40 protein-coding genes (2 of these 40 only partly in view) are annotated in these 57,671 nt (G+C 49.7%); 20 read left to right on the top strand and 20 right to left on the bottom strand.

The window, feature by feature from the left end; all coding sequences use genetic code 11:
• The 5 genes from P2H89_RS03050 to P2H89_RS03030 form a co-directional block, all read left to right on the top strand.
• A protein-coding gene (locus tag P2H89_RS03050; RefSeq protein ID WP_275825020.1) for a type 1 glutamine amidotransferase crosses the window boundary here: on the top strand, positions 1-115 show its 3' portion. 581 nt of this gene lie to the left of the window's left edge; 115 of the gene's 696 nt are visible here — the last part of the coding sequence; the start codon falls outside the window, past its left edge; the stop codon is at positions 113-115.
• Positions 116-648: 533 nt separating this feature from the next.
• Positions 649-1,044, top strand: a complete 396-nt coding sequence (locus tag P2H89_RS03045; RefSeq protein ID WP_275825019.1) for a MarR family transcriptional regulator — start codon at positions 649-651, stop codon at positions 1,042-1,044.
• Positions 1,045-1,117: 73 nt separating this feature from the next.
• Positions 1,118-2,005 (top strand): NmrA family NAD(P)-binding protein, encoded by an 888-nt coding sequence (locus P2H89_RS03040; protein WP_275825018.1) that lies wholly within the window; start codon positions 1,118-1,120, stop codon positions 2,003-2,005.
• A gap of 141 nt (positions 2,006-2,146) precedes the next feature.
• Positions 2,147-2,431, top strand: coding sequence for a hypothetical protein (locus P2H89_RS03035; protein ID WP_275825017.1), 285 nt, complete (start codon positions 2,147-2,149; stop codon positions 2,429-2,431).
• 128 nt (positions 2,432-2,559) lie between these two features.
• Positions 2,560-3,345 carry a hypothetical protein gene (locus tag P2H89_RS03030; protein ID WP_275825016.1) on the top strand — a complete coding sequence of 262 codons (786 nt, stop codon included), beginning with the start codon at positions 2,560-2,562 and terminating at the stop codon, positions 3,343-3,345.
• Positions 3,346-3,549: 204 nt separating this feature from the next.
• Here the strand turns inward: P2H89_RS03030 and P2H89_RS03025 are convergent, their stop codons facing one another.
• Both P2H89_RS03025 and P2H89_RS03020 read right to left on the bottom strand, forming a co-directional pair.
• Complete coding sequence (locus P2H89_RS03025) at positions 3,550-4,788, bottom strand: OmpA family protein (protein ID WP_275825015.1); 1,239 nt, start codon at positions 4,786-4,788, stop codon at positions 3,550-3,552.
• A gap of 206 nt (positions 4,789-4,994) precedes the next feature.
• Complete coding sequence (locus P2H89_RS03020) at positions 4,995-5,696, bottom strand: peptidoglycan DD-metalloendopeptidase family protein (protein ID WP_275825014.1); 702 nt, start codon at positions 5,694-5,696, stop codon at positions 4,995-4,997.
• Between the two features lie 186 nt (positions 5,697-5,882).
• Here P2H89_RS03020 and P2H89_RS03015 point away from each other — a divergent pair, with 186 nt between their 5' ends.
• Positions 5,883-9,137 (top strand): S41 family peptidase, encoded by a 3,255-nt coding sequence (locus P2H89_RS03015; RefSeq protein ID WP_275825013.1) that lies wholly within the window; start codon positions 5,883-5,885, stop codon positions 9,135-9,137.
• A 226-nt stretch (positions 9,138-9,363) separates the two neighbouring features.
• Here the strand turns inward: P2H89_RS03015 and P2H89_RS03010 are convergent, their stop codons facing one another.
• Positions 9,364-9,837: a hypothetical protein gene (locus P2H89_RS03010; RefSeq protein ID WP_275825012.1), complete on the bottom strand. Its 474-nt coding sequence runs from the start codon at positions 9,835-9,837 to the stop codon at positions 9,364-9,366.
• Positions 9,838-9,963: 126 nt separating this feature from the next.
• Between P2H89_RS03010 and P2H89_RS03005 the strand changes: the two genes are divergently transcribed.
• The gene (locus tag P2H89_RS03005; protein ID WP_275825011.1) at positions 9,964-11,031 is read left to right on the top strand and encodes a hypothetical protein; all 1,068 of its coding nucleotides are present in this window, start codon (positions 9,964-9,966) and stop codon (positions 11,029-11,031) included.
• 128 nt (positions 11,032-11,159) lie between these two features.
• Here the strand turns inward: P2H89_RS03005 and P2H89_RS03000 are convergent, their stop codons facing one another.
• Positions 11,160-14,081, bottom strand: coding sequence for a class I tRNA ligase family protein (locus tag P2H89_RS03000; RefSeq protein ID WP_275825010.1), 2,922 nt, complete (start codon positions 14,079-14,081; stop codon positions 11,160-11,162).
• Between the two features lie 250 nt (positions 14,082-14,331).
• Between P2H89_RS03000 and P2H89_RS02995 the strand changes: the two genes are divergently transcribed.
• The 5 genes from P2H89_RS02995 (at position 14,332) to P2H89_RS02975 (ending at position 18,749) form a co-directional block, all read left to right on the top strand.
• The gene (locus P2H89_RS02995; RefSeq protein WP_275825009.1) at positions 14,332-15,207 is read left to right on the top strand and encodes a permease-like cell division protein FtsX; all 876 of its coding nucleotides are present in this window, start codon (positions 14,332-14,334) and stop codon (positions 15,205-15,207) included.
• A 176-nt stretch (positions 15,208-15,383) separates the two neighbouring features.
• Entirely contained in the window at positions 15,384-15,641 is a 258-nt protein-coding gene (locus tag P2H89_RS02990; RefSeq protein WP_275825008.1) for a DUF3098 domain-containing protein, read from the top strand.
• Positions 15,642-15,734: 93 nt separating this feature from the next.
• Positions 15,735-16,568 carry an undecaprenyl-diphosphate phosphatase gene (locus P2H89_RS02985; protein ID WP_275825007.1) on the top strand — a complete coding sequence of 278 codons (834 nt, stop codon included), beginning with the start codon at positions 15,735-15,737 and terminating at the stop codon, positions 16,566-16,568.
• Positions 16,569-16,620: 52 nt separating this feature from the next.
• Positions 16,621-17,910 carry an MFS transporter gene (locus P2H89_RS02980; RefSeq protein ID WP_275825006.1) on the top strand — a complete coding sequence of 430 codons (1,290 nt, stop codon included), beginning with the start codon at positions 16,621-16,623 and terminating at the stop codon, positions 17,908-17,910.
• Positions 17,910-18,749 (top strand): MBL fold metallo-hydrolase, encoded by an 840-nt coding sequence (locus P2H89_RS02975; protein ID WP_275825005.1) that lies wholly within the window; start codon positions 17,910-17,912, stop codon positions 18,747-18,749. The genes P2H89_RS02980 and P2H89_RS02975 overlap by 1 nt, the downstream gene beginning before the upstream one ends.
• Here P2H89_RS02975 and P2H89_RS02970 read toward each other — a convergent pair.
• Together P2H89_RS02970 and P2H89_RS02965 are read right to left on the bottom strand one after the other, a co-directional pair.
• Complete coding sequence (locus tag P2H89_RS02970; RefSeq protein ID WP_275825004.1) at positions 18,746-19,555, bottom strand: DUF3108 domain-containing protein; 810 nt, start codon at positions 19,553-19,555, stop codon at positions 18,746-18,748. The genes P2H89_RS02975 and P2H89_RS02970 overlap by 4 nt on opposite strands.
• A 54-nt stretch (positions 19,556-19,609) precedes the next feature.
• Positions 19,610-20,566 (bottom strand): lysylphosphatidylglycerol synthase transmembrane domain-containing protein, encoded by a 957-nt coding sequence (locus tag P2H89_RS02965; protein WP_275825003.1) that lies wholly within the window; start codon positions 20,564-20,566, stop codon positions 19,610-19,612.
• 84 nt (positions 20,567-20,650) lie between these two features.
• Between P2H89_RS02965 and ruvC the strand changes: the two genes are divergently transcribed.
• Complete coding sequence (gene ruvC / locus P2H89_RS02960) at positions 20,651-21,232, top strand: crossover junction endodeoxyribonuclease RuvC (protein WP_275825002.1); 582 nt, start codon at positions 20,651-20,653, stop codon at positions 21,230-21,232.
• A gap of 8 nt (positions 21,233-21,240) precedes the next feature.
• Here ruvC and P2H89_RS02955 read toward each other — a convergent pair whose 3' ends face one another.
• From P2H89_RS02955 to P2H89_RS02940, 4 genes are all read right to left on the bottom strand, one after another.
• Positions 21,241-21,630, bottom strand: a complete 390-nt coding sequence (locus P2H89_RS02955; protein WP_275825001.1) for an HIT family protein — start codon at positions 21,628-21,630, stop codon at positions 21,241-21,243.
• A gap of 155 nt (positions 21,631-21,785) precedes the next feature.
• Positions 21,786-22,259: a transcription elongation factor GreA gene (greA, locus tag P2H89_RS02950; protein WP_275825000.1), complete on the bottom strand. Its 474-nt coding sequence runs from the start codon at positions 22,257-22,259 to the stop codon at positions 21,786-21,788.
• A 308-nt stretch (positions 22,260-22,567) separates the two neighbouring features.
• Positions 22,568-23,491 carry an NAD(P)-dependent oxidoreductase gene (locus P2H89_RS02945; RefSeq protein WP_275824999.1) on the bottom strand — a complete coding sequence of 308 codons (924 nt, stop codon included), beginning with the start codon at positions 23,489-23,491 and terminating at the stop codon, positions 22,568-22,570.
• Positions 23,492-23,506: 15 nt separating this feature from the next.
• Positions 23,507-26,293 carry a prolyl oligopeptidase family serine peptidase gene (locus P2H89_RS02940; protein ID WP_275824998.1) on the bottom strand — a complete coding sequence of 929 codons (2,787 nt, stop codon included), beginning with the start codon at positions 26,291-26,293 and terminating at the stop codon, positions 23,507-23,509.
• 105 nt (positions 26,294-26,398) lie between these two features.
• Between P2H89_RS02940 and P2H89_RS02935 the strand changes: the two genes are divergently transcribed.
• The 3 genes from P2H89_RS02935 to P2H89_RS02925 all read left to right on the top strand — a co-directional run bounded on the left by P2H89_RS02935 (position 26,399) and on the right by P2H89_RS02925 (position 29,436).
• A complete protein-coding gene (locus tag P2H89_RS02935; RefSeq protein ID WP_275824997.1) occupies positions 26,399-27,181 on the top strand; it encodes an AraC family transcriptional regulator in 783 nt (260 codons plus the stop codon).
• An 87-nt stretch (positions 27,182-27,268) separates the two neighbouring features.
• Positions 27,269-28,798 (top strand): serine hydrolase domain-containing protein, encoded by a 1,530-nt coding sequence (locus P2H89_RS02930; protein WP_275824996.1) that lies wholly within the window; start codon positions 27,269-27,271, stop codon positions 28,796-28,798.
• Between the two features lie 164 nt (positions 28,799-28,962).
• The gene (locus tag P2H89_RS02925) at positions 28,963-29,436 is read left to right on the top strand and encodes a hypothetical protein (protein WP_275824995.1); all 474 of its coding nucleotides are present in this window, start codon (positions 28,963-28,965) and stop codon (positions 29,434-29,436) included.
• 135 nt (positions 29,437-29,571) lie between these two features.
• Here the strand turns inward: P2H89_RS02925 and P2H89_RS02920 are convergent, their stop codons facing one another.
• The 4 genes from P2H89_RS02920 to P2H89_RS02905 all read right to left on the bottom strand — a co-directional run bounded on the left by P2H89_RS02920 (position 29,572) and on the right by P2H89_RS02905 (position 40,452).
• On the bottom strand, positions 29,572-31,713 hold the full coding sequence (locus tag P2H89_RS02920; RefSeq protein WP_275824994.1) for an FN3 associated domain-containing protein: 2,142 nt from the start codon (positions 31,711-31,713) through the stop codon (positions 29,572-29,574).
• Positions 31,714-31,744: 31 nt separating this feature from the next.
• Positions 31,745-33,190 (bottom strand): DUF1501 domain-containing protein, encoded by a 1,446-nt coding sequence (locus P2H89_RS02915; RefSeq protein WP_275824993.1) that lies wholly within the window; start codon positions 33,188-33,190, stop codon positions 31,745-31,747.
• Positions 33,191-33,224: 34 nt separating this feature from the next.
• The gene (locus tag P2H89_RS02910; RefSeq protein ID WP_275824992.1) at positions 33,225-35,561 is read right to left on the bottom strand and encodes a PSD1 and planctomycete cytochrome C domain-containing protein; all 2,337 of its coding nucleotides are present in this window, start codon (positions 35,559-35,561) and stop codon (positions 33,225-33,227) included.
• Between the two features lie 91 nt (positions 35,562-35,652).
• Positions 35,653-40,452, bottom strand: a complete 4,800-nt coding sequence (locus P2H89_RS02905) for a DUF3320 domain-containing protein (RefSeq protein WP_275824991.1) — start codon at positions 40,450-40,452, stop codon at positions 35,653-35,655.
• Between the two features lie 564 nt (positions 40,453-41,016).
• Between P2H89_RS02905 and P2H89_RS02900 the strand changes: the two genes are divergently transcribed.
• Positions 41,017-41,724, top strand: a complete 708-nt coding sequence (locus P2H89_RS02900) for a hypothetical protein (protein WP_275824990.1) — start codon at positions 41,017-41,019, stop codon at positions 41,722-41,724.
• A gap of 59 nt (positions 41,725-41,783) precedes the next feature.
• Positions 41,784-42,401, top strand: coding sequence for a hypothetical protein (locus P2H89_RS02895; RefSeq protein ID WP_275824989.1), 618 nt, complete (start codon positions 41,784-41,786; stop codon positions 42,399-42,401).
• A gap of 84 nt (positions 42,402-42,485) precedes the next feature.
• On the opposite strand, the gene P2H89_RS02890 is transcribed toward P2H89_RS02895, so the two are convergent.
• The 5 genes from P2H89_RS02890 to P2H89_RS02870 form a co-directional block, all read right to left on the bottom strand.
• Positions 42,486-44,870, bottom strand: a complete 2,385-nt coding sequence (locus tag P2H89_RS02890; protein WP_275824988.1) for an ABC transporter permease — start codon at positions 44,868-44,870, stop codon at positions 42,486-42,488.
• 264 nt (positions 44,871-45,134) lie between these two features.
• The gene (locus tag P2H89_RS02885; protein WP_275824987.1) at positions 45,135-47,828 is read right to left on the bottom strand and encodes a glycoside hydrolase family 2 TIM barrel-domain containing protein; all 2,694 of its coding nucleotides are present in this window, start codon (positions 47,826-47,828) and stop codon (positions 45,135-45,137) included.
• A gap of 40 nt (positions 47,829-47,868) precedes the next feature.
• Positions 47,869-49,602: a cellulase family glycosylhydrolase gene (locus P2H89_RS02880; protein ID WP_275824986.1), complete on the bottom strand. Its 1,734-nt coding sequence runs from the start codon at positions 49,600-49,602 to the stop codon at positions 47,869-47,871.
• 67 nt (positions 49,603-49,669) lie between these two features.
• Positions 49,670-51,082 (bottom strand): glycoside hydrolase family 30 beta sandwich domain-containing protein, encoded by a 1,413-nt coding sequence (locus P2H89_RS02875; RefSeq protein WP_275824985.1) that lies wholly within the window; start codon positions 51,080-51,082, stop codon positions 49,670-49,672.
• Between the two features lie 12 nt (positions 51,083-51,094).
• Positions 51,095-52,513, bottom strand: coding sequence for a glycoside hydrolase family 30 protein (locus P2H89_RS02870; protein ID WP_275824984.1), 1,419 nt, complete (start codon positions 52,511-52,513; stop codon positions 51,095-51,097).
• 304 nt (positions 52,514-52,817) lie between these two features.
• On the opposite strand from P2H89_RS02870, the gene P2H89_RS02865 reads away from it, so the two are divergent.
• Together P2H89_RS02865 and P2H89_RS02860 are read left to right on the top strand one after the other, a co-directional pair.
• Positions 52,818-53,588 (top strand): ThuA domain-containing protein, encoded by a 771-nt coding sequence (locus P2H89_RS02865; protein ID WP_275824983.1) that lies wholly within the window; start codon positions 52,818-52,820, stop codon positions 53,586-53,588.
• Positions 53,589-53,609: 21 nt separating this feature from the next.
• Positions 53,610-54,716, top strand: coding sequence for a glycoside hydrolase family 18 protein (locus P2H89_RS02860; RefSeq protein ID WP_275824982.1), 1,107 nt, complete (start codon positions 53,610-53,612; stop codon positions 54,714-54,716).
• 58 nt (positions 54,717-54,774) lie between these two features.
• Here the strand turns inward: P2H89_RS02860 and P2H89_RS02855 are convergent, their stop codons facing one another.
• Positions 54,775-57,671 carry the 3' portion of a triple tyrosine motif-containing protein gene (locus P2H89_RS02855; protein WP_275824981.1) on the bottom strand. Its footprint extends 4 nt past the window's final position, so the window shows 2,897 of its 2,901 coding nt (coding positions 5-2,901); the start codon falls outside the window, past its right edge — the gene reads right to left on this strand; it ends in the stop codon at positions 54,775-54,777.

Genomic DNA, 57,671 nt, shown 5'->3' with positions numbered 1-57,671 from the left:
GATTTCGGGCCCTTATATTCAGCAGGGCGACCTGATAAAACTACATGCGCCTCACTACGACGATAACCAGCAGGAATTGCTCGTGAAGTTTATCGAAGGTTTTGTAAATTTATAAGCGCCGCAGATTAGACCCGCCAGATCAGTTGTTTTAGCAGATCCTACATGCCGGCAGCTTTGCCGCACCTCGATCGTCCAAACAGGCATGTAGTCCGTCTCATATGTACTGCCACTTCACCACCACTTGCCTGCCACTTCACTGCCACATGCCCGCATATTGCCCGAATAGGGTATCTCTACATAGGGAGCGCAGGCAATATCCAGGCAATATGCAGGCAATGTGCAGACAGTTGCAGACGGATAAGCCTTCCATTATACACCCTTTCATCCCGACAACCGGCCAGGACCGCCCGGCTATTAGTAGAATCATCTATAAAATAGTTATCAGTCAATGACTTATCCATGGTTGCCTTTTCCAGAAAAGCCCCTTGATCCTATCCTTGAGCAAACTTTTAGTACCACATCTCCCCCTTCGGCGGGGCCATTTGGCCATTAACTAAATCTAAGCAGTATCTTATTTGCATATACAAATAAAGTTCCCTTCCTTTGCCTTGTTGAATGAAGCCTTCTGAAAGCAAATATCGACACTGCATGTACTTCGTGGCCAATGCCCTTGGCCGGCGAATCGAGCGGCTGGCCATGGAAACCTGGAAGCAGGTTGACCTGTCGCCCAGCCATGCCTACCTTCTGATCCTGGTGATCGAGGAGCCCGGCATTCAGCCCACGGCCATCAGCGAGCAGTTGATCCTGAGCCCGTCGACCATTACACGCCTCATCGAGAAGCTGGAAGACAAAGAACTGGCTACCCGAACCACTGAAGGCAAGCTGACGAAGGTATTTCCGACGGCAAAAGCCAAAGATCTATACCCCAAACTGCAGGAATGCCTCGGCCACTTTATTGAAAACTATTCCAATATCCTTGGCAAAGAAGAAAGTCTGCAAATGGTGGCCAACATGGCCCACCTGGCCGACAAGCTGCCTGAGTAACTCTTTTTTTTACCCCAATACTTGTATATACAAACAAATATCACTCATCTACTAACGCACAAATCAACTTATTATGAACTATGTTATTACAGGTGGCGCAGGCCACATCTCAAAGCCACTCGCCGAAACACTGATAGCCGCCGGCCACCAGGTTACCGTTATCGGACGTAATGCTGCCAATTTACAGGAGCTTGTTGCCAAAGGTGCAAAGGCTGCCATCGGTTCGGTGGAAGATGTAGCTTTTCTATCGGCCGCGTTTAAAGGGGCAGACGGCCTTTACCTGATGATACCGCCCAACTATGGTACAACGGATTTGAAGGGCGCCATAACTCAGGTAGGAAAGAACTATGCTGCTGCATTGAAAGCAAGTCCGGTGAAACACGTAGTGGTGCTCAGCAGCATCGGCGCTCACCTGCCCGATGGTACGGGCCCCATCACCGGTCTGCATCGCACGGAACAGGCACTGAACGAACTCACGGATATAAACATCCTGTACCTGCGTCCCGGTTTCTTCTACTACAACCTGCTGGCGCTAGTAGGTCTCGTTAAACATGCTGGCATCATTGGCAACAATTTCAGCATCCCCGCCGGTAAGTTCCCGATCGCGGATACCAGCGATATTGCTGCCGTGGCTGCGGATGCTCTCCTCAACCGGTCATTTAAAGGACATACAATTCAATACATCGCCAGTGATGAAGTGGGTACCGACGCCATCGCTGCCGCTATCGGCAAGGCCATCGGCAAACCGGACCTTGCCTGGATAAAATTCCCCGACGATCAGGCCAAAGCAGGATTGTTGCAGGCGGGGCTGGGAGAATCGGGGGCTGACAACCTCGTTGAGATGGGTACCTCGATGGATACGGGTGCAGCGCTCGAAGACTATTGGAAGCATCGTCCTGCATTGGGCAAAGTAAAGCTCAATGATTTCGCGCAGGTGTTTGCAGCTGTCTATAATGCATAGGCCAACGAAGAAGGTGTCGTTCAGCTAAATGACCACAACGCGTAACTAACCTGAGCGCACGGCGCTCCACCAAAATACATGCTGAAGCCCGGCCGTTTCCCAAAGTTGCCGGGCTTTTAGTTTTCTTATCTTTGGTTCACTATGAACTACGATCAATTTTATGCCAGCATTACGCAAGCAACTCCTCCCTCCGGCTTGTCGGTTTACCTGAAATCGCTTTGGTACGATGCCAAAGGCGACTGGGATGCATCGCACGAGACCATACAGGATGTGCCCGACAAAAAGGCTTCATGGATACATGCTTACCTGCACCGCAAAGAAGGTGATGTTTTCAACGCAAACTATTGGTACAATAAAGCTGATCAACGTATGCCCGGCTACTCACTCGAACAGGAGTGGGAAGAGATCGTGAAAGCGATGCTGTAAGTATGTAATAAAACGACATGGAATTGGGATGAATTGCCACCTATCCCCGCGCCCTTCCATTATTCCCATTTTGCCGGAGGCGGGCGTTCCGGAATATATTTTTATGGCTTACTCTTAAAACATAAGCCATGAAACCAATTTACTCAGTCAGCCTACTGTGTTTGATCCTTATGGGCAACATTTCCCTTGCAGTTGCTCAGCAGCACGATACCATTGTGGTAGATGGATCGAAAGTACAGACCCGTTATCTGCAACCCGGCGTGAACCGGTATCTCGTTTATTTTAAAATGGGCAAGGACAGCAGTCGTATCGACTTCCAATTCTGGTCGAGGAAGGTAGACTTTCTTTCTTACCAGGGACGGGAAGCTATCGGCATTACCCAGGAATGGGAAGACAATAAGACCATCGTACACAAAGTTTATTCTGTATGCGATAAGAAAACATTTGCACCGCTTCTGCATGAAAGCTGGTGGGCAAGTCGCGGAACCACGAAAGCCGACTTTATCAGCAAACAGTTTTTCATGCAGGACACTTTGCTTTCGAATACGGATACCGCCAGGTTAAAGAAGAACATATTGCAGGCTTTCCATGCAGCCCTCGATCAAAATGTCCTCAACTGGCATCTCGATCTTGAAACCTTCCCCATTCTCCCATACAAAGACAATGTTACTTTCATGATCAACTTTTATGATCCGGGTTTTCCGGCTCCTAAACTGCAGGCCTACACGGTTTCGGGCAGCGCGCAGCTGGAAGGGGTGAACAATCAAAAGATCGATTGCTGGCTATTGAAACACGGCAGCCCCAATAACAATGAAACATTCTGGATCAGTAAGAAAACCCATGAAGTATTGAAGCTCGAACAGCAGTTTGGCAGCAAGTACCGCTACAAGATCAAATTGGGTTATAGCATCTGATTGCTACCTGACGGAAAGGTCATTTAGCGAAACAGGTTTAGGGCAGAGCTTCCAACAACCCGGTTGTAGCGCCAACACGCTGTGCCCCACGGGTAGGAGCCCGCAAGCCGGGGCATAAAAAAATAGCAGAGCCTGTCTCCATCCATTGAGACAGGCTCTGTTTTAATATCCGTGCATTACATAACGCTACTGTAGTGTGCTCCCCTATTTCTCTCTTACGCCAACGGCAATCCTTCTATCGAGACGGCGTTCTTCGTCTGGGGCATCGGCAGCTGCTTTCGCAAACTCCGATCCGTACCCTTCGGCGCCTACCAGTTGTGCGGAATTGGAGCCGGTATCCTTCAATGCTTTCAGCACGGCATCGGCCCGGTCTTGCGACAACTTTTTATTGACGGCTACATCTCCGCTCTTATCAGTATACCCACCTATCTTGATCTTCAATTTAGGATAAGCTTTGAGTATAGCTGCAATATTATTCACCTGCCGCATGCTTTCGGCCGTTATTTCGGCACTGCCCGTTTGGAAATTGAGGTTATCGAAATCGAACCAAACATCCTTGCCGCCCTGTGAGGCAGGATCATTGAGGAATGTGACCAGCTTGTCTTCAATGCCGCCTCTATATGCATCGAGTTCTACCCCATCGGGCAGTTTTACCTTGATAGACTCCATGACCGGTGCTGCCGGCAAATCCTGTGCCCGGTTCACCACCGTATCGGCCGGCGGTACGGCAGCATCACCTGCACTCTTGTTGCAGCCTTTGAACAGGTAGTACAGCGCAGCGATCACGATCAACGCAATAATGAGCGGCATCAACCATTTGTTACCGCCGCTGGTCGCCTTTTCGGCGGTAGCCCTGGCTGTACCGGTGGCACTGCTGAAAGCTCCTGTTAGTTTACTGCCAAGATCGCCCAGACTGCCCAGGCCAAGTGCGCCAGCCAGGTTAAGCCCAGAAGGCAGCGCACTAAGAATGGAATCTTTTTGGCTGGCTAACAAAGAAGTGAGTCCGCCCACACTGAGGTTGTTCGTATTTACCTGTTTGCCGAGTGTGCCTAACGCAGCCGGCGCAGCGACACTCAATACCGATGCTGCCGAAGAATCGCGTATGCCGGCAAAGCCGGAGATCAGGCTGGTGATGTTGTCGAATTTATCTCCAAACAGTTTCTTCAGCCATTCGAGTCCTTTGCTGACGAGGTTGCCGCTGCCCGCGAAACTACCCAGGTTATTGAGTACCCCGCTGCTGGCCGCTTCCTTCGATAAATTGAGGATACTGGACGCTCCTTCTGTTGTACCTGCTTTGTTGAGCAAACCGGCCAATACTGCCGGGATGGCTCCACTGAGTGCTTTCTGAACACTGCCTTCGCTTTCCCCAAAAGATGAGGCCATCTTACCGGCAAGTTCATTGGTAAAAAGGCCCTTCACCGAATCAACAAGATTAAATGACATAAGTTGTTCATTTTAGGTTGAATAAAATTGAATGGAACAGGTATCCGCAGGTCTGCGGTGCCGGTAGAGGGTGTGGCCTTAAGCCGGTGGGGGCGTGTGTTGTTCAGCGGTAAGTTAATAGCGTAGTAAGGCGCTCCTGAAGTTGAAATATACTGAAAAGGGCTAGCAGCTAGCCCTTTTGTTGAACTTTGGTGGGGAGTGAATGTCTATTTCGCGTAACGCATTAATTGCAGGATCAGGTCGGGGTCGGGACAATTGGCGAGGTACTTTTCTCTTTCGGAATATTTGCAAACGCCGGGATAGTCGCCTTCTTTTAATTCCATGTCGAGTATGATCTGGAAGTGCAGGTGCGGCGGCCAATGTCCGTTTTCTTCGGGCTTGCCAAAATGAGCGATCTCCTGCCCGATCGAAACATATTGACCGGTCGATACTTTCTGAATATCGGGCAGGCTAACATGGCCGTATAAGGTATAAAAGGGCATACCATCGAGCTGGTGCAACAGGATGAGCGTTGCGCCATAGTCTCCAAACTGGTCGTTGAAGGCATAGCTGTGCACCATGCCGCCCATGAACGCATACACAGGAGTGCCGGAAGGTCCCCATACGTCGATACCAAGGTGAAGGCGGCGGGGCTCTTCACCCGGCTGTCCGCTGAAGTGGGCGCTGCGGCTATACACCGTTCTGTTCTCATCATAGCCCCCGATGCCATAGCGGCAACCGGCGGAAGCTATTTTATGTTCGATATATGCCGAGAAGCGTTGGGTGTCGTCAATAACAGCCGCCGTCAACTCCTTATTTTCCTCTGTGAAATCGAGGTGCAACAGATGATCCTTATCCTTGTTGATGGCCATCACGGGATGAAAGCCTGACTGGTATTTCCGTATTGTATTCTCGAATGCTGAGGGCATAGTGGCGCTTGAGTTGTTTGCTGATATTCGTCGGAAATGCTGGCAGTTTATTACATCGCGGAGCGGCGCCAACCGGGGACAGGCACCGTTCGTAAGCCTATTATCGCTTTTATGCAATCCCGTCTCCTGCAAATATCCCGGTTTGCTACCTTTATTTCAATTCCTTTTCCTAAAACTCTACTATTTATGAATAAATACCTCCTGGTGCTGTTTCTCTTCATTATGGTGAAGGTGGCAACGGCACAGCAAAACCCGCTGTGGTTACGTTATCCTGCTATTTCGCCGGATGGTAAAACGATCGTTTTCAGTTACAAAGGTGATCTCTACAAAGTAGCCGCAGCCGGCGGCGACGCTGCGCCGCTCACGCTGCACGAAGCGCATGACTTCATGCCGGTGTGGAGCCGCGATGGCAAGTACATTGCTTTTGCCAGCGACCGCTATGGTAACTTCGATGTGTATGTAATGCCATCAGCTGGTGGTGAAGCGACCCGCCTTACGTATCACTCGGCGAATGACTATCCCTATGACTTTACACCCGATGGCCAAAAAGTGATCTTCGGTACTAATCGAAATGACATCTACACCAGCGCCCGCTTTCCGCAGCGAGCCCTTTTCCAGAAGCTGTATGAAGTACCGGTTACCAGCGGCCGTTCGGTAATGTATCTTTCTGCCGGCTCGGAATATGCCCGCTTCAGCAGCAAGGGCGACCAACTGATCTTCCAGGACCGCAAAGGTTATGAAGACGCTTTGCGCAAACACCACACTTCCTCGGTAACACGTGATATCTGGATCTACGACGTAAAGAAGGATGAATACCAGCAGGTATCGGGTTTTGGCGGAGAGGACCGTGAACCCCTGTTCTCGGCCGATGACCAGTATTTCTATTACCTGAGCGAGAAAGATGGTGGCAGCCAGAATATTTACAAGGCGCCTGTAAAGACAAAGATCGCCGAACAACAATTGACAAAGTTCAAAGAGCACCCGGTACGGCACCTCTCCCGCTCGGGCGACAATACGCTTTGCTTTACTTACGATGGTGAGATCTATACCCTCAAAGAAGGCGACCAACCCAAAAAGGTTTCTATCCGCATCAATACCGATGGACGTACCAATACCGAAAAGATATTGCCGATCAATACCGGCGTTACCCAAACTGTCCTTTCGCCCAATGGCAAGGAACTCGCATTTATTGTGCGTGGTGAGGTATTCGTTACGTCGGTAGAAGGCGGTATTACCAAGCGCATCACCAATACGCCGCAGCAGGAACGTACGCTGCAGTTTAGCCCCGATGGCCGTTCGCTGATCTATGCAGCAGAACGTGGCAACAGCTGGGATATTTATCGCACAACCATCGAGCGAAAAGAGGAGCCCTATTTCTACGCCTCTACTGTACTCAAAGAAGAGCCGTTGATCGCAACAGCGGCCGAAGAGTTTCAACCGGTGGTTTCTCCCGATGGCAAAGAGATCGCTTACCTCGAAGAAAGAAATAGCATCAAGGTTTTCAATATTGCCGCCAAGAAGAGCCGCGTCATTTTGCCCAAGGGCGTTAACTTCTCCTATGCCGATGGCGACCAGAGTTTCCGCTGGAGCCCCGATGGCAAATGGATCGCGCTCAACTCGAACGAAGGCGCCTGGGGCATTGCAGAGATCGCGCTGATGAAAGCCGACGGTACCGGCGAAAGAATGAATGTAACCCAAAGCGGTTTCGGCGATGCCGGCGCCAAGTGGGCTTTCAATGGCAAGGCATTGTTGTGGCTAACCGACCGCGATGGTAAGAGACCATTGGCCTTCCAAGGCGCCCGGGAGGTTGATATCTATGCTATGTTCTTCGACCAGGAACTGTACGACCGCTTCAAACTCAGCAAAGACGACTACGCCCTGCTGAAGGAGAAAGAAGAGAACGATAAGAAAGAAAAGAAGGACTCTGCCCTGCAGGCGGCTATTGCCAAAAAAGAAAAAGACTGGCAGCCCCTCTTTGAGAACCTCGATGGCCGCAAAGAAAGGCTGACGATCAATTCGGGCAATATCTCCGATTATATCCTTTCCGCCGACGGGGAGAAACTCTATTTCCTGGCCCGCGTGGAGAAAGGCTACGACCTGTGGATGACGAATACCCGCACCCGCGAAACGAAGATCCTGAGCAAACTGGATGGTGGCCCCGCCGGCATGGACATCACCAAAGATGGCAAGAACCTGTTTGTGGTAAGCGATGGGCGCATCATGAAGGTAGATGCAGAAGCGGGCCGCGTATCGCCTGTGATCGTGAACGGCGAAATGAACCTGAATGCTGCCGCCGAGAGAGAGTATATCTATGAGCATGCCTGGCGCCAGGTGGTGAAGAAGTTCTATGACCCCAAACTGCAAGGAGTAGACTGGAACCTGTACAAAACCACGTACGCCAAATTCCTGCCATATATCAACAACAATTACGACTACCAGGAATTGCTCAGTGAACTGCTGGGTGAGTTGAACGCTTCTCATACAGGTGGCCGCTATGCTGCTCCACAAGTGAATACCGACGCAACAGCGAGCCTTGGATTGCTGTACGACGAAACCTTTGAAGGGCCTGGTGTTAAGGTCATGGAAGTGATCGAAGGCGGTCCTTTCCTCAATGCCAAAACCAAGGTAGCCAATGGTACAGTGATCGAGAAGATCGATGGAGAGTCTATTACCGCTACAGTAGACTGGAACAAGCTGCTGAACCGCAAGGCCACCAAAAATGTATTGCTGAGCCTGTATAATCCTGCCACCAAAGAACGCTGGGAAGAGACCCTGAAACCCATTTCGCAAGGCGAAGAGCAGGGCCTGCTCTACAACCGCTGGGTGAAGATGATGCGCAAGAAAGTGGAAGAGCTTTCGGGTGGTAAGGTTGGTTATGTGCATGTACAGGGCATGAATGACGGCAGCTTCCGGACCGTGTTTGAAGAAGTACGCGGCAAGAATATCAACAAAGAGGCATTGATCGTCGATACCCGCTTTAACGGTGGTGGCTGGCTGCATGATGACCTCGTGACCTTCCTCGGCGCGAAGAAGTACATGGAGTTTTCACCACAGGGCGTTACGCCTACATCGGGTGAGCCGCTGAACAAGTGGACCAATCCTTCCTGTGTTTTGATGAGTGAAAGCAATTACTCGGATGCCTTCTTGTTTCCCTGGTCGTATAAGAGCCTGGGCATCGGCAAACTGATTGGCATGCCGGTTCCCGGCACCGGTACAGCGGTTTGGTGGGAAACCCAGATCGACCCAACCCTGGTGTTTGGTATTCCCATGATCGGCACCATCGGTAAGGAAAAACGCACCACAGAGAATATGCAGCTGGAGCCGGATATCCGCGTGGCCAATGATTACAAATCGATCCTGAAGGGATACGACCAGCAGTTGGAAAGAGCGGTGAAAGAGATGCTGGAAGAGATCAAAAAAGCGCCTAAGAAAGGCTTCTAGACAGAAGTTTAAAACAATCATAAACAGCAACGGTGAGCGACAATCAGTCACTCACCGTTTTTTTGTTCTATACGCGCGATCTCTTTTACTGCAATATTTCTTCGGGCCTTTTGCTTATTTCGTCGCCGCGGATGATGGGGCGGCGAATGAGATACACGGATGGTTTTGATGAAGCATCGACTTCATGATTCAAAACAATCCATACGCAAGTGAGCGTGTAACTTAGTTATGCTAATTCGGGCATTGGAGACATCAGCTGCTCCAGATGTATCTGCAGACTTGCTCCGAGTTTGTCTTCGAGCAGAGCGGCCATGGTCTCAAAATAGACAACCACATCTTCCCGCACATTTCTCTTGAGCCACCGGAAACCTCCGGGTAAATGCTTCAATACTTCCCTATCCTCAAGATACTCAATGTTATGGATATCCGTTGGGGTGAGCCCGATTGTTTCGAGCTTTGAAAGTAGCAATGTTATGGGGGCGCCGGTAACGGGACAGGCTTCCTGTGCGATCTCGGTCCATTCGCCGATGCCCGTGTGTGCATAGCTCCTGATCTCGTCCGGGCTAAGCCGCGTGGTGGCTTGCAACAGGTGACCACAATTACAAGCGCCATGATTTCCCCAGGCATAATATGCTCCACTACGCAGTTGGCCGGCAGCCTTGCGCAATCCTTCTATCAACGCTATTGTTGGGTGTGCCATAGTACTAATTTCCGCAAAATATCGATACGCCGTTGTTGGTGTGGAGCAGTGAATCGTTAAAAGAAACTTAACGTAAAATATTAATGTGATAGCGGGCGTTTTAATCTATCATCCAACGATAACCAATTGAAAACTATTACCATTTCATGCTGCTGCCTGATTGCCTGCTTTTTGCTGCTGCATCAAACAGCTCTGTCACAAACCATTACCGGCGCCTGGAAGGGCAAGACGGGTGGAATGCGTACCGAACTGAAGCTGGTGAAGAAGGGCGACAGTTTACTGGGCACCGTTTATTATTACACTTCCCAAAATCATTACCGCCGGTATGCCGTACGCGGCTACTTCGATGGCCAAACCAATGATGTGGTGTGGTGGGATGAGCAATTGCTGGAAGACCGGATCTCGGGCAAAGGAGCCGGGCCTATGCTGACCGTGGCCGACTTTAATTGTCCAGGTGAAGAGAAAATGTTGCTGGATGGCAGCAGTACAGAGCGCGACCATAAAGAAGTGCCTACCGGGCCGGTTGCGCTGGAGAAGATCAACACCCCAACATTTACAGATGAATGGGATTATGTGATAGAGAATTACACCGTAGGCGCCAATCACCCAACTATTATTGATAGTGTGGCGCGACTGTCGTTTGCTCCACCGCCTGTTGAAATGGAACTGGCAGCTACACCGGTAAGGTCCGTTGCCCCCAGGCCACTGGAGGCGCCAAATGTACAAGCTCCGGTCACTGAGCCTGGTCCGGTGGTAGTACCACCGCCTGCAACAGCGGCTCCTCCTGTCGTGGTTAAAACGCCGGTTGGCAAGCCTGTTACGCCGGAGGATAAATTCACAGTAAGGACGAATAAGTTGCAAACGGTGATCCCGATTACTGCGGGTAAGAAGATCGAGCTCCGCTTTTACGACAATGCTCAGGTTGATGGTGATTCGATCGCTTTGTTCCTAAATAAGAAACTCATCTTTAAGCATATCAGGTTAACGGATCAGGCCTATACCATTTACCTCAATGCCGACGACCTGGAGAATGACAATGAACTGGTGATGGTGGCGGAGAACCTGGGATCTATTCCGCCCAATACTTCTTTCATGGTAGCGATCGTAGGGAAGAAGCGGTATGAGGCCCGGTTACATGCCGACGAGAACAGCAGCGCTTTAATACGTTTAATTAAACAGGATACGGAACCTTAGGGTAGGGAGCCATCGGTCTGTGCTCCTATTATTATTGAAATGGAAAACAAAAGCCAGCCGTTGATGCGGCTGGCTTTTTGTATGTAAAGGACTTTCTTCAGTAGTATGCGCAATGCGCTTAGCCTGTCTTATACCACCACGTTGACCATCTTCCCTTTCACATAAATGACTCTCTTGTGGGGCTTTCCTTCCATCCACTTTTGGATCACGTCGTTGGAGAGCACGATCTTCTCGACATCTTCCTGTGGGGCGTCGAGGGCAATGTTGATGGTTGTACGCAATTTGCCATTTACGGAGATCGGGTACTCTTTATTGCTTTCTACCAGGTATTTCGGCTCGAACTTCGGATAGCCTGCATCCAGCACAGAAGTGGTATTACCCAACAGGTGCCAGAGCTCTTCGCTGATGTGCGGAGCATACGGCGTGAGCAGGATGATCAGCGACTCCAGGATATCTTTCTTATGACACTTGAGGTCGGTGAGCTCGTTGATGCAGATCATGAAAGAGCTTACCGCTGTGTTGAAAGAGAACCTTTCGGTGTCTTCTTCGATCTTCTTGATCGTCTTGTGAAGAACTTTGTATTCCGCATCGGTGGGCTTTTCAGTGTTCCAGACTTGTCCTTTTACTTCGTCGAAGAACAGGCGCCAGAGTTTTTTGAGGAAGCGGTGTACCCCTTCGATGCCTTTCGTATCCCAGGGTTTGCTCATTTCCACGGGGCCCAGGAACATTTCGTACATGCGGAATGTGTCGGCTCCAAATTTTTCGACCAGGATATCAGGATTAATAGTGTTGAATTTACTCTTACTCATTTTCTCAACTTCAGACCCACAGATATACTTGTCATCTTCTAAAATAAACTCAGCATTTTCATATTCACTACGCCATTTTCTGAACGAGTCCAGATTTAATTCAACACCGTCAACAATGTTAACGTCCACGTGCAATGGGGCAATTGAAAGTATTCCAGAGAACTCGTCCTGAACAGGCTTTTTCCACTCTTTTACCTCCCTGCGATTTAACAAATCATCCAAAGTCTCTTTTGCTAAATATCCATGTGCGAGATACTGATCATAGTATTTTTGTGAAACAAAAATTGGGTAGTTATAAGTAGAAGTGCCAGTTTGATTGGAAATACTCACTCGATATACAAATCGGCTACTTCCTTGAATCATGCCCTGGTTCACGAGCTTTTTGAAGGGCTCGTCGAAGCCGATGAGGCCAAGGTCGTAAAGCGCTTTCGTCCACATACGGCTGTAGAGCAGGTGGCCTACGGCGTGTTCGGTACCACCGATATAGAGATCTACCTGACCCCAGTAGTCACTCACCTTGCGATCACAGAACGTGTTGTCATTATGTGGGTCCATATAGCGCAGGAAGTACCAGCTGCTGCCGGCATATCCGGGCATGGTAGAGCTTTCGCGGTCGCCTCCGATGGGCGATGATTTGATCCACCCGGGCAGGTTGCTGAGTGGCCCCTCGCCTTCTACGCCGGGCTTGATCTCGTCGAGGTGCGGCAACAATACAGGCAATTCGCTTTCGGCCAGCGGATAAGCAATCCCTTCTTTCCAGGCAATGGGGAATGGTTCGCCCCAATAGCGTTGGCGGCTGAAGGCAGCATCACGCAACTTGAAGTTCACCTTGCGTGTGCCGATGCCCATCTCTTCCAGTTTGGCAATGGCTACTTCCATAGCAGGGCGCATCACCAGTCCGTTGAGAAATCCTGAATTCTCCAGGATCGCCTCTTTGGTCGGGTTGGCTTCTTCACCATTGTAGTGACTGCCGATGATATTGGTGATGGGGATATTGAAATGTTTGGCAAACTTATGGTCGCGCTCGTCGCCGCAAGGCACCGCCATGATGGCGCCGGTGCCATACCCTGCGAGTACGTACTCGGAGATCCACACGGGTATTTCGCGGCCATCGAATGGGTTGAGCACAAAAGCGCCTGTGAATACGCCTGAGATCTTCTTCTCGGCCATGCGCTCGCGCTCGCTGCGGCTCTTTACATATGCGATATAATCTTCCACCGCCTGCTTCTGGGCAGGTGTGGTGATATTTTCGATCCAATCGTGTTCGGGTGCAATGACCATGAAGTCGACCCCGAAGATGGTATCGGGGCGCGTGGTGTAAACAGTCAGTTTCGCATCGGGGGAGGTGAGTTTACCACCCTGTGGCTTAAAAGCGAAGCTGATCTCGGCGCCATAACTTTTGCCGATCCAGTTGCTCTGCATTTCCTTCATGGCTTCGCTGAACTCGATGCGCTCGAGGCCTTCCAGGAGGCGGTCAGCATATTCAGTAATGCGGAGGTACCACTGACGGAGTTTCTTTTTAACCACGGGGAATCCACCGCGCTCACTTACGCCATTGACCACTTCATCATTGGCCAGTACAGTGCCCAGTGCTTCGCACCAGTTCACTTCGCCATAGCCACAAAAGGCGAGGCGGTACTGCATGAGGATGTCCATCTGCTGGTGCTCGTCGAAGCCTACCCACATTTCGGGGGTGAAGCGGATAGACGAGTCGCCGGGACAGGTATGGCTGGCGTTCCCTTCTTTCTCGAATATTTTGAGGAGACTGTCGATCGACTCGGCCTTTTTCGTGCTCCGGTTGTAATAGCTATGGAACAATTGCAGGAAGATCCATTGCGTCCATTTGTAATAGCCGGGATCGGAGGTGTTGATCTCGCGGTCCCAGTCGTAACAGAAGCCGATATTATCAAGCTGCGTGCGGAAATTTTTGATGTTGTTCTCGGTCGATATGGCGGGATGGATGCCATGATCGATGGCATATTGTTCGGCCGGAAGTCCGAATGCATCATAACCCATCGGATGCAGTACGTTGAATCCTTTGAGCCTTTTGTAGCGGGCGAAGATATCGCTGGCAATATAACCGAGGGGGTGACCTACGTGGAGGCCGGCGCCGCTGGGATAAGGAAACATATCCAGCACATAATATTTTGGCCGGTCGCTGTCATTGCTCACCTTGTATGCTTTGTTCTCTTTCCAGGTCTGTTGCCATTTCTTCTCAATATGGCCGAATTTGTATTCCATATATATCCGTTACGATTCAGATTGTTTTACTTGGTATTTGTTCCTGCACCTTGCACCAGGGCTGGTACGCCGGGGTTACGCTTTGAATCATTCGTTGAGGAAACGTTAAAAGGCGTTACCCCGAAAAATTTTTCCGGCACCACAACCGTTAGTAGGGCGTCAAAAATACGGATTATCCGGCTTAGACGGGATAAAACCGCTATTTTTGCCGTTATCCGTTTATTAACTAACCCATCAAAATTATTGTTTCATGGCGCAATTCGGAAAAGGATCGGCGAAGCGTTCCAAGCCTTCTTATTTTATGGCCATTTTGGGGGTAACCATCGTGCTCTTTTTTGTGGGCATCTTTGGATGGCTGCTGCTAAATGCCCGTCAGTACACGGAAGAGATGAAGGAAGATGTGAAAGTGCAGATATTTCTCCGTAAGAATATTACCCCACAGGATGTGGAGACCCTGAAAACCTACATTGCATCCCAGCCTTATACCAAATCGTACGAATACATCGATAAAGAAACCGCCAAACAGCGCTGGCTGAAGAGCGGGGAGAATGATTTCAAGGAGCTGCTGGACGAGAATCCGTTGCCCGCCTCCTTCGACCTGAACCTGAAGAGCGGTTATGTTCACAAAGACAGCGTTTCCCTCATCAAGGCCGACCTTGAAAAGCAGAATATGCTGGTAGAAAGTGTTCAGTATCCCGCGTTCGTGGTAGAGAAAATGAGCTCCTCCGTACGCGTGGGCCTGATCGCCTTCGCTATCCTGGCAGGCATCTTCTGTATCTTCTCTATTGTGCTGATTGACAATACAATCCGTCTCGCCATGTATAGTAACCGGTTCATCATCAAGACCATGCAAATGGTGGGTGCTACCCGTGGATTCATTGCCCGCCCTATGACGGTGAGGGCGATCATCAACGGGACGATCTCGGCGGTGGTGGCCATTGCCATCATTTATGTGGTGATGATGCTGAGCGAGTATTTCCTCCCCTACCTGCGCGATCTGCGCGACAATGGCAAGTTGTTGCTGTTGTTTTCATTCCTGGTGGTGTTGGGTATCAGCATTTCGCTGTTCAGCACGTACCGCAGTGTGGTGAAGTACCTGAAAATGAAGCTCGACGACCTCTATTAACCGAATTGACCCGTTTCGGGCAGGTGGATGGCCGATCGGAGGCTGCCAACCGGCGGGAAAACGGGGTCGGACAATTGATAAAAGGCCGGTGAAATGATTTCACCGGCCTTTCTGTTTCAGGAACTTAGCACAAAACCGAAACTTTCCTATATTGCAGCCCTAATTACTATTGGATAATGGCCGAAAAATTAACTACCGATAAGAAGCAAACCCCGAACACTTTATTTGGGAAAGAAAACTATATCTGGATCATTGCGGGTATCGTGGTGATGCTGATTGGGTTGGCCCTAATGATGGGTGGCGACAGCAAGGATCCCAATGTGTTTACGAACAATGAGGTGTACAGCTTCAGGCGTATTACCCTGGCTCCTATCCTGATCCTGGCTGGTTTAGGCCTCGAAGTATTTGCTATTTTCCGCAAACCGAAAGCATAAGTTGCCGGCGCGGCCTTTGTTATTTTACCGGGTGCTAAGTAGCCTGCAACAATACAATGGTGCGCCGTCCGTTTTACCTGCCAATCGTCCAATATGAATTTGATCCAGGCTATCATTATTGCCATTGTTGAGGGCATTACTGAATATCTTCCTATTTCTTCCACCGGGCATATGATCATTGCGAGCAGCCTGATGGACATCCATAAGCAAGAATTTACCAAACTGTTTGAAGTAGCGGTGCAGCTGGGTGCGATCCTGGCGGTGGTTGTTTTGTACTGGCGTAAATTCTTCGACTTCAAACGCTGGCAGTTCTATGTGAAGCTGATCGTTGCGGTGATACCTGCCATTACACTGGGTTATTTCTTTTCTGATAAAATAGATGCTTTGCTGGAGAGTCCGACCACGGTAGCGATCACGTTGCTGTTGGGCGGTATCTTCCTGTTGTTTGTAGACAAGATATTCAACCAACAAGCCAGCAAGGGTATCGAAACCGAAGAAGGCATCAGCAATGGTAAGGCTTTTGCGGTGGGCCTGTGGCAGTGTGTGGCGATGATACCGGGCGTGAGCCGCAGTGCGGCCACCATCATCGGCGGCATGCAACAGAAGCTAACACGCAAGCTGGCCGCTGAATTCTCTTTCTTCCTGGCAGTACCTACGATGTGTGCCGCCAGCGGTTATTCGCTGTTCCTGAAAGACTGGAAAGATTCGGGCACCCCGATGAAGGGTTATGAACTGATCCTGAGCTCTTCGAACAACCTGTATGCCTTTATCGTGGGCAATATCGTCGCTTTCGTGGTAGCGATGCTGGCCATTAAGTTCTTTATTGGTTTCTTACAGAAACGTGGTTTCCGCTTGTTCGGCTGGTACCGGATCATAGCCGGTATCATTTTACTGATCCTGATCTATACCCAAGTGATTACGGAGTAATCCTGCCTGCCCCTGATTGGTGATGATGGCTTATTGTTAAATCCTTCTGCTTATGCAAACAGCATCCAAGAAAGTGATCAACGGATGGGCCATGTACGATTGGGCCAACTCCGTGTACAACCTTGTTATTACGACTACCTTCTTCCCGATCTATTTTACGGCAGTTACTCCGGAAAAGGTGCCATTCTTCGGCAACCATGTCAGCAATTCTGCGCTGTACACCTATTCGGTAGCGGTCGCTTACTTTATTATTGCCATTCTGTATCCATTCCTTACTTCTATCGCTGACACCCGCGGTAATAAAAAGCAGTTCATGCAGTTCTTTTGCTACATGGGCGCATTGGGCTGCAGCCTCCTGTACTTCTTCGACAAAACGAATGTATGGTGGGGTGTTTCTTTCTTCATGGTGGCAGCCATTGGCTATTGCGGAAGCTTGGTATTCTACAACTCTTACCTGCCCGAGATCGCTGCGGAGCAGGACAGGGACCGCATCAGCGCCAAAGGCTATTCATACGGTTATGTTGGCAGTGTTTTGCTGCAGGTCATAGGTTTTGCGCTGGTCATGACGATGGCCGACGAGGGCCAGGCTACCAGGCTAACCTTCCTCCTCACTGGTATATGGTGGCTTGGCTTTGCCCAGATCTCTTTCCGGGTGTTACCGCGTTCGCAACCATCTATTCAAAAACATACGGCTGGTGTATTTAAAGAGAGCATCAGTGAGATCAAGAAAGTATATGCCCAGGTAAAGCAAATGCCTGTGTTGAAAAGGTTCCTGCGCGGTTTCTTCTTTTACAGCATGGGCGTGCAAACCGTGATGCTGGCGGCAACCCTGTTTGGAGCGAAAGTACTAGAGCTTAGTCAAATCAAACTCATCATTACCATTGTCATAATACAGCTAGTCGCTATTATTGGGGCTTGGGCTATGTCTAAGTTGTCTGCCATTTACGGTAACCTGAAAGTATTATTTGCAGTGGTGGTGATATGGATCCTGATCTGTGTGGCGGCTTACTACACGGCTGTATTGAAAGAGCACGGTACCGATCCGGAGTTTCATTTCTACGGACTGGCCGTGGCTGTAGGCCTGGTGATGGGTGGCATTCAATCGCTGAGCCGCTCTACCTACTCCAAGCTGATGCCAGAGACTGCCGATACCGCTTCGTTCTTCAGTTATTACGATTTTACGGAAAAGATCGCCATCGTTCTCGGCATGTTCAGCTGGGCAGCCATCGACGATTATACCGGGAATATGAAAACTTCCTTGCTCTCGTTAATCGTTTTCTTTGCGATCGGGCTAATCTGGCTATATTCGGCGCTGCATAAGCAGCAACAAAAAGCTTCCTGATGAAATTACATTCCATCCATACCGGCAGTTTCAAACTCGATGGCGGTGCTATGTTTGGCGTGGTGCCCAAGAGCATCTGGTATAAACTCAACCCTTCCGACGACAACAATCTTTGCAGCTGGGCCATGCGCAGCCTGTTGATTGAAGACGGCAAGAGGCTGATCCTCGTAGACAATGGAATCGGCAACAAGCAGGATGCGAAGTTTCTGGGGCATTATCACCTGCACGGCGAAGAATCGCTCGACGGGTCGCTGAAAGCCCTGGGCCTGCACCGGGATGATATTACGGATGTACTGTTGACACACCTGCATTTTGACCACTGCGGCGGCAGCATTGTGCGGGAAGGCGATAAGCTGGTACCTGCTTTCAAAAACGCTATTTACTGGAGCAACCTGCGCCACTGGGAATGGGCTACCAAACCCAATGAACGGGAAAAAGCCTCCTTCCTTAAAGAGAATATTCAGCCCATCGAGGCGAGCGGCCAGTTGAAGTTCATCGAACCGCTGGACGGCATCGGCTTCACCGAGCATGTTACCATCCGATTCGTGCATGGGCACACAGATGCGATGATGCTGCCCCAGATCCGGTACAAAGACCGCACGCTGGTGTACATGGCTGATCTGCTGCCTTCGGTAGGGCATATTCCCCTGCCCTATGTGATGGCCTATGATATGTTCCCGCTAACGACCCTACAGGAAAAGAAGTCCTTCCTTACTGAAGCTGCTGAAAATGATTATATCCTTTTCTTCGAGCACGACCCGGTACATGAATGCTGCAACCTCCACGCTACAGAGCGGGGTGTTCGCCACAACGAAGCTTTTAAACTGGCTGAACTTTAACGCACATCAATGAGTGAGGAGAGGGTGTGCCGCAGATTGCGGTAGCTGATCATATCTACTTTTACACTACCTACCGAAATGGGACTTTCCACCCTCAGGGGTATATGGTTCTTATCATCACTCACCCAAACAGTCATCTTTTCACCACCTTCGAAGATGGTGCCTTTGATGAGCAGTGGCTTGAACTTGATAGCCCTGAACTTGCCGTATTTGGTTTTTACGGTTTCTTTGCCCAGGTAGCGGATATACATTTCAAATACTTCTTTATCGAGGAACAGGGAGAAAGTGATCTTATCGCCGGTCTTGTATTTATCCCATTCAATATTACGGGCATAATAAATGGCGCTCAACACATCCTGTACGCACTCAGGTACTTTGTATACTCCGTCGTTGGTAACCGCAGCATTGGTAGTCTTATTAAACTCTACCTGCTCGTACTTCTTATAGGTGCCTTCGTTCACATTGCGCACGAAGCGGTAGGGCTGGAAGGTGGCGGTATCGACATAGGTCTCATACTTATCCCGCACTTTGAAAATGCCATCGTAAAAACTATAGGTCTTCCCTTCTCCGATGATGTGGTAAACAGGTTTATTGTTGAGGCGTTCAATTTTTGAGCTGAAGGTAGCTTCACCGGCGCCGAAGTAGGCCCCTACCACGGTATAGAATACCTTGTAGGTTAGCGTTTCGCTGGCCTGGAAGGCGGTATTTTTGATGTCACAAAAACCATTACCCGATCCACTGCCGGCCTGTATTGGAAAGCTGATCCCTATTAGCGCAAATAAACCCAAAAAGCGAAAGCGTTTCATGTATCAATCTTATTCTTAATGAATAATCCACCAAAGTTGCCGGGAATGCCCTCCCTACCTGTTTTTGAAGATACGGATTCCTAGTATCAACAAACTCCCGATCAACGCTGGTATTACTAAATTAATAATCCAAACAGACAACGAGGTGGCTAATACCCCCCATGTATTGGTACTAAAAAACTGTACCAACTCGATGCTGGCCTTCCACCGGACTCCCAATTCTGTAATCACAGCGATGGTGGGCACCACGGCCAGCACCAGGAAGACCACGCCTATCGATGCAAATACCTGCGCGGGGGTCAGTGACACGTCAAAAACTGCAAACAACAAATAATATTGCCCTATGAATACGAGGTATCTGGCTACAGATAAAGACAATATGCGCAGGAGGATAGTTGCGTTAAAGGAATCCAAAACACGGATATAACGTACAAACCGCTCAATTCTCGGTATTTTTTCGATCCACTTCACCAACCAGGACAAGCGGAAATAAAATAATGTTAAAATGACCGCTCCTCCGGCTGTAACGGACAGCAGGGTATTGATCCAAAATACAAGGGAGGTATCGCCTGGCTGCTGCACGGCGATGATGCTTTTCATGTAGAAAAGTGCGCCGATACCTGCTATCAGGGTCACGAGCAGTTGAGCGATGGAGCATACAATAGTGAGCGATATGCCTTGAATGCGGTTGCGCTCGCCAATGTACAGTATCCGCCCTACGTATTCGCCAATGCGATTGGGCGTAAAGAAAGCCATGGTGGTGCCGGTAAAGATCGCTTTTAACGACTGCCCGAAACTGATGGGCTCTATACGCCGGATGACCACCTGCCACTTACGGGCTTCGATGCCCCAATTGACGAGCATGAGCAGTACGGCACTCCACAATTTCCAGATCCCGGCACCGGCCAGGGCCTGTTGAATATGGCTGAATGACTCCTTCCAATTGGGTTGGCGCTGCAATTGGTGATAAATAGACCAGGCAAGCAGGCAGAACACCAGCGGCCCTATCACGTAGTTGAGGATTATTTTGATATTTTTGTTCAGTGGCTATTTATTAAGTTGTCGCGACAACTATGAGGTACAAAATAAACTGAATTGACCCACTCCTTGCAACAGCTGCCTAAAATTATTCTTGGCATTGACCCAGGTACCCTGATGATGGGTTACAGCATTATCGGTGCCAGTGCCCGTCATATCGAGGTACTCGATATGGATGTGCTGCGCCTGAGCAACAAAAAAGACCATTACGAAAGGCTGCACCTGATCCACCAAAAGGTGAGCGACCTGATCATCCGGTTCAAGCCGGATGTATTTGCGATCGAGGCTCCTTTCTTCGGCAAGAACGTGCAGAGTATGCTGAAGCTGGGCCGCGCCCAGGGTGTTGCCATTGCGGTGGCGATGAATGCCGGCCTTACCGTCTATGAATACTCTCCCAAAAAGATCAAACAGTCCATTACCGGCAATGGTAATGCGGACAAAGAGCAGGTTTGGAAGATGCTTCAACAAATATTAACGCTGAAGGATACCGTTATTTCGCATCATGATATTTCGGATGCGCTGGCAGTGGCAGTGTGCCACCATTACCAGGAAAGGGTCATCAGCAGGAGCCCGGCCACCAAGGTCAAGGGTTGGGAAGATTTCGTAAAAGCCAATCCCGGCAGGGTGAAAACGAAATAGGCCGCTCCCTATAACTTCGCCACTATCTTTTCCTGTATCGCTTTCAATTGCTCAGGGCTTAACTTCAACTTACCACGGGTAAAGTTGAGGTCATCGGCGTTATTGATAGGCAACAGGTGCAGGTGTGCATGCGGCACTTCGAGGCCTACTACCGATATTCCGCAACGATTGCAGGGAAAGGAACTTTCGATGGCATGTGCTATGGGCTTTGCAAACAGCAATATCTCTGCCAGATAAGCATCGGGCACATCGAAGAACTTATCGACTTCCAGTTTAGGCACTACCAATACATGTCCTTCCACGAGGGGAAATATGTCGAGAAAGGCAAAGAACTTATCGCTCTCTGCAATTTTATAAGAAGGTATTTCTCCGGCTATGATCTTTGAGAATATGGTCATACCACCTGTAAATTTAGTAATAAGGTTAAGCAATGCAGTTTTCAACCGTATGAAAGTGTAGGCTTTCATCGAACAAAGCTAATGAAAAACCCCGCTTGTGAGCGGGGCTTCGATGCTTTGTTCTCGTATGTAAGTGCTCCTTGCGGAGCTCCTAACTATGCGGTGATGTTTTCGATCTTGAACTTCACGACGCCGGCAGGGATCTGTACTTCTGCAATCTCACCGATGGTTTTGCCGAGCAGGCCTTTTCCAATTGGTGAGGTGATGGATATTTTACCCTGCTTGAGATCGGCTTCCTTTTCTGAAACGATCTGGTAGGTAAGTTCCTTCTTTGTTGTCATGTTCTTCAGTGTGACTTTGGTGAGGATCGACACTTTGCTGGTATCTACGTTATCGGCTTCCAGGATCCGGGCGCTGGCCAGGTCGCCTTCCAACTTTTTGATCTTGGCTTCGAGGATACCCTGAGCTTCTTTGGCCGCATCGTATTCTGCATTCTCCTTGAGGTCGCCTTTTTCGCGTGCCTCGGCAATTGCACGGGCAGCAGCGGGTCTGTCTACCGTACGCATACGTAACAATTCCTCTTTCATTTGCTCGAGTGTTTCTTTACTGACATATAAAACACTGCTCATATAAACCTCCTTATTTTTTTAGTCCGAAAACCTCCCGGCTTCCGGTAACAGAAAAAAAGAACAACGCCTCAGGTATCCCGCTGAAGCGTTGCATGATTGTGTAACTAAGCAAAAATATAACTAAATTCTGAATTAAAACCCAGGGGATTCAGAATATTGTGCCAATTAATCTTCCGCCATGCGTCAATTGCTGCATACGGCGCTTATGCTGCCGGCATCCGGGGCGGCGGTTTCTAACCCTTTGGTAGACATACTTATGGGCTGCCGAATTCGTGTAAAGCCTACACATCTGTTCACCGTTCATTTCATCAGATGCCTAGTTTATCGAGCACTACCTTGGCCATCTTGTAAAAGGCTTCGTGGCTGTATCCGGCGATATGCGGTGTTACCAACACGTTGGGCTGCGCCAGCAACCAATCGAGCTGCTGTTGCTCTTCGCTGGTGTAGGTTGGCAGCTTTTCGTTTTCCAACACATCGAGTGCCGCGCCAGCTATCTTACCGCTTTTCAATGCCCGGATCAGGGCAGCAGTATCGTGTACTTTACCACGGGATGTATTGATGAACCAGGGCGTACGCTCGAGCGAATTGAAGAACTCATCGTTGGCATAATGATAAGTCTCTTCTGTGAGTGGCAGGTGCATACTTATCACATCGGCATAACGCGCCACCTGCTCTGCATTGGCTTCCTTCACCAACTCTTTGGCAAAACCGAACTTGTATTTATCATGTGCCAGGATGGTCACGTCGAAAGAAGAGAGCACTTTGGCGAATGCTCCACCAGTATTACCAAAACCGATGATGCCGACAGTTTTGCCCGTAAGCTCAGTGGCACGGTTGAGGTCGCGCACCCATTTTCCTTCCCGGATCTCCTGCATACTGCTGTGCAGTTTGTTCATGAGACTTAGCAGCATACCAAGTGCCTGCTCGCCTACCGCGTTGCGGTTGCCTTCGGGGCTGCTGACGCAGATAATACCTTTACCTTGTGCGTAGGGAACATCAATGAGTTCCATACCGCTGCCGAGGCGGCCTATCCATTTCAGTGCGGGTGCTTTATCGAGTATTGCCTTATCTATCTTCAGGCGCGTGGTCACGATCAGTCCGGTAGCATCTCCTACCTGCTCCATCAATTCTTCATGGGTGATCTGCGGGAGGTATTGCACCGTGTATCCTTTCAGCTCCAGTTGTTCGACCAGGTAGTTGTGCACCTTGGCTGTAACAATAACTTTCTTCATGTTCTTTTTTACAATCTATTGGGATGATTTGTTTTCTTTTTCTGCTGCCTTCATTTTATCTTGGTAACTAACGCCCTCGGTGATCCAGGCCGGAGCTGGCTTGCCCAGCAGGAAGTGATCGAACCACTCGCGCTGGCGTTTCTGGTAATCGATCTGGTTCTCTTTTTTAGCGAGACCGTGGTTCTCATCGGCATATACCAGCATCACGTGTTCTTTTTCCATACGGCGCATGGTGCCATACATTTCGATGCCCTGGTGCCAATCTACCGCGCCGTCCTTATCACCGAAGGCTACGAGCAAAGGCGTTTTGATCTTATTGGCATTGAACATCGGTGAATTGCGGACGTGATGATCCATCCGGTCATACCAGGGACCATCGAAGCGGCCCTGACTGGTTTCGAAGATCTTTTGATCGGGTGTGCCGCTGTTCCAGTAGATGGACATCGACATACTGATCAGGTCGGTAAGCGGTGCGCCTGCACAGGCCGCTTTGAAAAGATCGGTTTGGGTGATGATGAAGGAGGTTTGATAGGCTCCCCAGCTATGCCCCATGAGCCCGATCTTATTCTTGTCGATCATTCCGGTTTTGAGCACTTGCTCTACGGCGGGTACCACGCAATCTACCGCACTGGTTCCAGGCTCGTTGATATCGTATACGATATCCGGACGGAATACGAAGTATCCATTGGTGGTATAGTTGGTGGTATTGTAAGCGCTGCGCACCGATGGCGAGGTATACATATGTACTGTATTGGACAGTATTTCGTAGATGTATACGATCATAGGATACTGTTTGCCAGGTTCGTAATTGGCGGGATAGAACAGGGCTCCCTGCAGGGGCTTACCTTTCTTATTGGTAAAGCTTACCAGTTCACTCTTACCCCAATAGTAGTTTTGTTGCTGGGGGTTTGTGGCCACTACCTTTTTGCTGGCTGCGAAGTTATCGGTTACGTACAGCTCCGGAGAAAGATTGTAATCCTGCTTCGAATACATAAATGCATTGGATTCCTTCGCTTTTATGAGGCGAGACACATAAGCATCGTCGTAAACAAGCGGAGTAAACTTGTTCTTCTCCAACCTATAGTAGCCCATCTTCTTGGTCTTATCGCCATAGGCGCTGAAGTAGATGGGTTTTGTGTCGTCGATGAATGGATCTTCATAATCGAGGCGGGTAACACGGTACTGGATCTCATCTTTGTCACCATCGGTGATCTTGCGGGCACCTTTGCCTTCGGGGTTGAGGGCCCATACATTGTACTCGTCGTATACCAGGGCTTCTTTATCGCCCTTGATCCAACCGCCGAAGCCGAAGGGTGGTTTGGTAGCGGGGTGATCATCGCGGGTATTCCAGAATGAGGTATTCAGTTTTTCGGTCAGGTTGATATTTTGTCCGCTGGCGGTATTATAGCTCCACCAGTTCTTGTCTTTAAAGTAAAGCAGGTATTTGCCTTCGAGTGAGGGCTGGGGTGCGGTAAACCAACCTGCGAGCATTTTTTCGAAGAGGAGCTTTCTTTCGCCGGTGCGGGTGTTTACCAGATAGTAGTCGGCATAATCTTCCTTGAATGCCGGCTTGTATTTCTTGCTGGTAGAAACCACTACCCATTTCCTGTTCTCACTGAAGTTGGCATTGGGTGTTTCTTCCTGGCCCAACTGAAAATAAGTATTGTTGTCGATGTTCCAAACAGCCTGCATGCTGAGGTCTTTATCCTGGGCGTAGGTTATTTTCTGACGGGGCTGGATCTCGGTGTCTTTCCAATGCCACACGTCTACCGCCGCGAGCTTGTCGTCTTTCTTAGGCGCGGCGGCGAGCACTTTGGGCGCTTCGGCCTTTTTCGTGGTATCTGCTTTTGCTTTGGTGGAGTCGGCAGCTTTTTTATCTTCCTTTTTCGGTTTGCGGGTCCATGACTTAATGCCGAAGAATGCGGCCGTCATATCGTCGCTGAGGGTCAGGTTCGAGCTATTGTTGATGCGCATGGTATCGGGGAAGCCTTTGAAGGAGGTTCCGTCGAATATTTTGAGCACCGGCGCCTTATAGATATTTACGTAAGCATACACGGCCGCATTCTCTTCTTCGAAGTCTTCTTTTTTGAAGGTTTTGTAGAATGCAAATCCTTCTCCTTCTTTTTGCCAGGTGAGTTTGGAGAAACGGCAGGTGTCGCTGGCTATGATCTTCAGTGAATAGTTATCGAGATTAAAGAGCTCTACGGAATTGCCGGCCTGGTTGGCAGACTCTACCACGTAAGCGAGGTAATCGCTTTTCTTGTTAAAGGCCCAGCTGGTTACATTACCGATGGTGCGGGTGGTACTATCCGACAGTTTTTTCAGGAGGAGTACGGCGCCTTTGTCCTTATTGTCTTTGGGAGGCTCGAGGCTGATGGCCAGGAGCTTGCCGTTGCGGGAGAAACGGAAAGAGGAGACGTCCTGCACAATCTGTTTGCGACCAGTAGCGAGGTTCAGGAGGCCCATTTTGTAGCGGATGGGCTGCTTTTGCTCGCGGAGCTTTTCGCCTTCGGCATAAGAGGTACCGATCTGCCAGGCGATCCACTGGTTATCTCTGGAGAATTCGAAGTTGGTGGCGAATTCCAGCTTATAGGTTTTGCCGTTGTTACGGCTCACGACATACAGGGTATCGTTGACTTCCTGCGACGCCACGATATAAGCAACCCACTCGCCATTGGGCGTGATATCGGAATAGCTAAGAAATTGCCATTTACCATAATCATCGGGCGTCAGTTGTTTTTTCTGAGCCGACGCGGCAGTTACGAGCAGGGAAAGGGTTAACAGGGAAACGAGAAACTTCATATTAATGGTCGGTTTAATAGGGGCTAAAATACGCCACTGGCAGGTGTTAGCGCGGAAAAAAAGTATAAAAGGCCCACAAATTGTATTTTGCGACAAGTCGGGACCATGGAAAGGGATTCTACCATCATACATTTTGACAGGTTCAACGTTGAACGTTCGGTATATCCGCCGGACCTTTACATGGCGCCTCACCGCGACAAACTTTCGCGCATCAGTATTATCCTGGACGGCGAATTGAGTGAATCGACCCAGGACCGTTCTGTTGTAGCTTCGCGTAATTATGTGGTGATCAAACCCAACCAGGTTGTTCACGAGAACCGTTTTGGATCGGGGCCTTTGCGGCTGCTTTCCATCAGTTTTAACGACAATGACCTATTTGGAGAACGCTTCAAAAAATGGCAATGGATCCATCATCCAGCGATCCATGTGATGGGCGTTCGTTTGTGGACCGAGATCCAACGTGTACAGAATGAGAAAACGTTAACCGGGGTACTGGATCAATTCTTTATCACCCTGAGCGGCATCAGGCAGCAGGATGATGAAGCCAGCGTAGTATGGCCTGCAGCCGTGAAGCAGGCGCTTACTTCGAACCTTGATGAGCCACAGTCTATCAGGGCGTTATCGGAACAACTTTACCTGCACCGGGTTTCGATGGCGCGTGGATTCAGGAAAATCTATGGTCTTTCGCCGGTCCAGTTCCGGAACTATACCCGGGTGATGACGGCGTTGGAGGAATTGGCCACTTCGGACAAGTCGCTGGCAGCCATTGCTTATGAGACGGGCTTTGCAGACCAGAGCCACCTTACCCGTACTTTGCGTTCGCTAGCCGGCTGTACACCCGCCGAATTCAGGAGGCTTTTGGGATCATTGGGACGCAATGATCAGTAGGTTTAGCAGCTTGCAGGTAAACAATGGCTGCGATGTTTCATTTGTTCTATACTTCCTGTGTACTGCTGCCTACCTTTGAATCTAAAAATGCGGTCTACTTTCTTTTTGGTGCTCTTGCTGCTATGCTGTTTGTCTCCAGGTTATTCGCAACAGTCCACTACACCGGCTGCAATTTTCTCCTCCGCGGCCGACACTTATATTAAAAAGTTGCTATCCACGTTCCCTGCATTGCCAGGCCTGGCCGTTGTGGTCGTCAAAGACGATAAACCCGTTTTCATGAAGACGTATGGATGGGCGGATAAGGAAAAGGGTATAAAATCGGACGAGCACACCCTATATTACATTGCATCCGCTACAAAATCTTTTACCGGGATTGCCGCTGCCCAATTGGATCATGAAGGTGGGCTAAAGCTGGATGCTACTATACAGGACGTAGCTCCAGGTATCAGTTTCAAACACGCTGTTCCTGCCAACATGATCACGATCCGTCAACTTCTTACGCATACCAGCGGTATCCAAAACGATCCGCTTACTTTCAGAATGGCCTATTCGGGCACTGTTGACAAAAAAGATATGCGGGAGATACTGGCTAATGAATCGATCCTGGTCGACTCATTACGCGGCAAGTACTTTTATGATAACCTTGGATATAATATCTATACAGTCTTACTGTGGGAATCACTTCACAAAAACTGGCAGGACCTCGTTCAGGAGAAAATCTTTACGCCGCTGGGCATGAACCATTCAACAGCCTACCTATCAAAAGCTACAGCCAACAATTGGACCGTAGCTGCTCCTTACCTGGTGGCGGACGATAAGGGATTAACACGTTCGTGGCTGCCCAAACAGGACAACAACCTGCAATCGGCTGGCGGTATTTTTTGTTCCATCAATGATGCTTCAAAATGGCTGCGCATGAATATGGCAGGTGGAAAGCTCGATGGCAAACAGGTAATTCCTTCAACTGTCGTTGAAGCCTGCCACCAAGGTTACGTTGCCACGGTAAGAGACCTGGAGCCCTTTACAGGCAATGGAATGTATGGCATTGGCTGGCAGATCGGTAACTATAAACAAGAGCGGGTAATCTATCACTTTGGAGGATTTCCTGGTTATCGCAGCCATATTTCTTTTATGCCCGATCAAAAACTCGGACTGGCCATCTTTGTTAATGAGAGTAGTGTTGGCGGAAGAGTAGCGAGTTTGCTGGCTACATTTTCGTACGACTGGTGGTTGCAAATGAGAGCAGATTTTGACGCTTACTATCAACAACAACTAAAGGACCTATCCATCGTATATGTTCGCAACAAAAAAGCCAGGCAGGATGAACATTTCATCAGGGCCCAACGATCCTCCCAACTATCTAGATCGATTAATCTTTATACAGGCCAGTTTTCGCACCCAGCTTATGGTGTTATTGAAGTGTCTGAAGCCGGACACGATCTTCGAGTCAGCATGGGTAATATGCAATGTATCGCCACTGCGTACATCAGGCCCGAGACGGTGAGGATTGAACTGGTTCCCGGAACCGGTGAACCTTTGGCGTTCAAAATCGGTCCTGATGGCACCATTTCCAGCGTACTATTCAGGCAGTTGGAATTCTCCAAACTTACCAAGTAACATCAAGTGAAGGGGCAATCTACTCCCTCGCCTCTGCTGCTCTCCCGTGTTAAGCCTGCATATCGTCAAGGGGTTTGATTCGTTCGTGTAAGTAATTATTCAGGGGGCTGGTTTCGGCGTTGTTTTGTGGTGTCAAGTAATTATTCACCACAAAATATAGCATTATGAACCTGTTCAAGAGCAACCGTATAGCAGCCAAATCACTGGCTTTGCTGGCCGTATGTGCCGCTTTGTTTTCTTTTTCTACTTACCGGGGTGGCGACAGCTTCAGTATCTTCCTGAACGACAAACTGGTTTTTGAGCAACATGTTGCCATGAAGGAAGGCGTTAAGAGTTTTGAGCTGGGAAAAGCAAATTACAATGATGTACTGAGCGTTTATTACAGCCATTGCGGCAAACCCGGTAAAGGGAGAAGCATTGCGATCAAGGACGGCAATAACAAGACGTTGAAGGAATGGCATTTTGGAGACGCCAACAATACCAAGAGCAGTATGAGCTGCAAAGTAGGCGACATTCTCGACCTGCAAAAAAACAAGGAAGGCAAGCTGCAACTGGTCTATTCCTCGAAAGAGCTTCCCGGCGGTCAGCAATTGGCTTCGATCGTTGTGAATGGCAGTGGCAAAACAGCTTCCCGTTAGGATATAGCTATCGCCAGGCAGGAGAATGGTGCCGATGTTACGTCATCGCGGTGGCGCATGAAAAGCAACAAACATAGATGCCAGGCGAATCCTGAAGTTGGCCATGAAAAAGCGGGCGCTGGTGTGCCTGCTTTTTTAATTGATGAACACCTCATCGATAAAGAGCCAGCTTTGGGCGCCTTTGTCGGCTATCCAGGGTTTGATATTGGGTATGGGTGTGAGGACGAGTTTGATACAGGAGAGCTCAGCCGGAGCAAAACGGCTGTCGAACGTGATGGGCATTTTGCCGCGGTCGTCTTTGGCCGGCGCTGGCGGGCGCAGGGTATTGAGCAAGGTAAGATGGTCTTTATCTTTCCCTCCCCACACCTGTATACTGGCCGGCGGGAATACATGTTCATTGACCGATTTGACCATACTAATGGTTACGCTGCTCACCATGGCGGGCTTCGAGAACAACAAGGTGGCCGTAATGGGTTTTCCATGGTAGCCTATCCATTTTCCATTGCCATAATTGGGTTCGGCTTTTTCGCGGTCGATGATGGTAGCCGCTCCCCTGGCCCGGTATTTTGGATCGGGGTCGGTGGCGAGTATGGCACTATCGACTTTCCAGGCCGACCGGTAAAACTGCTTCTGCGCTACCTCACTGGCGACCCATCCTTTCTTGTAAGCTTTTGCTTTTACCAGTCCGGTCTCTTTGAGCAATATCTCCTTGTTGTAGACAGGTGAGCTGATGCTATCGGGCTCTTTTCCATCGAGGGTGTAGCGTATTTCAGTCCCTTTAATATAATGTTTCAGTTTGAGCGCCACGGGCTGCGTGATGACCAGCTCTTCATTTTCTATTACAGGTGGTATGATCTGTAAGGTGGTGGTATCCTTAAAGCCTGCATAGTATTTTATGTTAGGCGCAGCCTGCTGCAGTACGGCCATTTGTTGTTCGGTGATGCCCGTATTCCAGCAATAAACCGCCTTCAGGTTCTTGTTCTTTTGCAGTGCCTGCAACTGCGCGGCATTTACGGTTGTGCCGGTGAGCGATAACAATTTCAGTTCTTTGAGTTTGCTTAGCTCCTGCAGTGTGCTGCCGGTGATATCGGTAAAGTTGAGATTGAGCCGACGCAGGTTCTTAAAGCGGGCTATGATATTCAGGTCGGGATCCTTGACCGGCATTTTATCGAGGTTGAGGTCGACGATTTGGGATTCGACTGGTTTGAGCGCTTCGAGCTCTTTTGCTGCGTAGAAGGCACGATTATAGAAATTGACCGTGAGGGCCGGTGAGCCGGCGGATACGGGTGTTATGACGCGGTTGTTATTACCGAGTTGTTGTATTTGTTTGTCGGCCGCGGGTTCAAATGTATAGGTATCTTCTTCGGAAGACCTGAGCAAGGTGGTTGCCAGTGACCTGAGCGTATCACTTTCGGGTAGTTCCAACACTTTCTTTTCAAACTGGGCGCCTCCACTGATCCATGCTTTCAGCAGGTTGATCTCGAAAGCGGTAAGCTGTGGCTTGCCGACGGGGGGCATATGTTTCTTTGCCTCTTCGGGTAAATGTATACGTTGCATGAGCAGACCCAGGTCTGCGCTGGCAGTATCCCACAACACGCCATTCTTTCCGCCCTTCAGCAGGGCTTCTTTGGTTTCCATGATGAGCTCGCCTTTGGCTTTTCCATTGTTGTGGCAGCTCATGCACTTGTTTTGCAGTATGGGCTCTATTACATCGGCGTAAACAATGGCTTCCTCGAGCGGTGCGGATGGCTTTTGCTTTTCCGGCGTGATGGGGGCCAGCACAAAATTCTGACCGTGTGTGATGTTGCCGCCAAGGTGAGCCGCCCATATTACGATGACCGTGATGGCCAATAGCGTGGTGTTCACCAGCACAGGTTTTGTGATCTTCGGTCTATAGCTGTACAGTATGAATAAAAGGAAGGAGAGCGTTGCCCCAATCCATTTGTGCCAATCGACGATGGCATCTTCATACCCTTCTTCTTTTGAGAGGAGGAATCCCGACAGGGCTGTAATGGCTGTGGTAAAGGCGGCCGACAGCAGCAATGTTTCTTCGATGCCGGCATACCAGGTGCTGGCTTTTAGGGCCCGGGGGCTGAGCAATACCCAGCCTACGTACAACAACACTATTACTATTGGAAAGTGAAGCAGGAGCGGATGCATGCGGCCGGTTACCTGGAGCCAGGCCGGCACGACGATCTTCGCGCTGAAGCACAGGAAGAACAGCAACAATACGTTGAGCGGTATAAGGGATACGGCTATTCCTTTTTTTAGTTTCATGCCAGTTAGCAGGGAATGGTTCGGGATGATGTTATGCGATGAGGTCTTTTACCACGTTGCCTGCCACATCGGTGAGTCGATAGCGGCGACCAAGGTGTTTAAAGACCAGTTGTTCGTGATCGAGGCCCATCAGGTTCAAGATGGTTGCATGGAAATCGTGCACGTGTACAGGATTGCTGGCGATGTTGTATCCAAACTCGTCGGTTTCGCCATACACGCCGGGCTTTACGCCGCCGCCTGCCATCCATACGGTAAAGCAGCGCGGGTGATGATCGCGTCCATAATTATCTTTCGTGAGCGTGCCCTGGCAATAGTTGGTGCGCCCAAATTCACCGCCCCAGATTACGAGGGTTTCATCGAGCAGTCCACGCTGCTTGAGATCGGTAATGAGGGCTGCACTGGCCTGGTCTACGTCTTTGCATTGCCCCTTGATCTGTCCGGGCAGGTTATCGTGCGCATCCCAACCCTGGTGATACAACTGCACGAAGCGAACGCCACTTTCGCTGAGCTTGCGGGCCAGCAAACAGTTGGCGGCATAGGTGCCTGGTACGAGACAATCGGGGCCATATAATTTAATGATGGATTCGGGTTCTTTGCTCATGTCGGTGATCTCGGGCACGGCCGTTTGCATGCGGAATGCCATTTCGTATTGCTGGATCCTGGCACTGATCTCGGGATCGCCGAACTCCTGGTAGGAGTCTTCGTTCAATACGGCCAGTTTATCGAGCATGCGCCGGCGATCGGCCTTATCGATGGATTCGGGATTGTTGAGGTACAATACGGGATTTTCTCCACTGCTGAATTGTACGCCCTGGTGCATGGAATCGAGGAAGCCATTGGTCCAGAGTTTTCCATACACGCCTTGTCCGTTGCCTTTTCCTTTAGAAAGCAACACGCAAAATGCAGGGAGATTTTTATTCTCACTGCCAAGGCCATAGCTAAGCCAGGCGCCCATGCTGGGTCGGTTGCCTACCTGCGCGCCGGTTTGGAAAAAGGTAAGCGCCGGATCGTGGTTGATGGCTTCGGTATAGAGTGTTTTGATGATGCAGAGATCGTCTACCACGCTGGCGGTATGTGGCAGCAATTCACTGATCTGCGCGCGGGCGTGCCCATATTCGCCAAACTTAAAGACAGAACCAGCGAGTGGAAAATGTTCCTGGCCGCTGGTCATGCCCGTGAGGCGCTGGCCCATCCGGATGCTGGCGGGCAGATCCTGTCCGTGCATCTTTTGCAGGAGGGGCTTATAATCGAAGAGATCGAGTTGCGAGGGCGCTCCGTTCTGGAACAGGTAGATGACCCGTTTTGCTTTGGGTGCAAATTTGGGAAGCCCGGCCAGTACAGCTTCTGCAGGATCGCCGCTGAACAGATCGGGTATGAGCAGGGACCCCAGTGCTGCGCTACCGATACCAAGGCTTAACCTCGACAAAAATCGGCGGCGGTTGTAGGTAAGTCCATGTTCCAGCATTTCTTTTTTCATACTGCTTGGTTTGTGCAGGCGAACCTGCTGCTATTTATGACCTGAAGATGGCTTCTTCGAGGTTGTATATCGTGTTCACTGTCTTCATCAAGGCTGCGCTCGCATTGGCATCGAGCTTTTCGTTGAGCGGGTACTCCCCTACCTTCAGGGTCTTTGCGGCATCGAGTTGCTTGTTCTTAAACAGTGTCAACTGCTCGTCGTAATACGATTGCAATACCTGCATTTCCTTATCGGTGGCCTTGCGGCAGATGATACGCCGGAAGGCGGTTGCTATCTTTTCCTTTACAGCCATTTGCTGTGCTTCGAGTTCCTGTGCCAGTACGCGCGATGCCTCGAGTGTTGTAGGATCGTTCATCATGATCAATGCCTGCAGCGGTGTGTTGGTTTTAAGGCGCTTTACTTCGCACTGATCGCGATTACTCGCATCGAACATGAGCATGGATGGCGGCGGCACCGTTAGCTTAATAAATGTGTACATGCCGCGGCGATAGAGTTGTTCGCCATGGTCCTGTTGATAGGTGGCTAGTACTCCCCTGCCGGAGGTGGCTGCTTCCCAGAGGCCTTTGGGCTGATAAGGTTTTACGCTGGGTCCGCCGATGGTCTTTATGAGCAGGCCGCTGCTGGCGAGTACCATATCGCGTACAAACTCTGCCGGGAGTCTATTGCGGGGACCATGAGAGAGGTAAATATTTTCAGGGTCTATGCCTAGCTTCTCCTTGGTGACTTTGGTGGACTGGCGATAGGTTGCGCTCATGACCATTTGTTTTACCAGGCGCTTGATATCCCAATTATGCTCCATAAAATCGACGGCGAGCCAGTCGAGCAGTTCGGGATGGGAGGGCAGTTCGCCCTGCATACCGAAATCGCCTGTAGTCTTAACGATGCCTTTCCCGAAAAACTCCTGCCAGAGCTGATTGACAAATACACGCGCGGTGAGCGGATTGTTGCGGGAGACGGTCCACTGCGCCAGGCCCAGGCGATTGCGCGGCAGCGTTGTGGTGTCGTAAGGCATAATGGCTTTGACGGCCGATGCACTCACCAGGTCGGACGGGGCATCGTAGGCTCCTCTTTTCAGTACATACGTTTTGCGCAGGGTATCGAGTTCACCCATGACAGAGACGTACAACCGGCCGGTATCTTTATGGTTAATGAAGTTGAGCAGCTGTTCTTTTTCTTCTTTTGATATTTCCAGTACCGGCTTCTTGGCGAGTTTGGACTGGGAGATATCTCCTTCAAATCCGAGCTCCTTGCTGGTATTGAAGAAGGCATATAACTGGTAATAATCTTTCTGGCTAAAGGGATCGTATTTATGATCGTGGCACTGGGCGCATTCGATGGTGATGCCCATGATGCCTTTGCCATATGTTTTTGTTTTATCGAGTATATATTCTACGCGGTATTCCTCCGGGATAACTCCTCCTTCTTCCGTGTATTTGTGATTGCGGAAGAAGCCGGTTGCGAGCATTTGTTCTTTGGTTGCGTTGGGCAGCATATCGCCGGCGATCTGCCAGGTGAGGAACTGATCGTACGACAGGTTCTTATTAAAGGCGTGGATGACCCAATCGCGCCAGGCCCACTGGGAGCGGATATTATCATCCTGGTATCCGTAGGAGTCGGCGTAGCGTGCTACATCGAGCCAGTGCAGTGCCATCTTTTCTCCGTAGGTGGGTGAGGCCAACAGCTTATCGACCATTTTTTCGTATGCGTTGGAACTGGCATCGTTGAGGTATTCGTCCATGAGGGGAATGCCGGGCGGAAGTCCGGTAAGATCGAAAGACAAGCGCTTGAGCAAACGTTCTTTATCAGCCTCTTCATTGGGAGTAAGCCCTTTTTCCTCCATCGATTGCACGATGAAATAGTCGAGTTCGTTCTTTACCCATTCCTTTTCTTCTATTGCGGGGAGGGCTGGCTTACCGGGTTTATTAAAGGCCCAATGCCTTTCGTATTTGGCCCCTTGCTGTATCCATTTCTTTATGCGTGCGATCTCCTGTTCGCTGAGCAAACCAAGGTGCGACTCGGGGGCTGGCATCTGGTAGGTAGGATCGGTGGAGATGATACGTTTGTACATTTCACTCTCTTCGGGCTTGCCAGGCACGATGGCGAAGGCGCCTTTGGTTTCTGTGAGTGGTGCATAGGCTGCTTCCTGTATATCGAGCCGAAGATGGGCAGCGCGTTTGTTGGCATCGGGGCCATGGCAAACGAAACATTTATCGGACAGGATGGGCCTGATGTGAAAATTGTAGCTGATGTTGCCGGCCAATTTGCCGGAGGCATTTTTCTGGCGGCAGGCTACCGAGGCAATTATGATAGCAGCGGATAAGCCAATGGCTATCCACGGCCATTTGAGCCGGATGCAATCGTGGAAGATCATGCTTTGCAATTATTGGTCTGGAATCCCGAATTATATTGCTATTCGTATGATCGTAATTTACCTAAAAATGTGGTTATTTAACAGGTTTCTCTTAATTAAACACCTTTAAAAATTCGCCTTCCTGGTACACAATCGATTGATCTAATGCCCGGCCGATCATACCTATTATTTCGGCCTTCATTTCTTCGGTAACCCGGTTGAATCCGAATATCCGCGCCACGAACGGCACGGCCGCTTCAGGTTGGATGGCCACTGATTCCCGGACTACTTTTTCGATGGCCAGGAGCATTTCTTCGGGAGCGATGTATTTGAGCTTTTTGACCGATGCGGGCAGGTCGCTCCTATCGCGCAGGCGGGGTGTTTTCATTTCGCGGTGCCAGAGAAATTCTTCGCTGACCCTGATCCATTTATTGGCCTCGGCGTATTTGATTGCCTGCTGCAGGGCTTCCCGGATGCGGGAGCCAATGCGGGTAACGCCTGCGGCCTCGATCATGCGGCGGGCAACCTCATCGAAGTGAACGGGGCTTTCGACCTTTACGATCTCTTCGATCCAGATGGACAGCCTGCCGGTTGAATGTTGGTGTATCTCTTCTTCTCCTATTGCGGCCGGTACCGTTGCAATTTCGTATCCGGGTATATCGTTTGGTTTGCTTTCATCAGGGGCTTCGCGTTCCATGATAACGACAGCTTCTTCCTCCTGCTCCTCCTCCGCTTCATCGTCAATGTGTTGCAGGTTCTTTGCATTATCTATGGCGGCTATGAGGCGTTTCAATTCACGCTCCGGGTTGCGGAACCAATCAGTGCTCCACACTCTATAGATCTGCCAGCCCATAGACTCGAGCACCTGCTGGCGCAGGCGGTCGCGATCGCGTGCCGAACGGGCGGAATGATAAGCAGCGCCATCGCATTCGATGCCGAGTATGTACCGTCCGGGATTATCCGGATCGACAATCGCGAGATCGAGGTAATAACCGCGCGAACCGACCTGGCGACGCACAGTATACCCTTGCGCTGCGAGTTTGCCTGCTACCATCTCTTCAAAGGGACTATCGGCAGGGAGTCCTTCTATTTTATCGGGCACGTTGAGTTTGCCATGCTGTGCATAATACAGAAAACTCTTGAGGGCTTGTATGCTGTATTTCTGTGTACGTGACAAATCGATATCGTCGGCAGTAATGTTGGTGAACACTTCGCAGCGAAGTTTGGCGCGCGTGATCAATACATTGAGCCGGCGTTCGCCGCCTTCATTATTAAGCGGACCGAATGACATGCTCACGCTGCCATCGGCTGCGCGACCATATCCTATGCTGATGAATATTACATCGCGTTCATCGCCCTGTACATTTTCGAGGTTTTTGACGAAGAAGGGTTCATCGGCATGGGCAGTGAACCAGGTTTCGAGTTCGGGATGTTTTCTCCTTCTGATTTCGAGTGCATCCTGTATGGCCTGGCGCTGAGCTGTACTGAAGGCTGCTACTCCGAGGCTATGCTTTGGTGACCGGCGGGCATGCTCGAGTACTGCGTCGGCCACCATTTCGGCTTCCTTTGGGTTAGTGCGTGTTTTACCACGATCATAGACGGTGTCTTTCAAATGGTGGAACACGAGCCCCATGCGGTGGCGCGAGCCGGGGCTGGGGAAGATAACCAGTTTATTCTCGTAGAACTCGTGGTTCGATAAGGTAATAAGCGATTCGTGACGGCTGCGGTAGTGCCAACGCAGCATGCGTTGCAGGGCGCCCTGCGCATCGCACATGCCAAGGATGCTGGGCAGATCGGCGGTAACATTATCCTCTTCTTCCAGCTCGCCGGTGAGGCTGTCGAAGAAACTGGTAGGCGGCAACTGTTTAGTATCTCCCACCACAATAACCTGTTTGCCGCGCAGTATGGCACCGAGCGCCTCCACGGGGCGTACCTGGCTGGCCTCATCGAAGATGACCATATCGAACTCGACAGTTCCCGGCGGTACGAAGTTGGCAATGGAGAGCGGGCTCATCATGAACACCGGTTTGATGGCCTGGATGGCACTACCTGCTTCTTCTACCAACTTGCGGATGGGTATATGACGTGATTTCTTATTGAACTCTTTCCGCAATGTATTTACCTGGCCTCCTGCTTCGAGTCGCGGCAGGCCTTCCCAATGTTTCAGGGCAGCACGTGCGCGATTGTATTGGAGATTGAGGCGATCGGCCTGTTGAAACTGTTTTACCACTTCTTCATGGCTGGCTCGTTCAAACTGCCTGAGTGCGGGATTGCCCAGCTGGGCCTGTTGGTAGAGGTATTCGTACCATGCTTTCTGCACGGCGATAGTGAGCAGTTCTTTGGCTTGCTCCCAATGTGTAGCGGCGGCAGTGATGGACTGCAGGTTCTCTTTGACGGCGGTTTCTACCAGGCTATTCCACTGGGTTATTTGATGTAATTCGGCAATGTGTTGTTGCCAGGTTTGGAAGAGTGACTCCAACTGGCTGAATGGCTGTCCGTTCATTCCTTTGGCCCCAAAACGGAGAGATTCATCGAGTGCCAGCTTTGTGATGACGGTATTAATGCTTTGCCTGTATCGTTCGATCGACTGCGACAGCTCGCTGTGGTAGGCTTTTGTGATGACTGGATCTTCGTGTTTTTCAAGATGAGCAAGCACGAGCCTGGGCGTAAGGCCGGCTGCTATTTGTTTGTGCACCACCAACAGGTATCGGTTGGCAGTTTCGAGGAAGGCCCAATCGGTCTTTACCTTTTTCCAACGGGTGCCAAAGAGTGCAGTGGCCAGTGTTTCGTATTCGGCGAGGCTTGTTTCGAGCCGTTTGCCTTCGAGGATGGCATCGACGTATCCGAGTTTGGTGGCGAGGTCTTTGGGTGGCTGGTTCTTACAAAGTGCCATCAATTGCTTGTTGCTCCTGTTGTAATCGCCTATGAGGAACTTGTACCATTTATGGCCATGTGCAAGCAGGTTTTGGCGAATACTCATGACCTCCTGTTGCCAGGCTTCCGGTATCAGTATTTCTTTGTATTGTTCGTGCAGTGCCGTGTAACGTTTACCCGCGGCCAGCAATTCTTCGACATCAGCCTGCAACAAAAGCCATTGTTCGCTGCTAATGGCGAGGCCGTCGAGGGCTGGTCTAATCGATAACAACTTGAGTATGGAAGCCAGGGTCTGTGCTTCCTCTTCTTTGTGGGGGGCGGTGAGGCCGATATGGGTGGCTTGTTGTGCCGCTGTTGTTGCCAGGGCAGTGACTGCGGCGGCCGCTTGTTGCAGACTGGTTTTGATGAACTCCTGATCCTGTGGGGTAAGCACCATCAGCTTGCTGCCATAGAACAGCAGCTGTGCCGGCACACCTATTTCCCTGAGGCGAGCTTGTATGCGCTGGGCAAGCGCTTCGGCACGGCTCATGCGATCTGCATCCCAGGCTACTATGTCCTCGAGTGGTATCTTTTCAACTTCCTGCTGTTGGGTGGTTTCGTAGATCTTTAAGAGATGACCAATGACCTGGTGTACAGTGAGTCCACTTTTCCCTACAGGATTGTTAATAGCATAGCAATAGGTATTGAGTTCCAGCTTGTGGGCTTCGAGCAGGGTAAACTGTTGCTGTAATTGTTGCACGGTAGGCTTGCCCAGGTCGAGTATGCGGCGCAGCTCGTTGTGCAATTCTTTTTTATTGGCTTTGTGGCTGTGCAGCTCCAGGCAGGCTTCGCCCAGGTGAATATTATCGAGCCTGCGTTTTACCACTTCGAGGGCTGCCATCTTTTCGGCCACGAATAATACTTTCTTTCCCTGACCGATCGCGTTGGCGATGATGTTGGTGATGGTTTGCGACTTGCCCGTGCCGGGAGGTCCCTGTATAACAAGGTTCTTTCCTTCATTTACGGCGAGCATGGCCAGCAGTTGTGAGCTATCGGCATCTACCACCTGAAAGAGGCTGGCGGCATTGGTATCTTCATCGATGTGCGCATCGTCGGCTATGGCCAGGGTTTCGTTGGTGAACCCTGTATCTAAAAGACTTACCAGGATAGGATGCCCGGCGGGCTTTTTATCGGCTGGCCATTTGTTGCTATCGAGGTCGTTGTAGAGCATGAACTTGCCGAAGGAAAAGAAGCCGAGTTCAATTTCATCGGGTTCTATCTTCCATCGTGGCATTTTGCGTATGACGGCAGCGATCGCTTCGAAATAGGCAGGCAGGTCGAAATCGTCGGGATCGGCCATATCCGGGACGGCGATGCCGAATTCGGCTTTCATTTTTGCCTGCAGGGATATGTTGGCGCCCATTTCCTCGAGTGTGTAGCGCAGGCGGAATCTTTCGCGTGCGCTGGAGCGATCGAGGGTTACGGGTATCAGGACGAGGGGCGCCCTTCTTTTTTCTTCGCTATTGTCGGCCTCGTACCAATGCAACATGCCGAGTGACAGGTATAGTATGTTAACACCTTGCTCTTCGATGCTGGTGCGTGCATCGTAGTAGGTGTTGAGCAATCTTTTTTGCAGGAGCAGTTCGGGCTCGCCGGTCTGAAGTTTCGTATCGGTGATGGTTTCTTCGGTGGGCGGCGGCAGGAAGTTGTTGTCGTTGATATCATCTTGTGCGGCTGCGTTGGGAAGTTCTGCGGCGGCGGGTTGGGCTACGAGCGTGTCGGCGGATTGGCTTGACGAAACGACTTCGGACTCAGCGCCTGGTTCGACATTATTGACGCTGTTACCGTTGCGTTTTTTCTCTTCTTTGGCAGGTTTGCCGAGGAAGGTCAAGGCCTTTGATTGGCGCACGAGGAGTTCGTAGATGCTGTCGGACTTTTCCTGTACAATCTGTACTCCTTTGGAGGCAGGCAGTTTATAGTTCAACAAGGGATTACGAAGTCCCAGGTCGAGTAATTCTTTTCTTGAAGCTTCGAGCTTATTCAATATGGTTTCACTCATAGATCGGGGTGAAAAATACGTATAAAACAGGACTCCGGGCGACAGCTACGACGCCTGTAGTATCCCATTAATTTTTAAATGATGTAGAAGTTGGTCGGTCTGAGTTGATTAGTTGATCAATGATGGCTCCGGGGGTGCCGGTTGGTGGTTCTAAGGTAGGTAAAAAACAATTCTGCCGTGTGGCGGGACAAGGGAGGCAGCGAGGTGGAAGGCGAGAAGGCATCAAGGCACCGAGGCAACTGAGGCAACGAGGGGGGAAGGCAGCAAGTCGGGAAGGCAACGATGCTCCAAGGCGGGAAGGCACGAGGGGGAAGTAAAATAAGGAAGGAAGTGGGTGGGGTGGCCTATAGCATAGGGTATTGCAGGGGTATTTTGCGGTAGTTGTACGGTATTGGGGTGAAGCCTATCCGCATCCGTATAAAGTCCGTATAAGGCCCGTGTAAGGTCTGTATAACATCTTTATTTCTTCACTGTAAATCCAGCCCTTTCGGCCATACGTATATATCTGGAAGCCCATATGTTCTTTCGCAAAAACATCTTTATTCACGTTTTAACTGTTTACCAATGGCCAGTAATACTTCTGTTATTTTCAAACTCAAGGGAACTATCGGTGAATTGACCTTTGTGAAGAGCCGTCGTTACAAACCACATGTTCGCCGCAAGCGGGGAACAGTTAAGCCTGCTGTATTGAATGAGAAAATGGAATCGAGCAGGCAGCTATTGTTATCGTGCAATAAGCACGCCAAGTTAATTTTCGACCAGCTACGCGAGGAACCACGGGATGGCGCTATGTGGTCGAGGTTACTGAAGATCATTTTTCATGCTGCTGAATCCGGCTTCCCCATCGATGCAAGATTATTCCAGCATCTTGAGTGTAATTTACTACATCCTCTCAAGTCTATTACCGGAGAGTTTGGCAATTACAATAAAATTAATGTGGCGCGTGACAAAAAGCGCTTGAACATACAGGTGCAATTGGCTTCGGCTCCAAAAGTACCACAGAAGCCTTTTCCCGGCGACTATCAATTGCGCCTGGTGGTACTGTTCCCTGACTTTGAAAATGGCCTGTGCATAAAGAAAGTGGAGATTGGTGCGCCAACCTCCCTTAAGGCAGCTTTGCAACCCGTTGAATTTTCGATGACCATGCCATCGGCAACCTCGCAATACCTGGTGTTTCTGCAAGTACAGGCGATACAAAAAAACAGGGTTTATACATCTAAAGCCACGGCTGCTTTAAAGGTGATCGCGAGCGCTGGGAATCCGGGCAAATAGTGGTAATTTCAGTTGGTCTTAACCAACACGATAACCCCTTAACCCCTTTCGATTGCACTATGGCCACCTGGACCAAATTTTATGTCAACACTGCCGATGTGCAGGGGTTGACGGCAAGGCTCAAATCTTTGAGCGGGATTGCAACTGCCACCTACTCCAGTTTTCCCAAAGATCATTATGCCAGCTTTTTAATGGGCGATCCTTTGCCCAGCTACCTGGTATTTACCGCCACACAGCCCCGCTGGGTGACCGTGGTGTACAATAGCGCCCACAAATTGCCCGAATGGTGCAAACAACTTTCCTCGGAGTTCAAGACCAAAGTGATCATAACGATGGCACAGAGTGTTTCGATGTACTACTACTTTGCATTGTACGAAAACGGCGAATTGAAACGTGAGCTGGAATACTGTTATTCGGAGGATTTTGAACCGGTCAATTTTGGCGAGCCGCTGGCGTGCGAGCAAGGCGCAACCTTAAAGGTTGTTCAAACGGAGGAAGCTGACGATGATAGCTTTGACTTTGATGACATCGAAAAATACTGCGAACATTTTGGTCTGACGATCCAACGTAACTACCATGAATATGAATGGACAGTCATTAAAGGCAAGAGTACTGCAAAGACCACCGGACAATATCTTAAAAGCCTTCAAAAGCCCTGGTGGAAATTCTGGTCGTAGCTGTTAGATAGGGCTGCTTGACTAACCCTGCGTTTCCCATAAGCTGCACTTGATAACAGTCTGTTTGCCTGGCGTTGACACAAATTATTCAGTGCGCAAACTTCTTACCGGATTGGCAAGGGCCGCGCGAATTGCGTGATAGCTCACTGTGAGTATCGTGAGCAGCAATGCGCCTGCTGCTGTGGCAGCCACTATCCACCAGGTGATGCTGGTGCGATACTCATAGTTTTGCAACCACTGATGCATGCCATACCAGGCGATGGGTACAGCAATTAACAGCCCTATCAACACGAGCCAACAAAATTCCCGGGTGAGCAAGGTCCAAATACTCCAGACTGTTGCCCCCAATACTTTACGGACTCCGATCTCTTTGGTCCGCTGTTCGGCCATGAAAGAGGCCAACCCGAATAATCCCATACAGGATATGAGTATGGCTAAGGCTGTAAAAAAAGCCCCCAGATTGCTTACTTTCTCTTCGTTGCCAAACTTTTGCTGATAGTCCTCATCTACAAACCTGTATTCGAACGGTGCTGCGGGATCGTATTTACGAAAGACTTCCTCCATGCGTTGCAGGGCAGGACTGGCCCCCATAGCAGGATTGAGTTTTGCGAAGACATAATTGGAATGGGCGTCCATACGCCAATACAAAGACGGTCGCACTTGCTCATAAGGCGATTCCGTAAGCATGTTTTTTACTACACCAATTATAGTGCACGGAGCATTGCCCCAGGTGATGGTTTGCCCCACGGGATCTTTCAGCCCCATGTACTGCACTGCTGCTTCGTTGATGATAAAGGCATTTGAATCGGTGGCAAAACCGGCGGCAAAATCCCTGCCCGCCACAATCTGCCACCCGATGGTTTTTCCATAATCGAGCGATACGCCTGTTACTGGAAATTCGATGGTTGCATTGGGATCTTTCCCTTTCCAGTGCAGGTTGACTTCTGAGCCCCAGGTGTCTGTTGCGGGAGCCTGCGAGCCAGCCATGGCCGTGATCACTTTTTCACGGACCAATTCTTCCCTGATGAGCGTAAACCGATGGGGATTGCCGCCAGGGTGCGTTGCCAGACTCACGAGCAATTCCTGCTTGTACCCAACCGGGCGGCTTTTGGCATATTCCATTTGACGTATGACCACGATCGTACAAATGATCAGCGCTATCGTTACGGCGAATTGCACTACTACCGATACTTTACGGGGCAGGGTGGCCCATTCTCCCACCCGGAATGTTCCCTTCAATACTTTCACCGGATGGAAGGATGAAAGATATAAAGCAGGGTAAGAACCTGCAATCAACCCGGTAATTAGTGTTACCGCAGCCCCGGCAGCCCAAAAAATCGGCTCGCTCCAAGGCATGGCAATGCTTTTGCCTGCCACCCGGTTAAAGAAGGGCAGTAATGTTTGCACCAGCAACAATCCTCCCAAAAATGCCAGGGCCGCTACCATCATGGCCTCGAAATAGAATTGTGCGATAATTTGTACCCGCATGGAGCCGATCGCTTTTCGAACACCCACCTCGCGGGCTCTTTTTTCGGAGCGGGCGGTACTCAGGTTCATAAAGTTGATACAAGCAAGCAACAACACAAATGCACCAATGATCCCGAACATCCACACGTATTTGATGCGTCCACCGATGTTGACTCCATTCTCATACTCCGCGTACAATCGCCACCGGCTCATGGGTTCGAGGAAAAGGATAGGATTGTATTTTGCCTGTTCGGCCCCAGCTCTTTGTTTTTTCATTTCGCGAATGAGCAAGGATGCCTGATCCATCCTTACTCCTTCCTGCAACTGTACATATGCCTGTACCGGGTTTTTATCCCAGGACTGTTCTGCACTACGCACCCAAGGTGCGTTTTTCAGGTATAATTGAAATGGCGCGATAAACTTTACGTTGGTGAAAGTTGAATTGGCCGGGAGGTCTTCATACACGCCTGTTACTTTTACCTTTTCCTGGTTGTCGATCTGCAAGATCTGATCAACAGGATCAGCACCGCCGAACAGGGCTTTGGCTGCTGAGCGGGATAATAGGATCGACGATGGATCCATAAGGCCATTGCGTGTTCCCTTGATCATTTGCAGGCTCAACATATCGGGCGCCTGCGGCCCGAGGTAAACTCCATGTTGCGATAATTGTTTATTGTCTGTGCCCAGCAAATGTGTTGCCCGATGTGAGGACAATACCACGTATTTGAAATAGTTATTATGGTGTGTGTTTAATTCAGTAGCCAGGGGGAAGGGTACCGCTTTATCGGTCTTGACTTCTCCGTTAACCGTAATGTGCTGCCTGATCTTGGCTATGCGATCGTAGTTGTTGTGGATTGTGTCATATGCCAACTCATCGTACATCCATAAGCCGATCAGGATCGCTACAGCTATCCCGGCAGATAGTCCGGTAACATTAATGAACGTATGGGCTTTGTTCCTAATGATATTGCGCAGGGCTATTTTGAAATAACTACTGACCATCTATTCGTTTTGGTGACCTTTCGGGGTCATGTGATTGTTACAGGCTTTGAATTTACCAAAAAGATGCCGGTTATTCAAACTACTGATTATCAACACTAAAATGTAGTTTTTTATATTTGCTGGTGTCCGCTTACGATACGGCAGTCGTTCAATTCTGCAGAGACTGCCCTAAGGCGCAATAAAAAGGGTGTATCCCTTTTGCGGATACACCCTGGTTTACTTTAGCAAGAGCAAGTTACCAATAGGCTGCTGCGCCTATCGGCTTTATAGCTTTTTTACCTGAATGGCATTGAGTACGGGTTCACCTTTGATGGGATCAAACTTTATCTGGATGCCTTCCCGGCTTATGACAGTTATTGTAAACTTTTTGGCGACTGCTTTGGCGATGCCGTATTGGCGACCAATATCGAAGTTTTCCAACACGCGGATATTGTTGATGCTCACATTGAAACTACGCTGCACTTCGTCTTCCTTACGTAATTCGGCACTGAGGTTATAGGGCAGGCCTTTCACCGTTCCGCCAAGCAGTTCTGCAAAGTGAAGGGTGATCTCATAGTTGCCGGGGAGCACATCGAGGCGGTATTCGCTGATTCCGATTTGCTGCGTTTGATAGATGGGATCATCTTCGGTAGCCACCATGTTCTTATCGGTTCCGTAAGGCAACCGGTTGTTGTTGGATATTCTAAACGGATTGCCTCCTACGTGCCCCCACCCACCCTGGCGATACGGTCGATCGGGTATCCAGGTTTGCTTTCGCTGTTCATCGACATAATAACGATCGGCTCCCAACAAGACATTTATTTGCGTGAAGGGTAACATGGGATCATTCACCTTATCGGCCAACATGTGAAAGTCGACACTGAGCTGATCGGAGATCAGTTGGCCGTTCTTTTGGGCTTGCACCTGCAGGATGTTGCCCCCATTTGCGAACGGCACGTTCCATTCGACCAATCCATTATTGCTGCGACGCGCGCCCAGCGACTTGCCATTGATGAACAATGTTACCGAATCGAGATTGGTAGCGACCTGAACAGGTTGTCTGCAGCTGTTGGCGTTGCTATCCGCTATTCCACTACGGTTTACATAATCACCCCCCAGTATTTTGAGGATAGGGTCTTTACGCAGTGCTGCCTGATAATAGTAATACGGATCCTTGGGTGTGCGATCCCATCGCAAGAGGCCTTTGTTGTTGATGTGGGGCATGGTCTCTTCGCGGCCTTCGGAATTGAAATCGGCCAGGTTCCACAACATAGCGCCTGCTACGAATGGTCGTTTCAGCATTTCGGTGAGATAGTATTGGTGAAATGCTGTGGTATATTCTATACTCTTGTCGAAGCGAACGGGATGCAGGCTGTGTATGCGTGGGTCAGCGTCGGCTCCGTATTCGGTTACCAGCAAAGGCTTATCGGGCAATTCTTTGTGGTGCCTGTCGAGGAAGGCAGGAAAATCGGTGAGGGCACCACCATACCAGCCTGAATAGAGATTCCACCCCACCAGCATTGGTATGGCCGTGAGACCTACATCCCTATACCGGTTGAAATCGCCATGATTTACCAGCATGGTATAGCGTGTTGGATCTTCCTTGCGTGTTGTGCTATCGAGCATGCGGGCTAACCGCGCTATATTGGCGAAGTAAGTTTCCTGCCGTGGTTTGTCGTTGTTGAAATGCGGCCTGAGCAGCACTTCATTCATATAGCACCAGATGATGATGCTGGGGTGGTTGTAATTTTGGCGGATCATTTCCACCTGCATGTTCAAACAGTTGTTGTAAAAACTGTCTGTTTCAGTGATCTCGTTCACCACGGGTATTTCTACCGATGAGAGTATTCCCAATTCATCGCATGCTTTCAGGATCGAAGGATCTTGCGGATAGTGTGCGATGCGCAGGAAATTGCCGCCCATTTGCTTGAGCCATTGAACATCTTTTCGTGCCAGCTCATCGGGTACTGCGTTGCCAAGGCCACTGTAATCCTGGTGGCGGCTGGAACCAACGAGTTTGTAAGGAGCTCCATTGAGGAAAAAGCCTTTATCAGCATCAAATGAAAACCAGCGGAAACCTACCGTGTTCGATAGCTGATCGAACAGTTCGCCGGTCTTTGCATCGGTGATGATGGTCGTGGCCGTATACAAGTAGGGGTGCTCGGGCGACCATAGTTCCGGTTTCGCGATGGGCTTACTATCCTGTTGAAATGTTTGCTCGCTGTTGGCTTTGACATTTACCAGGCTTGTGATCTCCTGCACAAAATTACCGGCTTTATCGCGGATGCTGGTGATCACCTTCAGCTTTTGCGGCTTTGCCGTTTCATTGCTGATCGTAGATGCCAGGTGAACGGTAGCTGCTTCTGCATTGACCTTTGGCGTGGTGATGTATACTCCCGAAGATCCATTATCCGCCACGGTGAAATGGATATTGTTGGTGGCGATGAGCCAGCAATCGCGGTAGAGACCTCCGTAAAAGGTGAAGTCGGCTGTTAGCGGTGGGATGTTCTCGTTGTGACGATTGTTGACATGTATCTCTATCCTGTTGCTATTTGTGTTTTCGTCGTATTGCAGGTATTGGCTGATGGCTATATTGAAGCCTGTATAGCCACCAATATGTTTACCTGCCAACTTACCGTTCACCAACACATCCGCCTCCTGGTTGGCCCCTTCCACATACAGGTTGACCTTTTTATTTTTCCAGGCAGGGTCGATGCTGACGTTCTTTATATAAAATCCCTTGCCGCGGTAATAGCCAGGTTCGTCATCCATCACGTCGGCCACATTCCAGGTATGCGGTAGGTTGACTGACTGCCAGACAGCTTTGCTTTGGGATTCGGGAGTAGACAACAGCGTGGACTCTTTGATAAACTTCCAGTCTTCATTGATGCCTACGACCGTGCGTGCAGCAGGTGTGCCTATTTGTGCTTGTAACTGGCCACAAAGCAGGCCTGCTACTAGGGTGATGATGTGTTTCAATGCCCGGTAATTTTCGATGGGTACGGTTAGGGTTTACTGATCATTTCCTGCTCAGCTGAATATTGCGCAGGTTGAATCCGCCCTTTGTGGCCAATACCCGGATCTGGAGGGTTGTCCCTTTCAGATAAAGGTATTGCGGTTGTGTGTTTTGCCAATTCTTTTCTCCGCCGGTATTGGGTACCTGGATCTCGCCGATGGCGGTTGTTTCGCCGATCAATACGGCTATGCGGCCAGTGTCGGCAGCGGCTGCCACGTTGAATGTTATATTGTACCTGCCAGCCTTGGGCAATGTGATGGTGTATTGCGTCCACTCACCATCTTCTATTGCGTGTATATAAGCCCCTTCGTTATCAGAAAGGATATCGACACCATCGTTCCGGTAAGCCCCACCCCGGTTGCCACGGGTATTTACGCCGGGCGTATAGTGGTAACTGGCGGTATCCTTATCGTAGTAGGCATAACGCTGGCGTCCCATGTCGAAGTCAACCGCCTGAATAAGCGCTGTTTTACCGACCACGTGCTTTTTGAATGGAATGGTGGCGGTGGTTTGCACCTGCCTGAACATAGCATCCATTACATCGGGATGCGGGATGTTGTTCTTTATTTTCAGGTTTTCGAGAAACTCCTGCAATGTTTTCCAGGCTTGCTCTTCACTGGGTTTTGGGCCTTTGCCTGCCCAATAGTCGAGCAACTCCTGGTATCCCTGGGGCACTTTTATTTCGAGGGGGTTGCGTAGTCCCATCTTTTTATTTTGCCACCACGCCCAACCTATGCCATTGGTTTCGACCAGGGAGATTGCTTCTGTGAACCAGGTATTGGAATTTTCACCAGACTCGCCGAGCCAAACGGGCACATTGTGTTGCTCGCGCAGGTTAAGAAAGTTGCGGATGGCGTCGGCATTATTAAAATTGCCGTATTTGTGAAAACTAAGCACCATGTTATTGTCCCACACGGGCAGCACGCCACGATAGTTGTTACCGAAGCCATTGCCTTCGATTATGATGATGTGGTTATTGTCTACTTCCCGGATGGCTTTGGTAATGTCCATCATCAGTTTGCGCAGGGGCGCGTTCTTGTTTTCGGCAGTACCACGAACATCTTTCGGATCTTCGAAACCCCAGTTGGGTTCATTGATGATATCGTATCCCCCGATCCAGGGTTCGTTGGCATACCGCTCGGCCAGTTTACGCCAGAGGGCTACTGTCTTTTGCTGGTTGGCTTCGCTATCCCAGGTAGAGGGCTTAGATGGATCACGATCGGAAATATTGAGATCATTGCCCTGACCACCCGGTGCTGCATGCAGATCGAGTATGAGGTACATTCTATTGGCCTTGCACCATTGCAGCAGGGCATCGGTCATTTCAAAACCTTTGTTGAGCCAGGTTTGTTGTCCGGCTACTTTTTCTTCTTCTACCGGCGGGGTGTACAGGTTATAATGAAATGGGAGGCGAATGGAATTGAAGCCCCATGCCGCCATGGAATCAATATCTTCTTTGGTGGTGTGGTTGGCGAGCCAGGCTTCGTAGAACTGCGCGGTCTTCTCCTTCCCTACAACCTCTTCTATTTTTGCTTTGATGCGGTATTGCTGGCCGATATTGCTCAGTTTGAACATGTATCCTTCCTGTAACATCCAACCGCCGAGGCCCATGCCGCGGAGGATCACTTTTTCTCCTTTTTCGTTGACGATGTATTTGCCGCTTGCTTTAAGATATCCCTGAGCAGACGATGACAGGGAGCATACAATGATGGCGAGCAATGCGATGATGTTGCGCATAGAAAGCAGGTTTACGATTTGCGGGTGAATAAAGCAAAGCTGCCGCCCGAAGGCCGCAGCTTTTTAGTTACCATACATAGGTGGCCATTGCTCCTGCATTGAGTGTGGCCGGAAACGATCTTTTCTTATACTGTACGTTGAATGTTGCGGATTCTTTGCTGTCGTTGAGTACCACCAGCACAATCTGCCCCTGTGGATTTTTGAATGCCACATTGGGCAGGGCACCTGGTATGTTTGTATCGATACGTACTGAGCCGGGGCGTACATATTTTGCCGCATGAGCAATGATGTAATAAGCAGGATTGCGCTTTACGGTATCCTGGCTGATGGTTACGGCGCCCAGGCAGCGATCGCATCCACCGCGATCGGTATGCGGCTTGAGCTGCGGATTGGATGACAGGTTCCATTCTATCACGATGCGGCTCCAGTTGCGGGATGCTCCAATGATCAGGTTACGAACGTGCTCGGCGATATCCCTTTTCATATTACCGGGTGCGCCCACCCACTGTTCGGTGAAATAGAGATTCTTATCGGGGTGCGCTTCGTGAACTTTCGAAAGTGCTTCTATTTTTCCTCCGTAGAGATGGAAGGCAGATCCGTCAATGTATTTCTTCGCTTCGGGATCATCAAGTATGGAGATAGGATACTCCGGCTTATCGGCGTTGTGATCGTAGATGATGATCTTCGTTTTGATACCTGCGTTTTTGAATGCCGGCCCCAGGTGGTTCTTTACAAACAAAGCCTGGTCGGGCGCCAGCATGAGGAGGCTGGGCGTATTGCCCGGGTGCAAGGGTTCATTTTGTACAGTAATGGCATCGATGCGGATACCTTCGGCCTGCATGGCTTTTATGTACTTTACAAAGTAGCGCGCATAGGCAGGGTAATACTCGGGCTTGAGGCTTCCTCCACGGGCATCGTTGTTGGTTTTCATCCAAACGGGCGGCGACCAGGGTGAGCCCATGATCGTGATATTCGGATTGATGGCCAGTATTTCTTTAACCGTTGGTATCACCGCGATGCGGTCGTGACCAAGATCGAATTGCTCCATGGCCGTATCGGTTTGACCAGCGGGAAGATCATTGTATGAAAACACTTTCTCATCGAGATCGGAAGCGCCGATGCTGAGCCGGATATAGCTACCACCGATACCGCTGGCTTCGGGCGAGAACAATTCCTTCAACAAGGCAGTGCGGGCGGCCTGCGTCATTTGTTGCAGATGCCCGGCGCTGCCTCCTGTCAAGGCCCAACCGAAGCCGTCGATCTTCTGAAATTTGGGGCCATCATCGACGGTAATGATGTTTGGGCTGGTTTCCTTTTTACCGAAAACAGGAGCTGTTGTTTGATGCTGGAACAGGATATTGTTAGCGGGATCGGTTAGTACAACTTTCACTGCGCCTTTCTGCGCCTGTGTGCCAAGTGTAGCGGCAACCCCAATGGTTACAGCCAATCGTTTGTACCAATGAGCTTTGGTGGTTTGCATGGTCGCGATCGTTTATTTTATTACAAGAGTACTGATAGAGTGCGGCAGGCTTTCGGTTGGCGCTGCTTTGCCATCGAGCCAAATATGATAAGGTAGTTTTTGATCGGTAGTGTTCATTACTACTACCACAATGCTGCCATCGGTATTTCTAAAGGCAGTGGTTTGCAACTGAGCGCGGCTGGCTGAAGCTGCGATGCGTTTTGCTCCTGGACGAATGAACTTTGAAAAATGCCCGATATAATAGTAGGCATTGGTATAAATGAGCTTGCCGGTTTGGGTGTTGGCGTGAAGGGGCGCAAAGCAGAAATTACCAACATGATTAGGCCCGCCTTTTTCATCGAGCAGGATATTCCAATCGGTCCAGGCCACGGTACCATTGTTGAAATCATTGATCATGGAGTTACCATAGCGTTCGCCCAGCGACCAGTTGTTGACGCTATCGAGGTTGAACTTCTCCTTGCATCCTTCGGTAAAGATGAGGTTTTTACCAGGGAATGCCTGGTTTACCAAGCGGAGGTTATCGAACTGCATGGGACCACCCGTCCAGGTTTCGTACCAATGGAATCCAATTCCCCAAACGTATTTCGCGGCGTCTTTATCGTTGAGGATGACGCTGGCCCGCTGATACAGCAGGTCCCGGTTATGATCCCAGGCGATGAGTTTCTTAGTACCCAATCCCTGTTTTTGCAAGGTGGGGCCGAGGTATTGTTTGATAAAGTCGCGTTCTTCCTCCGCAGTGAAGATGCAGGATTCCCACCGTTGTTTTGCCATGGGTTCGTTTTGTACGGAGAGCCCCCAGATGGGTATTCCTTTTGCTTCGTAGGTCTTGATAAACTTCACATAATAATTGGCCCATTGCTGACGGGATTCAGGCTTCAGTTTGCCACCCTGCAACAGGCTTTTGTTGTCTTTCATCCAGGATGGCGGACTCCATGGACTTACGTACATGGTAAGTTTTCCGCCGGCTGCTGCAATTGCCTGTTTGATGAAGGGGATGCGGTATTGTTCATCGTGTGCTACGTTGAAGGTCTTCAGCTCGGTATCGTTGTCGCTAACATAAGTATAGCTGCCGCTGGAAAAATCGCAACTGTGGATGGTGGTTCTTGCGAGAGTATAGCCAATTCCTTTCTCTTTATCGAAATAGGCCGCCATAAACTCCTGCTGTTCGGCTTTGCCCAATTTGGCAAAGGTTTCGGCAGAGGCGTCTGTGAGCGCTCCACCGATTCCCAGGAAGGATTGGAATGTATTTTTCGGATCGATGAATACACAAGGTTGTGTTTCGAGCGGCTGTTTGAATTCGGTGAAATTAAGCTGTGCGTTTTGTGAGAGGCGAAGGTCTGACTGACTGGCGGTGGTGTATACAGTCACCTTTTGCTGGGCCTGTACCGAGAGGCAGGTTGGTACAATCAGCATGGCAAGTATTCTTTTCATCTGTGCTTGGGTTTCTGAAATGCAAAATTCGAGTTGGATTCGAAAACTGGTTGCTTTGCAGGACTCCGATCTGCCCGGTTTTATGCGAACAGGCGGCTTCCAAAACAGTTAAGCAACCGGATGTCAAAAGTGCTGATTAACAAGGGTTAACTCCAAATTAATCACTACGCCAAAACCACTACACTTTGAAAATTAAAGATTGATTATCAGATATTTGACGCCCTTCACACGTATTACTTGCTACGCCTTTGACGAATTTGGACATTACATCCTGTATTTTCATAGCACTATAATGTACATAACGATGAAGCAATTTATCAAGCTGATCGTAGCCGTTCTCTTTTTTTTGCAGACTGTTTCGGTGGGTTATTGCCAAACGGCTGGTTCGCGGTTTCGTGCTTTGGTGATCTATGAGAATGGCGGACACCATATTGCCTATTCGAAAGTGGCGCGGCCATGGCTGGATAAGTTGGCGGCCGACAGCCAATTTGTCGTTGAGTATATAAATAATATGTCGACGGTGGATTCGGCTTTGCTTTCGAAATACCGGTTGATCATTCAACTGGATTATCCACCGTATGGATGGCCAGCCGCGGCGGCGAAAGCCTTTGTACAATATATCGAGGAAGGTCGCGGCGGCTGGATCGGTTTTCATCATGCCGGTTTACTGGGAGAATTTGACGGTCATAAAATGTGGAACTGGTTCTCGGACTTCATGGGTGGCATTCAGTTCAAGAACTATATACCTGATTTTGCGTCGGGAGTTGTGCAGGCGGAAGATTCGTTGCATCCGGTAATGCGAGGTATTCCCGGACGTTTTACGATTGCCCGGGAGGAATGGTATACCTGGGACAAGAGTCCGCGAGCACAAGTGAAGGTACTGGCCAGTGTTAAAGAAGACTCTTATTCGCCGGATTCGAAAACGAAGATGGGTGATCACCCGGTTATATGGACCAACCCGCATGTGAAGGCGCGGAACGTATATATTTTTATGGGGCATGGTCCCGACCTGTTTAACAATCCAGCCTACACTGCCCTCTTCAGGAACGCGATTGTGTGGGCCAGCGGACGCTAACTATTCATTTACTTATACATCATGAAAACCTTTGCTTCCCTTTTTGCTGCTTTTTTGCTAACTGCTTTTGCTATGGGGCAATCCACCCCTTCTTCCCGACCGGTGGTGATTGGCTATGTTGGTGGTTACCGCGGGCTGGTGAACACTGCCGTGATCGACGTGAAGAAACTCACCCACATCAACTATGCTTTTGTAGATGTGCAGGGCAACCGCGCTTTTTTGACGAATGAGAAAACAGACACGGTGAATTTCAGGACGCTGAACCTGCTCAAGCAACAGAATCCGGCTTTGAAGATCCTTATTTCGATCGGCGGCTGGACGTGGAGCAAAAACTTCTCGGATGCGGTGCTAACAGACACCGGCCGCCGGGCTTTTGCCTTGTCATCGGTAGATATCGTACGCAAGTACCAACTGGATGGTGTTGATATCGACTGGGAGTATCCTGGCATGGTGGGTGACGGTAATAAATTTCGCCCGGAGGATAAACAAAACTATACCCTGATGTTCCAGGCGATTCGTGAGGAACTGACCAAATTACAACAGGAAACAGGCCGTTATTACTTGTTGACCACCGCTACCGGAGGGTTCCCCGCATACCTCGACCATACCGAAATGAGCAAGGCGCAGGAATATCTCGATTATGTGAACCTGATGACCTACGATTATAGTTACGGACAGGCAGGGCATCATACGAACCTGTATCCTTCGAAGAACTATGACAAAGAGAACTCAGCCCACAAGGCTGTTACTACTTACCTGGCTGCCGGTGTACCTGCGCATAAACTGGTAGTAGGGCTTGCTTTCTACGGAAAAGGCGGTTTGGTTGACAGTGTGGCTGACAGGGGTTTTCAGCAAAAATACAATGGCAACTTCCGTGTAGGTGGTTACACTTACATCAAAGACAGCCTGGTAAATAAGAAAGGATTTGTAGCCTACTGGGATAAGAAAGCGAAAGCACCCTACCTCTTTAATGCGGCAGAGAAGAAATTTGCGACTTACGATGATGAGCGCTCTGTCAAATACAAGTGCCGCTATGTGAAGAAGCACAAGTTGGGCGGTGTGATGTTCTGGGAATATTCTTCGGACCCAAAGACTTACCTGCTAACTGCTATTGACAAATACCTGTAAAGTGATCCTTATTTAATAGTAATAGGGCCAGCCTTTTTCGGGGCTGGCCTTATAGTTTTTATTGTGTTACGTTAATCAGGTAATCGTACAAGTTGACCTCGTTGGCGATGCCCAGCTTTTTGCGGAGCCGGTAGCGGCTTGTTTCAACGCCCCTGATGGATATGTTCATGAGCTGGGCTATTTCCTTTGTGCTGAGGCTAAGTCGGAGATAAGCAGCGAGTTTGAGTTCGGAGGCTGTGATCTCGGGACATACCTCCTTCAGCTTCCGGAGGTAATTGGTATGCACGGTATCGAAGTGATTGGCAAACTGCTCCCACTCTCCATCGTGATCAAGCTCTTTGTCGAGCACACGCATGATCTTTTGAAAGTCCTTGCTGCCTTTGTCGGCCCCGGCCCCATTCTTATACACTACAAGATCTTCCTTCAGCTTGGTGAGTATTTCCATTTTACGCACCAGGCTCATGGCGGAAGAGGCCAGTTCGGCATTTTTGTGTTCGAGCTCAGCCTCGAGCTTTTCGTTTTGCAGCCGCATGATCTCCTTTTCGCTTTTACCCATTTCGAGTTCGTGCTGTATCTGTAGCTGCTTTTGCTCTTCGTCGTATTTGCGTTGCTGCTCCTGTAATTTCAGCTGCTGCAATTTCTGGTACTTCTCCTGCTGCCTTTTATAAAAGAGATACAATACACCGAAGAAAAGTAATGCATAGAGAATAAATGCCCACCAGGTTCGATACCAGGGAGGCAGGATGCGGAAGGACCAGGCCGCTACAGCCGACTCGCTGCCTGCTGCACTGCGGCATTTTACTTTAAACGTGTAGTTACCTTCGGGCAGGTTGGTATAGTCCTTCTCTGTTTTCTTGTTCCAGGGCGACCAGTCTCTATCGAACCCTTCGAGCCAATAACTATACTCGGTATTCTCTTCCTGACCGAACACATTTGAAGCACTTTCGAAATGCAGTGAGTTGTTGGCGTAACTCACTATCGGCTCTTCCTTCGAGGAAGAGTCGATGGTGTAGCCACCAAAGATGAGGCTATCGGACCCGATGCCGGTTCGCACGAGGCGAATGCGCGCCTGCAAAAGATGCTTGTTCTTCTTGTACTGGGCATAGTTGAGGTGAAAGAACCCCTTCTCGGCAGCGATAAATACATTGTTACTATCTACCACATTGATATGCTCGAAGCCGCTGCGCATAACCTTATCGTCAATTTCGGATATATGGATGATCTCGGATTGCGGGCCCGACCTGTCGACGATGCTCACTCTTTTATCATTGCAAAACCAGAGATTGCCAAAACGGTCTTCCTTGATGTAACTGGGAACCGACCCGAATAGCTTTTCCAATTGAGCTGAACGGACGAAATCTTTCTGATGGGGATCGTATTCAAAGATTCCATGATCGGATGTCAACACCATCCTGTCCATAAACTGATACAAGTGATTGTGGTTGGCGGAGAGTATGCCGGCTTTATCCTGGTAGTTGATGGAGAATGGCTTTCCCTGCGCATTGAACGCCACTTTGTACAAGCCTTTATAGGGGTGAGCGATCCAAATGGTGTCGTGGTTAATGGCCATGTAGCGGGCCGACTCAAAGACCGCGTTCGTTATCGGATTCTGAAAGGTACCATTGCTATAATTATACAGGTTCACTCCATTATAGGTCCCGGCTATGATGACAGTAGAAGGAATGGTATTGTATAAGGGCTTGAATATCCAAAAGCCGGTTTTATCGTCAATGACCTTGATGTTGCCATTCTCTATCTGGTAAGCGCCCCGGTTATGGGCTACCAGTAATTGATCGTTCACTTCGGACAGTCCCCATACCTGACCTTCGGAGCGGGGAACGAACTCGAACGCATTATTGGAATAGCTGTAATCTTTTTCGCCTGGGTTGAGCGTCACCTTGTATAACCCGGTAGACAATCCGCAATACAACTGTCCTTTGAAGATCATGGAAGTGTATCCTGCATTGCGGTCTTCTCCATCGGGGAAGATATTTTTGATGGAATTGCTATAAGCTACGAGATCGATCCCATTATCAAGGCCGAGCCAAAGGTTCTTATCTCTATCCATCTTAACGCTGAGGATATTGTTGCTTTGCAGTCCTTCCTTTTTGGAGAAGCGTTGTACAAATTCACCTTTTCTGTTGATGATGATGCAGCCAACTATATTGGTAACAAGGGCGATCCTATCGGGAGAAAGCTGGCAGGCATTGTGTATATTTTTGCCAATAATATTTCTGATTCCGGGGGCGTCGAAAAAGGATACCGTATCATTTTTTAATAAGTAGAGACCATGGTTGAGGGTGCAAAGCAGGATGCTATCCTTGCCGAGCGCCAATACCGTGGTGAGCCGTACATCTTTGGGGAGAGCGCCTACTTTAATAACCGGCTGCCATTCGCCGCGGTTATAAGCCACCAGTTTTTGGGTAAAATCGAATGCAACAAGTCCTGAAGGTGTACGGGCCATAAAAGCCCAGTCGATGCTTTTGTGTACCGTTATCGAATTCCCTTCCAGTTCGAATATCCTTTTGTTGGAGCGGAAGAATACGCGCTGGTCCCAGATGCAGATGTTCCATACATCGGCAAAGTCATTATCGTTGGGCGGAACGAGCTTCTTTAACGAGGTAAAGGTCAGTTCACCATTCTTTGCCGGAGAGAAATAACCAAACTCCCCCTGGCCGCCCACATATATCCTGTTGTTATCGCCAATGGCCAGCGAACGTACAATGGTGCCGCCGGGTAGCGGGTAGGTTCGCCAGGTGGTGCCATCAAACACGAGGAGGCCTTTGTTGTTGGCAAAATAGAGCAATCCATTTTTATCCTGCCCAATACTCCAGTTCTGATTGCCTGCATTGTAAGCCTGCCGGGTGTAATTGATAATGGTGGGTATACCAATAGTATTCTGCGCAGTAGCCTGCTGGCAGTAGCAATAAATTAAAATGAGTGATATAACTTTTC

The sequence above is a fragment of the Paraflavitalea sp. CAU 1676 genome, assembly GCF_029223285.1.
GTDB lineage: Bacteria > Bacteroidota > Bacteroidia > Chitinophagales > Chitinophagaceae > Paraflavitalea.
This window is presented reverse-complemented; position numbering and strand designations above follow the sequence as displayed.

Excerpts from the sequence above, each read along its gene's own strand:
- P2H89_RS03020 (WP_275825014.1), bottom strand. The coding sequence starts at position 5,696 with ATGCCCTCAGCATTCGAGAATACAATACGGAAATACCAGTCAGGCTTT.
- P2H89_RS02935 (WP_275824997.1), top strand. The coding sequence starts at position 26,399 with ATGGAAAGGGATTCTACCATCATACATTTTGACAGGTTCAACGTTGAA.
- P2H89_RS02875 (WP_275824985.1), bottom strand. The coding sequence starts at position 51,082 with ATGCAAACCACCAAAGCTCATTGGTACAAACGATTGGCTGTAACCATT.
- P2H89_RS02975 (WP_275825005.1), top strand. The coding sequence starts at position 17,910 with ATGAAATTACATTCCATCCATACCGGCAGTTTCAAACTCGATGGCGGT.
- P2H89_RS02945 (WP_275824999.1), bottom strand. The coding sequence starts at position 23,491 with ATGAAGAAAGTTATTGTTACAGCCAAGGTGCACAACTACCTGGTCGAA.
- P2H89_RS02870 (WP_275824984.1), bottom strand. The coding sequence starts at position 52,513 with ATGAAAAGAATACTTGCCATGCTGATTGTACCAACCTGCCTCTCGGTA.
- P2H89_RS02955 (WP_275825001.1), bottom strand. The coding sequence starts at position 21,630 with ATGACCATATTCTCAAAGATCATAGCCGGAGAAATACCTTCTTATAAA.
- P2H89_RS02920 (WP_275824994.1), bottom strand. The coding sequence starts at position 31,713 with ATGAAACTAAAAAAAGGAATAGCCGTATCCCTTATACCGCTCAACGTA.
- P2H89_RS02860 (WP_275824982.1), top strand. The coding sequence starts at position 53,610 with ATGAAAACCTTTGCTTCCCTTTTTGCTGCTTTTTTGCTAACTGCTTTT.
- P2H89_RS02900 (WP_275824990.1), top strand. The coding sequence starts at position 41,017 with ATGGCCAGTAATACTTCTGTTATTTTCAAACTCAAGGGAACTATCGGT.
- P2H89_RS02880 (WP_275824986.1), bottom strand. The coding sequence starts at position 49,602 with ATGCGCAACATCATCGCATTGCTCGCCATCATTGTATGCTCCCTGTCA.
- P2H89_RS02985 (WP_275825007.1), top strand. The coding sequence starts at position 15,735 with ATGAATTTGATCCAGGCTATCATTATTGCCATTGTTGAGGGCATTACT.
- P2H89_RS02925 (WP_275824995.1), top strand. The coding sequence starts at position 28,963 with ATGAACCTGTTCAAGAGCAACCGTATAGCAGCCAAATCACTGGCTTTG.
- P2H89_RS03030 (WP_275825016.1), top strand. The coding sequence starts at position 2,560 with ATGAAACCAATTTACTCAGTCAGCCTACTGTGTTTGATCCTTATGGGC.
- P2H89_RS02905 (WP_275824991.1), bottom strand. The coding sequence starts at position 40,452 with ATGAGTGAAACCATATTGAATAAGCTCGAAGCTTCAAGAAAAGAATTA.
- greA (WP_275825000.1), bottom strand. The coding sequence starts at position 22,259 with ATGAGCAGTGTTTTATATGTCAGTAAAGAAACACTCGAGCAAATGAAA.
- P2H89_RS03045 (WP_275825019.1), top strand. The coding sequence starts at position 649 with ATGTACTTCGTGGCCAATGCCCTTGGCCGGCGAATCGAGCGGCTGGCC.
- P2H89_RS02865 (WP_275824983.1), top strand. The coding sequence starts at position 52,818 with ATGAAGCAATTTATCAAGCTGATCGTAGCCGTTCTCTTTTTTTTGCAG.
- P2H89_RS02980 (WP_275825006.1), top strand. The coding sequence starts at position 16,621 with ATGCAAACAGCATCCAAGAAAGTGATCAACGGATGGGCCATGTACGAT.
- P2H89_RS03025 (WP_275825015.1), bottom strand. The coding sequence starts at position 4,788 with ATGTCATTTAATCTTGTTGATTCGGTGAAGGGCCTTTTTACCAATGAA.
- P2H89_RS02990 (WP_275825008.1), top strand. The coding sequence starts at position 15,384 with ATGGCCGAAAAATTAACTACCGATAAGAAGCAAACCCCGAACACTTTA.
- P2H89_RS03035 (WP_275825017.1), top strand. The coding sequence starts at position 2,147 with ATGAACTACGATCAATTTTATGCCAGCATTACGCAAGCAACTCCTCCC.
- P2H89_RS03015 (WP_275825013.1), top strand. The coding sequence starts at position 5,883 with ATGAATAAATACCTCCTGGTGCTGTTTCTCTTCATTATGGTGAAGGTG.
- P2H89_RS03040 (WP_275825018.1), top strand. The coding sequence starts at position 1,118 with ATGAACTATGTTATTACAGGTGGCGCAGGCCACATCTCAAAGCCACTC.
- P2H89_RS02970 (WP_275825004.1), bottom strand. The coding sequence starts at position 19,555 with ATGAAACGCTTTCGCTTTTTGGGTTTATTTGCGCTAATAGGGATCAGC.
- P2H89_RS02930 (WP_275824996.1), top strand. The coding sequence starts at position 27,269 with ATGCGGTCTACTTTCTTTTTGGTGCTCTTGCTGCTATGCTGTTTGTCT.
- P2H89_RS02895 (WP_275824989.1), top strand. The coding sequence starts at position 41,784 with ATGGCCACCTGGACCAAATTTTATGTCAACACTGCCGATGTGCAGGGG.
- P2H89_RS02910 (WP_275824992.1), bottom strand. The coding sequence starts at position 35,561 with ATGATCTTCCACGATTGCATCCGGCTCAAATGGCCGTGGATAGCCATT.
- P2H89_RS03000 (WP_275825010.1), bottom strand. The coding sequence starts at position 14,081 with ATGGAATACAAATTCGGCCATATTGAGAAGAAATGGCAACAGACCTGG.
- P2H89_RS02995 (WP_275825009.1), top strand. The coding sequence starts at position 14,332 with ATGGCGCAATTCGGAAAAGGATCGGCGAAGCGTTCCAAGCCTTCTTAT.
- P2H89_RS02890 (WP_275824988.1), bottom strand. The coding sequence starts at position 44,870 with ATGGTCAGTAGTTATTTCAAAATAGCCCTGCGCAATATCATTAGGAAC.
- P2H89_RS02915 (WP_275824993.1), bottom strand. The coding sequence starts at position 33,190 with ATGAAAAAAGAAATGCTGGAACATGGACTTACCTACAACCGCCGCCGA.
- P2H89_RS02940 (WP_275824998.1), bottom strand. The coding sequence starts at position 26,293 with ATGAAGTTTCTCGTTTCCCTGTTAACCCTTTCCCTGCTCGTAACTGCC.
- P2H89_RS03010 (WP_275825012.1), bottom strand. The coding sequence starts at position 9,837 with ATGGCACACCCAACAATAGCGTTGATAGAAGGATTGCGCAAGGCTGCC.